Genomic DNA, 55,402 nt, shown 5'->3' with positions numbered 1-55,402 from the left:
GGGGGGGTGTCCGGGGGGGTGGTTTTACACCCCCCCTTACCCGCCGGGGGCAACAAATCGGGGGGGGGCGGGCCCTTCGCGCCCCCCCCCCCCTCTTCGGGTTTCACCTCAGCTGGTCAGCCGGCGGGCCCGTGCCACCAGGTCCCGCACCGAGTGGTCGGTCAGCTCCGGCAGCCGGTCGTAGTCGAACCAGCGCAGGTCCAGCGACTCCTCGCTGATCAGCGCCTGCGCACCGGCCGGGGCCACCGCGATGTACTGGACGTCCAGGTGGGTGTTCTCCGGCCGGTCCTTGCCGGTGCAGCGGACCAGGTGCCGGTCCAGCTTGGCCGGCACCGGGACGCCGTCCACCTCCAGCAGGGCCAGGTCGGGGATGCCGGACTCCTCGACGGCCTCCCGCAGCGCCGCCGACGCGAGGTCCCGGTCGTCGGGCTCGCAGTGCCCGCCCATCTGCAGCCAGATGCCGACCTTGGGGTGCAGGGTGAGCAGCACCCGCCCGGCCGCCGGGTCGACGACCGCCGCGCTCGCGGTGATGTGCGCGGGCAGGCAGGACCGGTACAGGCCCTCGGGCTGCTCGGCCAGGTGCGCCAGGTAGTCGAGCCGCAGCCGGTCCTGCTCCTCGTCGGCGGGGCGCCACCCGGTCAGGGTGTGCACGGCGTCCGCGTGCAGGGACGTCGCCCCGGTTTCGGTGGCCGTCATGCGGTGGGCTCGCCCTTTCCGTCGGTGCCGTCGCCGTCTTGCTTCGGCTCGTCGCTCTTCGCCGGCCCGTCGTTCTTGGTGAGGTCCGGCTTGGCGGCGGTGCCGCCCGCGGCGGCCTCGCCGAGCAGCTTGTCGATCGCGTCGAAGTCGAGGCCGCCCTCCAGGTCGCCGGTGCCCCGGTGCACGAAGGCGTCCGGGTCGTCCAGGTCGGCGGCGGTGGGCAGCATGTCCGGGTGCTGCCAGAGCGCGTCGCGGCCCTCGATGCCGCGCGCGTCGGCGAGCAGCGCCCACAGCCGGGCGGCGTCGCGCAGCCGGCGCGGGCGCAGCTCCAGGCCGACCAGGGTGGCGAAGGTCTGCTCGGCGGGCCCGCCGGCGGCGCGGCGGCGGCGGACGGTCTCGCGCAGCGCGCCGGCCTGCGGCAGGTGCGGTTCGGCGGCGGCGTGCACGACCGCGTCGACCCAGCCTTCGAGCAGCGCGAGCGCGGTCTCCAGGCGGGCGAGCGCGGCCTTCTGCTCGGGGGTGTCCTCGGGCTGGAGCAGCCCGCCGGCCAGCGCCTCCTGGAGCGCCTCCGGGTTGTTCGGGTCGAGCTGGCCGACGAGCTCCTCCATCCGGGAGGTGTCGACCTTGATGCCGCGGGCGTAGGCCTCGACGGCGCCGAGCAGGTGGGCCCGCAGCCACGGCACGTGGGCGAAGAGCCGCTGGTGGGCGGCCTCGCGCAGGGCGAGGTAGAGCCGGACTTCGTCGGCGGGCACGTTCAGGCCCTCGCCGAACTCGGCGACGTTCTGCGGCAGCAGTGCGGCCTTGCCGGCCGGGGCGAGCGGCAGGCCGACGTCGGCGGAGCCGACCACCTCGCCGGCGAGGGCGCCGAGCGCCTGGCCGATCTGGGTGCCGAACATGGCGCCGCCCATGGAGCGCATCATGCCCATCAGCGGGCCGGCCATGGCCTGCATCTCCTCGGGCAGGACGCCGCCCATGGCGTTGCCGACCCGCTCGGCGACCGGGTCGACGAGGTCCTTCCAGACCGGGAGGGTGGCCTCGATCCACTCGGCGCGGCTCCAGGCGACGGCGGAGGCGGCGCCGGAGGGGAACTCGGTGACGCCGTCGAGCCACAGGTCGGCGAGCCGGACGGCCTCGGCGACGGCGGAGTGCTCGGCGGCGCTGACCGAGCGGTCCTTGCTCTTGCCCTCGGCGGGTTCGGCGACGACGCTCTGGCGGGCGATGTTCTTGGCGAGGTCCCAGTTCACCGGGCCGCCCTCGAACGAGAGCATCTGCCCGAGCTGCTGGAACGCGCTGCCGAGGTCGTTGGGGTTGAGGCCGCCGAACATCGCGGCGAACGGGTTTTCGGCCCCGCCGGGGCCGCCCGGGGCTCCGCCGCCGGGCATGCCGGGCATGCCGAACAGGGCGCCGAACGGGTTGCCGGCGCCGAAGCCGAACGGCTGCGCGCCGCTCTGGTCGGAGCCTGCGGGGCCCTGGTCCTTCTTCTGCTGCTCGTTGTCGGGCTTGGCCTTGCCGTCCTCGGGCTCCTCGGGCGGAACGCCGAATCCGAAGGGAAGGTCGCTCACGGGGTCCTCGATCCGGTCGGCCGTCATACGGGTGTGGCGGGAAGTGCTGCCCGCCCGGGGCACCAGCGGAGTGGGGGACTCGTGGGCGGCTCCAGTGCGGCAGGCCCGCGCCGGGTGCACCGCCGGGCCTTCGCCTCGGGCAGGATGGACGTACGTGACACACGTCCGTACGCACATAAGCTAACCGTGGAGGATGGTCGGTGAGTTCCCCGCCTTCGGACGTTCGCTCTGGGCTGACCGGAGACGAGGACGCCCCGGACATCACGGCGTCGCCGCCTCCAGCCTACGGCGGACGGCCGCTGACCGTGGCCGTCACCGGTGCCGCCGGCGTGATCGGCGAGCGGGTCGCGGCCCGTCTGGTCGCTTCGCCGCACGTGCGCAGGGTGCTGGCGGTGGACGACCGGCGCGGTGAGGTGTCGGGTGTGCAGTGGCGGGTGCTGGACGTGCGGGACCCCGCGGTGGCCGAGCGGTTGTCCGGGGTGGACGTGGTGGTGCACCTGGCGATGGACTTCGGCATGGAGTCGGATCCGCGCGCCCGCAGCGCCTACAACGTGCGCGGCGCGCAGACCGTGCTGACGGCGGCCGCGGCCGCCGGGGTGCACCGGGTGGTGCTCTGCACCTCCGCGATGGTCTACGGCGCGCTGGCCGACAACGAGGTGCCGCTGGCCGAGGACTCCGAGCTGCGGGCGACCGAGGAGGCCTCGCTGGTCGGGGACCTGCTGGAGATCGAGCGCCTGGCCCGCCGGGCGCCGCGCGCCCACCCGGGGCTGCAGGTGACGGTGCTGCGTCCGGCGGTGGTGGTCGGTCCCGGCGTGGACACCGTGCTGACCCGGCACTTCGAGGCGCCGCGGCTGCTGGTGGTGGCCGGTTCCCGCCCGTGCTGGCAGTTCTGCCACGTGGACGACCTGGCGGCGGCGCTGGAGTACGCGGCGCTGGGCCTGGTGGAGGGCGAGGTGACGGTCGGCTGCGACGGCTGGCTGGAGCAGGAGGACGTGGAGCGGCTGTCGGGGATCCGGCGGATGGAGCTGCCGGCCTCGCTGGCGCTGGGCACCGCGGCCCGGCTGCACCGGCTGGGCCTGACCCCGGCCCCGGCGGGGGACCTGGCCTACACGATGTACCCGTGGGTGGTGTCCGGCAGCCGGTTGCACGAGGCGGGCTGGCGTCCGGAGCACAGCAACGAGCAGGTGCTGGCCGAGCTGCTGGGCCAGGTCGCCGGGAAGCACGCGGTGGCCGGGCGCCGGCTGGGCGGCAAGGAGGCCGCGACCAGCCTGGGGGCGGCCGGGGCGACGGTGGCGCTGGTCGGTACGGCCGCGCTGGTGCGCCGGGCCCGCAAGCGGCGCCGCTTCTGAGGCCGGTGGCCCCGAGGGCTGGAGCAGGTTTTCTCACGATGCGGAATCCCGCCATCGTGATGCGGAACCCGCTTGCCTCAAACCACCCGGGATGGGGAATCATGGGGGCATGCCCGAGAACCAGGACCCCATCCGCCTGCTCGCCGTCCGCGACACCCCGCTCTCGCTGGACGAGGTGTACGAGGCGGTCGGCGACGACGCGGCCGGCGGGACGACCGTCTTCGTCGGGACGGTCCGCGACCACGACGGCGGCAAGTCGGTCACCGCGCTGGAATACAGCTGCCACCCCACCGCCGAGCAGGAGATGCGCCGGATCGCCGAGAAGGTCGTCGCCGACTTCCCGGTGCGGGCGCTGGCCGCGGTGCACCGGGTCGGCCGGCTGGAGATCACCGACAAGGCGGTGATCGTCGCCGTGTCCTGCGCCCACCGGGGCGAGGCCTTCGCGGCCGCCCGGCGGCTGATCGACGACCTCAAGCACGAGGTGCCGATCTGGAAGCACCAGGTCTTCGCCGACGGCGAGGAGGAGTGGGTCGGCGCCGGCAGCTGCTGACCCGGGCGCCCCCTGTGGGCCGGACCGGATCGGACCGGACGGGACCGGACGGGGTCGATTGGCTGCGGAGAGTCGCCATATGTGCACGGAATGCGACGAGCATGCCGGGCGGGCCGGGCTCTCACTCGAACGGGTCCGGGTCAGTGGGCCGAATACTCCCTGGCAGTGAGCCGATCGGCCGTCCCGTAACCCGGACGGCGCCGCCCGCGTTGTCCGCCGGAGTGGTTAATCTGCTCATAGACACGACGAGCTGGGAGTACTGATATGGGTGCGCTCGCCTGGTTGATCATTCCGGTCATCGCCGTCCTGCTCGCCGCCTTGTGGGCGGGCTGGGCCCAACGCGCCCCGAGGGCCACGGGGGACCCGGCCTCGCTCGCCGAGCACCGGCGCTTCATGGCCGCGATGGAACGCACCACCGCCGGGAGCACCGCCTCCGAGGACGGTTCCGGCCGGTAGCCCGGGGGGCGTCCGCTCATCCGCGTCCCGTACTGTCGAGGCATGCCACGCCGCTCCGCGACGATGCTCGCTGCCACCCTGCTGCTCATAGCGCTGCTCTGCGTCTCGGTGCTGATGAAGGTGCCGTACACGGAGATGAGCCCGGGGCCGACGTACAACACGCTCGGCAACCAGGGGGGCAAGTCGGTGATCACCATCACCGGGCGCGACTCGTACCCGACCACCGGGCACCTCAACATGACCACCGTCCAGGTCACCGGGGCCAAGTACGAGCCCAGCCTGGTCAACGCGGTGGTCGGGTGGCTTCGCGACGACGTGATGGTCGTGCCGCACGACAACGTCTACCCGAAGGGGCAGACGGACGCCGACGCCAAGAAGCAGAACGCCGAGGAGTTCGCCTCCTCCGAGGACAGTGCCCGCACCGCCGCGCTCAACCAGCTGGGCATCCCGGTCGGCACCGAGCTGATCATCAAATCGGTCACGGCGGGGGCCCCGGCGGAGGGCCGGCTGCACGCGGGCGACCAGATCGTGGCCGTCGACGGCACGCCGGTCAGCACGGTCGAGCAGGTGGTGGCCGCGGTCACCAAGCACAAGCCGGGCGAGTCGGCGGTCTTCACCGTCGTCCCGCGGGTCAAGGACGCGACCGGCAACGGCGGCGCCAACCCGGGGGACCGGACCGACGTCACCGTCCCCACCGTGCGGGCCAAGGACCTCGACCCGAAGGCCCCGGCCGAGCGGGCGGAACTCGCGGTGGTCGGCATCGGCACCACGATCCGGCACACCTACCCGTTCCAGATCGACATCGGCCTCCAGGACGTCGGCGGGCCGAGCGCCGGGCTGATGTTCTCGCTCGGCATCATCGACAAGCTCACCCCCGGCGGCGACCTCACCGGCGGCCGGTTCGTGGCGGGCACCGGCACCATCGACGACGACGGCAAGGTCGGCCCGATCGGCGGGATATCGATGAAGCTGATCGCCGCCAGGGACGCCGGCGCCGAGTACTTCTTCACCCCGTCCTCGAACTGCGCCGAGGCGACCAAGAACGTCCCGTCCGGACTGAACCTGATCAAGACGGACACGCTGGACGGCGCGCTGAAGTCGCTGGAGCAGATCCGCTCCGGGCAGACCTCCGCGCTGCCGTCCTGCGCCGTGAAGTAGTGCCGTGAACTAATGCCGCGGCGTAGTGCCGTGGCGTAGTGCCGTGAACGTGGAGTGGTGCGGCCGGGGCGGCCGGGGGGCTACGAGAAGGTCGCCAGCAGCGCCGCGGTCAGGCCGGGCACCAGGTCCGGGCCGGTCAGCACCTCGCGGGCGACGTCCTTGGAGCGCAGCCGCAGCGCGATCTCCTTCTTGCCGTTGCGCAGCACGGCGGCGGTGATCCGCACCTCCTCGCGCTTGGGGTGGTTGGCCACCCACTCGGCGAGCTGGGCGTCGCTGGCGTTGCGCGGGCGGGTCTGCTCGGAGCCCGGCGGCAGCATCAGGCGCTCGACGACCAGGGCGCAGCCGACCACCGCGTCGGGCCAGGCGATGGTGCCGAGGAACTTGTCCAGCTCCATGCCGGCCGGCAGCTCGTCCTGCTCGACCGGGGTGAGGCCGGACGTGTCGTCGTCGCCGAGGCCGAGCTGGGCGGCGATCTTCGGGTCGGCCTTGCGCAGGGCGGTGCTGTCCACCAGGGCGAACAGCCGGGCCGGGAGGTCCCAGCCGAGCGTGGCGGCGTACTCGTCGATCTCCAGCGCGGCCCGGGTGAGCGGGGTGGCGGCGGGGAGCTTGGAGACGTCGTCGGGGGAGCCGGGGGAGTTGAGTGCATTGGACGCGTCGGACATGCCTCAATCCTCACACGCCGGGCGGGGGCCCGGGCGCCGGGCGCCGCGAGTGGGCCGGGGAACGGCCGGGACGGGGAACGTCGTCGTAACCGTCTGCTAACGGTGGGAACTCGGCCAAAGCCTGGTTAAGTTTCCCTGAAGACCGACTGACTCCAGTGACTCCAGACGACACAGCTGAGGTGCCACCGTGGTATTCCAGATGCCGGAACGCTCAGGGCCGGGTTTCCGGCGCAGGGTAGGGCCGCCCTCCCGGCGGGCGCGGGTGGCCCTGCTGACCCTGGGCGTGCTCGCGGTGCTGTTCCTGCTGTTCGTCATGTTCGCCGGGTTCTGGACGGACTGGCTGTGGTTCAGGTCCGTCCGTTACTCCTCGGTGTTCACCACGCAGCTGTGGACGAAGATCGGCTTGTTCGCGGTGTTCGGCCTGCTGATGGCGGTGATCGTCGGCTTCAACGTCTGGCTGGCGCACCGGCTGCGGCCGCCGCTGTCGGCGATGTCGGTCGAGCAGCAGAGCCTGGACCGCTACCGCTCGGGCCTGGCGCCGTTCAAGCGCTGGGCGCTGATCGGCGTCTCGCTGGTGATCGGCCTGGTGGCGGGCGCCGCGGCGTCCGGCCAGTGGCGGACCTGGCTGATGTGGACGAACGCGACGCCCTTCGGCGAGAAGGACGCCCAGTTCGGCATGGACGTCTCGTTCTACGCCTTCGACCTGCCGTTCTACGAGTTCGTGCTGGGCTTCGCGTTCAGCGCGGTGATCGTCTCGCTGCTGACCTCGGCGCTGGTGCACTACCTGTACGGGGGGCTGCGGCTGCAGGGCCCGGGCCGTCGGGCGAGCGCGGGCGCGCAGGGGCACCTGGCGGTGCTGCTGGGCGTGTTCGTGCTGCTGAAGGCGGTGGCGTACTGGCTGGACCGGTACGCGCTGGCGGTGAAGACCGGCTCCTACAAGGGGGTCTCCGGCTGGACGGGCCTGCGCTACGTGGACGCCAACGCGTTCCTGCCGGCCAAGACGATCCTGTTCTTCGTGGCGATCATCTGCGCGCTGCTGTTCTTCCTGACCCCGGTGCGCCGCACCTGGGCGCCGGCCCTGATCGGGCTGGGGCTGATGGTGCTGTCGGCGGTGCTGATCGGCGGGCTGTACCCGGCGATCGTGCAGCAGTTCCAGGTCAAGCCGAACGAGCAGGCCAAGGAAACGCCGTACATCCAGAAGAACATCGACGCGACGCGGCAGGCGTACGGGATCGCGGACGCGCAGACCACCCAGTACAGCCCGCAGGGGTCGACGACGGCCGAGGCGCTCAAGCCGGACGCGCAGACCATCTCCGACATCCGGCTGCTGGACCCGAACGTCGTCTCGCCGACCTTCCAGTCGATCGAGCAGCAGCGCAACTACTACGCCTTCCCGAACACCCTGGACGTGGACCGCTACGGCTCCGGCACGGACAAGCAGGACACCGTGATCGGTCTGCGCGAGCTGGACCTCAACGGCGTGCAGCGCAACTGGATCAACGACCACTTCAAGTACACCCACGGCTACGGCGCGGTCGTCGCCAAGGGCAACCAGGTCAGCGACAAGGGCGAGCCGGTGTTCACCGAGTCCGGCTTGCCGGCCACCGGTGCGCTGGGCGACTACCAGCAGCGGATCTACTACGGCGAGAAGACGACGTCGTACTCGATCGTCGGCGGCTCGAACAAGGAGATCGACTACACCACCAAGACCGGCGAGAACAAGGAGTACACCTACACCGGCAACAGCGGTGTCTCGCTGGACAACCCGATCACCCGGGCCGCGTACGCGGTGCGCTTCGCCGAGCCGCAGATCCTGTACGCGGGGGCGATCACCGACGGCGCGAAGGTGATCTACAACCGGACGCCGAAGGAGCGGGTGGAGAAGGTCGCCCCGTGGCTGTCGATCGACGCCGACGCGTACCCGGTGGTGCAGGACGGCCGGGTGGTCTGGGTGCTGGACGGCTACACCACCTCGGACGGCTACCCGTTCTCGTCGAAGACGACGCTGGGCACCGCGACCAAGGACTCGCTGACCAACCAGCGCGGTGAGCTGCTGACCGTCGCCAACCAGGTCAACTACATCCGCAACTCGGTCAAGGCCACGGTGGACGCCTACACCGGCGAGGTGAAGCTCTACCAGTGGGACGAGCAGGACCCGGTGCTGAAGACCTGGATGAAGGCGTTCCCCGGCACCGTCGAGCCGAAGGCGGACATCCCGGGCACGCTGCTGCCGCACCTGCGCTACCCGCAGGACATGTTCAAGGTGCAGCGCGACCTGCTCGGCCAGTACCACGTGACCGACGCCAACTCCTTCTTCAACGGCAGCGACATCTGGCAGATCCCGGTCGACCCGACCAGCGACACCAAGCAGGTCCAGCCGCCGTACTACGTGACGGTGCGGATGCCGGACCCGCAGGTCACCTCGGCGAGCTTCTCGCTGACCACGACCTTCGTGCCCAACGGCCGCCCGAACCTGGCCGCGTTCATGGCCGTCAACGCCGATCCGGGGCCGGACTACGGGAAGATCCGCATCCTGAAGATCTCGGGGGACAACAGCGCCCCCGGCCCGGGCCTGGTGCAGTCGACGTTCAACTCCCGGCAGGAGGTGGCCTCGCAGATCTTCGCGCTGAAGAGCGGCGGTGACACCGAGCTGGAGTACGGCAACCTGCTGACCCTGCCGGTCGGCGGCGGGCTGCTCAACGTCGAGCCGGTGTACGTGCGCGGACGCGGCGCCAAGTACCCGACGCTGCAGAAGGTGCTGGCGGTGTACGGGAACGACAACGTGGCGTTCGAGAACACCCTGGAGGACGCGCTGAAGAAGGTGTTCGCCGGGGCGGCCCCGGGGACCACGCCGACCGCGCCGTCCACGCCGAACAACCCGGGGACGCCGACCAGTCCGGGGACGGCGGCGCCGGGCGGGACGATCTCGCCGGAGCTGCAGAAGGCGCTCGGGGACGCGGAGAAGGCGTACAACGACAGCCAGTCCGCGTTCAAGAACGGCGACTGGGTGGCCTACGGCAACGCCCAGAAGGCGCTGGGCGACGCGCTGAAGGCGGCCGAGGCGGCCCGCGGCGGGAGCCCGGTGCAGGCCCCGACGCCGGGCGCGACCCCGGGCGCGACGCCGTCCGGATCGCCGTCCGGACAGCCGTAGCCGTAGTCGCGGCCCGCTGAGCTGCGGCAACCGATTCCTGTTCCACCCCGCACCCGTGCTATGGTTCAACTACCGACGCGGGGTGGAGCAGCTCGGTAGCTCGCTGGGCTCATAACCCAGAGGTCGCAGGTTCAAATCCTGTCCCCGCTACTCAGTGGACAGAGGCCCGGAGGATTCTTCCTCCGGGCCTCTGGCGTTTTCCCCCCGAAGCGGCGGGAACCGCTCCGGTACCATCAACCGTCGCCAACGACGACGGCAAGGGGTTTGTGGGGTCCGAGTGTCGGGAAATCGACAAAGCGCCGAAGCAATTTCGTCGGCTTCGGGTCGGCCCCGCCCGAATTCGGCCGGGGCAGGTGTACGCGGGTTGCGGGTGGTGCGACGATGGGACACATGGGGGACGGTGCGCGGCTGCTGACCGGCCGTCGGTTCCGGCGCCTCCCCTGGGGGTCCCCCCGGCCGCGGGCCGGGGCACGATGCCGCGACACTCTGGGGGAGCGGGAGTCGGCATGAGGCTGATCGGCAAGAACGGGTCAGGCACCAAGTCCGCGGCGGCCACCGAGGCGGACACCGACGCCTGGGCGGAGAGCCCCGAGAGCCGCCCCGGAGCCCTGCCCGCCCAGCGCACCAGTGGCTTGTCCGAGCGCCCCCCGGTCGCCGGCTACGGCCCCGACAGCCTGGTCCACGTGTCCACCCGTCAGTTCGCCGACGCCGTCCGCCCGTACGGGCCCGACGGCGCCGCCGCCGACGGCCCGAACGCCGCCGCGCTCGACCCGGCCGGCCTGGACACCACCAGCTTCGAGACCGCGCTGGCCGCCCGCGAGAGCGCCGCGCTGGAGGCCCGCCACCGGCAGGCCGCCGCCGACGGCGACCCGGACGCCGCCAGCCGGCTCGGCACCCTGCTGCTGCGCCGCGGCGACCTGGAGGACGCCGAGCCCTACCTGCGCGCCGCCGCGGCCGCCGGGACGCGCGCCGCCGCCAACAACCTCGGCGTGCTGCTGCACCAGCAGGGCCACCGGGCCGAGGCCGCCCAGTGGTGGCGCCATGCCGCGGTGGCCGGCAGCGCCCCCGCCGCGCACGCGCTCGGGCTCCAACTGCGCGACCAGGGCGAGGAGGAGGCCGCCGAGTACTGGCTGCACTTCGCCGCCGACCACGGCCACCCGCTCGGCGCCTACGCGCTGGGCGACCTGATGGAGCACCGGCGCGACGTGCGCGCCGAGCGCTGGTTCAAGGTCTCCGCCGACGCCGGGCACCGGGAGGCCGCCTACCGGCTGGCCCGGATGCGCGAGGCCGCCGGGGACAAGGAAACCGCCGAGGCCTGGTACCGCACCGCCGCCGCCCGCGGCCACGCCCGCGCCGCGCTGCGCCTGGGCGTGCTGCTGGAGGAGCGCGCCGCCACCGACCAGTCGCTGCTGGAGGAGGCCGCCCGCTGGTACCGGCAGTCCGCGCAGAACGGCGAGCCGCGCGCCGCCTGCGCGCTGGGCTTCCTGCTGCGCGACTCCGGGGACCTGGCCGCCGCCGCCGAGTGGTGGCGGGAGGCCGCCGAGGCCGGCGACGGCAACGCCGCCAACGCGCTGGGCGCCCTGCACGCCGGCCGCGGCGAGGCCAAGGAGGCCGAGCGCTGGTACCGCACCGCCCTGGACGCGGGCGACCAGAACGGCGCCTTCAACCTCGGCCTGCTCTGCGTCGCCACCGGCCGCGACCAGCAGGCCGAGCAGTGGTACCGCCGGGCCGCGTACGCCGGGCACCGGGAGGCCTGCAACGCGCTGGCCGTGGTGCTGTTGCAGCGCGGCGAGGAGACCGGTGCCGAGCCGTGGTTCTCCAAGGCGGCCGAGGCCGGCAGCGTGGACGGCGCGTTCAACCTGGGCGTGCTGCACGCCGGGCGCGGCGAGCAGCGGCAGGCCCAGGAGTGGTACGCGCGGGCCGCCGCCGAGGGCCACGGCGAGGCCGCGCTGCAACTGGCCGTCGCCCAGGAGCAGCGGGGCAACCTGGCCGGCGCGCTGGAGCGCTACCGGCAGGCGGCGTCCGGCGGGTCGGCGGAGGGCGCGTTCCGGCTGGCCTCGGTGCTGGACCGGCGCGGTGACGCGGACACCGAGGCCGAGCACTGGTACGCGCTGGCGGCCGATGCCGGGCACCGGCGGGCGCAGGTGCGGATGGGGGTGCGGGCGGCCGAGCGCGGCGCGCTGGAGATCGCCGAGAGCTGGTACCGGCGGGCGGCCGAGGCCGGCAGCCGCAGCGCCGCCTTCAACCTGGGGCTGCTGCTGGCCCGGCAGGACCGCGAGGCGCAGGCGATGCTCTGGTACACCAGGGCGGCCGACGCCGGGCACGGGCGGGCGGCGCTGCGCCTGGCGCTGCTGGCGCTGCGCCGGGGGGAGCCGGTGCAGGCCGAGAACTGGTGCCGCCGGGCGGCCGACTACGGGCCGGCCGAGGTGGCGGAGCGGGCCGGGCGCCTGCTGGGCGCGCTGCACGCGGAGCTGAGCGCGTAGGGCGGGTCCGGCGGTTCCCGCCGGGCGGGCGGGGCCGCGTTACGGCGTGCCCGTGCAGTCCGGGCACAGGCCGCGGTAGGTGACCTCGGCGGTGGTGACGGTGAAGCCGAAGCGTTCGTCGGCCGGGAGGGCGGCGAGCGGGTCGCCGTGCGGGTGGACGTCGCGGATGGCGCCGCAGCCGGAGCAGACCAGGTGCTGGTGGGCGCGGTGGGCGTTGGGGTCGTAGCGCTTGGCGCGCCCGTTGGTGGCGACCTCCAGGACCTCGCCGAGGCCGACCAGTTCGCCGAGGGTGTTGTAGACGGTCGCGCGGCTGATCTCGGGCAGGCGGGCGACGGCGCGGGCGTGCACCTCGTCCGCGGTGAGGTGGACGTGGTCGCCGTCGAGGACCTCGGCCACGACCCGGCGCTGTGAGGTCAGCCGCCAGCCGCGTCCGCGAAGTCGTTCCAGCAGGTCGCTCATGGGAACAGGGTAAGTCACGCTCTCAGATTGGTTCCAGTGTTGACTTGGACAAAGTCCAAGTTAGGATCGAGTCGTCACGACCGGATAACGCGGAGGCCCTCTTATGACGACCCAGGACGAGCTGCGCCCCACCCTCACCACGGAGGCGGGTGCCCCCGTCGCCGACAACCAGAACACCGAGACCGCGGGCCCCGGCGGCCCGGCGCTCATCCAGGACCAGCAGCTCTTCGAGAAGCTCGCGCACTTCAACCGCGAGCGGATCCCGGAGCGCGTGGTGCACGCCCGCGGCGCGGCGGCCTACGGCACCTTCACGGTGACCGCCGACCTGGCGCCCTACACCCGGGCCTCGTTCCTGTCCGAGGTCGGCAAGCAGACCGAGGTCTTCCTGCGGTTCTCCACCGTGGCCGGCAACCTCGGCTCGGCCGACGCGGTGCGCGACCCGCGCGGCTTCGCGCTGAAGTTCTACACCGAGGAGGGCAACTACGACCTCGTCGGCAACAACACCCCGGTGTTCTTCATCAAGGACGCCGTGAAGTTCCCCGACTTCATCCACACCCAGAAGCGCGACCCGTACACCGGCTCCCAGGAGGCGGACAACGTCTGGGACTTCTGGGGCCTGTCGCCCGAGGCCACCCACCAGGTGACCTGGCTGTTCGGCGACCGCGGCATCCCGGCCAGCTACCGCCACCTCAACGGCTACGGCTCGCACACCTTCCAGTGGCAGAACGAGGCCGGCGAGCACTTCTGGGTCAAGTACCACTTCAAGACCGACCAGGGCATCAGGAACCTCACCCAGGACGAGGCCAACCGGCTGGCCGGCGAGGACCCGGACAGCCACCAGCGCGACCTGCGCGAGTCGATCGAGCGCGGTGAGTTCCCCAGCTGGACCGTGCAGGTCCAGATCATGCCGGCGGCCGACGCGGCGCAGTACCGCTTCAACCCCTTCGACCTCACCAAGGTCTGGCCGCACGCCGACTACCCGCCGGTCGAGATCGGGCGGCTGGAGCTCAACCGCAACCCCGACAACGTCTTCGCCGAGGTCGAGCAGTCGATCTTCTCCCCGTCGCACTTCGTGCCCGGCATCGGCCCGTCCCCCGACAAGATGCTGCAGGGCCGCCTGTTCGCGTACGCGGACGCCCACCGCTACCGCGTCGGCATCAACGCCGACCACCTGCCGGTGAACCGCCCGCACGCCACCGAGGCGCGCACCAACAGCCGCGACGGCCACCTGTACGACGGCCGCCACGGCCGCCAGAAGAACTACGAGCCGAACAGCTTCGGCGGCCCGGTGCAGACCGGCCGCCCGCTGTGGGCCGCCACCGCGGTCACCGGCGCCACCGGCAACCACGAGGTGCCCTCGCACGCCGAGGACGACGACTTCGTGCAGGCCGGCAACCTGTACCGGCTGTTCTCGGAGGACGAGAAGCAGCGGCTGATCGCCAACCTGGCCGGCTTCATCGCCAAGGTCTCCGCCGACCGCGAGGACATCGTCGAGCGGGCGGTCGACAACTTCCGCAAGGCTGACGCCGACTACGGGCAGCGGCTGGAGGCGGCCGTCCGGGAGCTGCGCAAGCAGTAGCCGGGACGCGCCCCGATGAGCGGCGGGCCCGGTCGACCAGAGGACTGGTCGACCGGGCCCGCACCATGTTCGGCCGCGCAGGAGAGCCCTTAGACGCTCAGGCGGCGCAGGGTCTCCTCGTGGAGGATGCCGTTGCTGGCGACGGCGTCGGCGCCGCCGGGGCCGGGCACGCCGTCCAGGCCGGTGAAGCGGCCGCCGGCCTCCTCGACGATGACGCAGTTGGCGGCCATGTCCCAGAGCGACAGCTCGGGCTCGGCGGCGATGTCGACCGCGCCCTCGGCCACCATCATGTAGGACCAGAAGTCGCCGTAGGCGCGGGTGCGCCAGCAGGCGCGGGTGAGGTCCAGGAAGGGGTCGAGGCGGCCGCGCTCCTCCCAGCCGGAGAGCGAGGAGTAGGAGAAGGAGGCGTCCTCGATCCGGGAGACGCCGGAGACGTGGATCCGGGAGGCCTTGGTGAGGCTGCGTCCGGCGTAGGCGCCGAGGTCCTTGGCCGCCCACCAGCGGCGCTGCAGCGCGGGGGCGGAGACGATGCCGACCACCGGGCGCTCGACGCCGTCCGGGCCGTCCTCCAGCAGGGCGATCAGGGTGGCCCAGACCGGGACGCCGCGGATGTAGTTCTTGGTGCCGTCGATCGGGTCGATCACCCAGCGGCGCGGGCCGGAGCCCTGGAGGCCGAACTCCTCGCCGAGCACCGCGTCGCGCGGGCGGGCGCGCTGCAGCACGCTGCGGACGAGCTCCTCGGCGGCCTTGTCGGCGTCGCTCACGGGGGTGAGGTCGGGCTTGGTCTCGACCTTCAGGTCGAGGGCGCGGAAGCGCTCCAGGGTGACCGAGTCGGCCGAGTCGGCGAGGACGTGGGCGAGTCGGAGATCGTCGTGGTAATCGGCCATGTCCGAAACCCTAGCGATCCCGCCCGGATCGGGACAGCCGGGCTCGCGGACCGGGACGGGCCTGCCGGCGGCGAGCGGGCGAGCAGCGGGGGTGGGCCGGTAGCAGGGGTGGGCCGGTGACGGTCAGTGCGCCGAGCCGCTGAGCTGGAGGCCGATCACGCCGGCGATCACCAGGGAGATCGAGACCAGCTTCAGCACCGAGGTGGTCTCGTCCAGGAAGACCATGCCGTAGATGGCGGTGCCGGCCGCGCCGATGCCCGTCCACACCGCGTAGGCGGGGCCGACCGGCAGGCTCTTCAGGGACAGCGTGAGCAGGCCGAAGCTGCCCAGGGCGAACACGCAGAAGCTGATGGTGGGCCAGAGCTTGGTGAAGCCCTCGCTGAGCTTGAGGTTGATCGCGAAGCCGGTCTCCAGCAGGCCGGCCAGGACCACCAAGGCCCATGCCATCGCGTGCCCTCCCTGTCGATCGACGGGTCGGACCGCGCTGTGGCCCGACCTTCCTATGATCGCCAGGCCGGCGCGGTCCGACACCTCGAACGGTCGGGAAACCCATGGGACGGTAAAACCGCCGCCCGGGTCAGTCGCCCTCGCGGGCCTCCTTGCTGGCCAGCAGCCGGCGCAGCGAGTAGAGCCGGGCGCCCTCGGCGTGGCCGTCGGCGACCCAGGCGTCCAGCGCGCAGTCCGGTTCGTCGTGGCTGCAGGCGCGCGGGCAGTCGGCGGTGCCGGGCTCCAGGTCGGGGAAGGCGTGGATGACCCGGGACGGGTCGATGTGCGAGAGGCCGAAGGAGCGGAAGCCCGGGGTGTCGATCACCCAGCCCGGGTCCAGCGCCTTCTTGGAGCCCGGCTTGGCGCCCGGCGGCGGGGGCAGCCGCAGCGCCAAGGCGGACACGGTGGTGTGCCGGCCGCGCCCGGTGACCGCGTTGACCCGGCCGGTCTGCCGCTGGTGGTCCGGGACGAGGGCGTTGACCAGGGTGGTCTTGCCGACGCCGGAGTGGCCGATGAACACCGTGGAGAGGCCGCGCAGGTGCGCGCGGACGGCCTCGGCGCCCTCCGTCTCCAGTTCGTCCCGACGGGTGACCACGTAGTCGATGCCGAGCGGCGCGTACGACTCCAGCAGCGGCCCGGCCGGGGCGAGGTCGGCCTTGGTGAGCACCAGCAGCGGCTCCATGCCCGCGTCGTAGGCGGCCACCAGGCAGCGGTCGATCAGCCGGGGCCGGGGCTCCGGGTCGGCCAGCGCGGTGACGATGGCCAGCTGCTGGGCGTTGGCGACGACGATCCGCTCGTACGGGTCGTCGTCGTCCGCGGTGCGCCGCAGCACCGAGCTGCGCTCCTCGACCCGGACGATCCGGGCGAGCGTGTCGGTGTCCCCGGAGAGGTCGCCGACGATGTTGACCACGTCGCCCACGACGACGCCCTTGCGGCCCAGCTCGCGGGCCTTCATGGCGACGATCTCGCGTTCCTGCTTGGTGCCCGGGTCGATCAGGCAGGTCAGCCGGCCGCGGTCGACGGTCAGCACCATCGCCTCGGCGGCGTCATCGTGTTTGGGCCGGATCCGGGTCCGCGGCCGGGATCCCCGGCGGGCGGGGCGGTTGCGGATGTCGTCCTCGTCGGCGTCCTTGCCGTAGCGGCGCATGTGCTCAGTCTCCGCTCAGGCGTCCGCCACCGCTTCGCCGAGCAGTTCCGCCCACATCTTCGGGAAGTCCGGCAGGGTCTTGGCGGTGGTGGCCACGTTCTCCACCTCGACGCCGGGCACGGCCAGGCCGACCACGGCGGCGGCGGTGGCCAGACGGTGGTCCTCGTAGGTGTGGAAGACGCCGCCGTGCAGCGGGCGCGGGCGGATGCGCAGGCCGTCCTCGGTCTCGGTGACGTCGCCGCCGAGGTCGTTGATCTCCTTGGCGAGCGCGGCGAGCCGGTCGGTCTCGTGCAGCCGCAGGTGGGCGATGCCGTACAGGTGGGACTCGGAGTCGGCCAGTGCGGCGACGGCGGCGATCACCGGGGTGAGCTCGCCGACGTCGTGCAGGTCCGCCTCGATGCCGTGGATCCGGCCGGTGCCGGTGAACTGCAGGCCCTCGTCGGTGAACTCGCAGGCGCCGCCCATCCGGGTGTAGATCTCGCGCAGCTGGTCGCCGGGCTGGCTGGTGTGCTTGGGCCAGTCGCGGACCGTCACCCGGCCGCCGGTGACCAGGGCGGCGGCGAAGAACGGCGCGGCGTTGGAGAGGTCCGGCTCGACCACCAGGTCGCGGCCGATCAGGGCGCCGGGGGTGACCCGCCAGACGTCCTTCTCGCCGCCGTCCTCGGGGGCGTCGACCTGGACGCCGGCCAGGCGCAGCATCTCGACGGTCATCCGGATGTGCGGCAGCGACGGCACCGGGCCGCCGACGTGCCGGACCTCGACGCCCTGGTTGTAGCGGGCGCCGGAGAGCAGCAGGGCGGAGACGAACTGGGACGAGGAGGAGGCGTCCAGCTCGACCGGGCCGCCGTCGAGCGCGCCGGTGCCGTGCACGGTCAGCGGGAAGGCGCCGCGGCCGCCGTCGTCGATCCGGGCGCCGAGCGCGCGCAGGGCGTTGATCACGCCGTGCTGGGGGCGCTCGTAGCTGCGCGGGTCGCCGTCGAAGTGCACCGGGCCGTCGGCGAGGACGGCGAGCGGGGGCAGGAAGCGCATCACGGTGCCGGCGTTGCCGACGTCGATCGAGGCGGGGCCGCGCAGCGCGGGGGTCGGGATGACCCGCCAGGCCTCGCCGCCGCCGGTGCCGCCGGAGTCGTTGTTGACCTTCTCCTCGATGCCGACGCCGAGGGCGCGCAGGCCGTCGGCCATCAGCTGGGAGTCGCGGCTGCGCAGCGGCCGGCGCACCCAGCCGGGCTCGTCGGCGAGCGCCGCCAACACCAGGGCTCGGTTGGTGACCGACTTGGAGCCGGGGATGGTGACGGTGGCGTCAACGGGGGTGGTCGCGACGGGGGCGGGCCACAGGGTCTCGGTCATGGGGGCAAGTTTAGGGGCCGTACCGGAACGGCCCCTGCGCCAACCGCATGGCGGGACGGGGGAGGCCCGGTGCAGGGGTTGTGGCAGCAGGCCCGTGCCGCGGGGGCGGCCCGGCGCAGGGGCCGGAGCAGCAGGTTCGCGCCGAGGGCGGGGTTCAGTGCAGGGGCTGGAGCAGCCAGGTCGCGCTCAGGGCGAGGCAGGCGAGGGCGGTGAGCAGGAAGACGGTGATCCAGGCGAGGCCGGGGATGTGGGTGAGGCGGGCCAGCTGGTCGGCGTCGGAGTCGCGGGCCCAGCCGACGCGGCGCTGGTGCTGGAGTTCGAGGACCGGGCGGACGGCGCCGAACAGCAGGAACCAGCAGCCGAGGTAGGCGAAGCCGGCCTGGACCTCGGCGCTGCCGAACCAGGAGACCAGGAAGAAGGCGCCGCCGGCGACCAGCACGGTGAACAGGCCGAAGGCGTTGCGGATGCGCACCAGGAGGGCGAGCAGCAGGACGATGGCCAGCCAGAGCAGCAGGGTGATCCGGCCGGTGGAGAGCAGGGCGGCGCAGCCGAGGCCGAGCAGGGCGGGGGCGGTGTAGCCGGCGGCGGCGGTGAGGATCATGCCGGGGCCGGTGGGGCGGCCGTAGGAGAGGGTGAGGCCGGAGGTGTCGGAGTGCAGCCGGATGCCGGCGAGCCGGCGGCCGGTGACGAGGGCGATCAGGCCGTGGCCGCCTTCGTGGGCGATGGTCACGGCGTTGCGGGTGACGTGCCAGAGCGGGCGGGCGAGGACGGCGAGCAGGGCGGCGCCGGCGGTGGCCAGCACCAGCCAGCCGGGCGGCGCGGGCTGGGTGCCGGTGACCTGGTTCCACAGTTCGCCGAGGTTCTGGTCGGTGGGTTGTGCGCTCATCGTCTCGTCTCCGCCTCCGTCCGCTGCGTTGGGCCGTTCGGGGCAGCCTCCCATGCGGGGACGGGCGGGCGGGAGCGGACGGTTCTCCTGGCGGGATGAAGAAGTGGTGAGCGGGGCGGGCATGGCAAGCTGGCCCGCATGTGCGGTCGCTTCGCAGCCAGTGGCAAGCCCGAGGACATCGTCGAGCTGTTCGGCGTCGAGCAGTGGGATCCGGCTGAGACGCTGGCCCCCAACTGGAACGTCGCCCCGACCACCAGCGCCTTCGTGGTGCTGGAGCGGGTGCCGAAGGGCCGGACGCGGCCGGTGCGCCAGCTGAGGGTGCTGCGCTGGGGCCTGGTGCCGCAGTGGTCGAGGTCGGCCGAGACGGCGGTGAAGATGATCAACGCCCGTTCGGACACGGTGCACGAGAAGCCCTCGTACCGGCAGGCGTTCGCCTCGCGGCGGTGCATCCTGCCGGTGGACGGCTACTACGAGTGGCAGACGCTGCCGGGCGAGCGCGGCAAGGCGCGCAAGAAGCCGTTCTTCGTGTCCCGGGCGGACGGCACCCCGCTGGCGCTGGCCGGGCTGTACGAGTTCTGGCGCGACCGGACGGTGCCGGCCGACCATCCGGCGGCCTGGCTGGTGACCTTCACCATCGTCACCACCGACGCCGAGGAGTCGCTGGCGCCGATCCACGAGCGGATGCCGCTGTTCCTCGACCCGGCCTCCTACGGCGAGTGGCTGGACCCGGGGCTGGACGACCCGGACGAGCTGCGCCGGCTGCTGATACCGCCGCCGCCCGGTGCGCTGCTGGCCACCCCGGTCTCGCCGGCGGTCGGCAGCATCCGCAACAACGGCCCGGAGCTGAAGGAGCCGTGGGCCGAGGCGGAGTACGAGACCACCCTGTTCTGAATGTCTGAATGTCTGAAGTTCGACGATTGAGTCCTGACAGCTGAGGGAGCCTGAGCCGGTTGGAGCGACCGACGATGACCACCGAACTCGTCCCCACCGAGGTGGGGGACGCCCGGATCAGCTACCACCGGGCCGGTGCGCCGAAGGCGCTGCTGGCGCTCGGTCACGGCGCGGGCGGCGGGATCGAGGCCCGGGACCTGGTGGCGCTGGCCGCGGCGCTGGCGGCGCGCGGGATCACCGTGGCGCTGGTGGAGCAGCCCTGGCGGGTGGCGGGCAAGCGGCTCGCCCCGGCGCCGCGCACGCTGGACCGCGGCTGGACCCCGGTCGCCGGGCGGCTGGCCGGTCAGGGGCTGCCGCTGGTGGTGGGCGGGCGCAGCGCCGGGGCGCGGGTGGCCTGCCGGACCGGGGCGGCGAGCGGGGCGGTGGGGGTGGTGGCGCTGGCGTTCCCGCTGCACCCGCCGGGCCGGCCGGAGAAGAGCCGGGCGCAGGAGCTGCTGGAGTCGGGGGCGGCGACGCTGGTGGTGCAGGGTACGGCGGATCAGTTCGGCGGGCCGCAGGAGTTCCCGGAGCTGCCGCCCGGGCACGAGCTGGTGGCGGTGCCGTACGGCGGGCACGGTTTCGACGTGCCCAAGCGGGCGCCGGTGGGGCAGGACGAGGTGCTGGAGGCGATCTGCCGGGCGGTCGGGGACTGGGTGCTGCGGGTCGTCTGAGGCGGCGGGGTCGGCGGGGGCGGCCGTGAACGGGGGGTTTCCGCTCGATCACCCGTACGAGCGATTTCGGGGCGGGCGCGGGAATGCGGGCGGGGTCGGGGTGGTTGGCACTCTCGTCAGTACGATTCCCGGTTGAGAGGCAGGGCAGATGGGTTCGATCGCGTGCCCCGAGCGGTCAGAGCAGCGCGAGGCCGCCGCGGCGTTCGGCCCCGCCTGGTCCGACTGGATTGTCGCGGGCGAGAAGCCCGTCAGCCCGATATCCTCCATTTCGGGGCGGCCCGCCGTGGGTCGTGCCCGCCATGCCGAGGAGGTGGGTCCGGTCGTCGGGACCGAGCACGAGGCCGAGCCGGGCCGGGGCCCGGAGGAGGGCCAGCCCACGGGCGAGGCGCTCACCGGTGAGGAGCTGGCCGAGGCGATCGGTGAGGACACCTTCCGGGTGTCGGCACAGGAGAGCGAGGAGGCCCGGCGGGAGCGCTTCGAGCGCGACGCCCTGGGCTACCTGGATCCGATGTACTCGGCGGCGCTGCGCATGACGCGCAACCCCGCGGACGCGGAGGACCTGCTCCAGGAGGCGTTCGCCAAGGCGTACGCGTCCTTCCACCAGTTCCGCGAGGGCACGAACCTCAAGGCCTGGCTGTACCGCATCCTCACCAACACGTTCATCAACTCGTACCGCAAGAAGCAGCGCGAGCCCCAGCGCACGGCGGCGGAGGAGATCGAGGACTGGCAGCTGGCCCGCGCCGAGTCGCACATGTCGACCGGTCTGCGCTCGGCCGAGACCCAGGCGCTCGACCACCTCCCCGACAGCGATGTGAAGGACGCGCTCCAGGCCATTCCGGAGGAATTCCGGATCGCCGTGTACCTCGCGGACGTAGAAGGCTTTGCGTACAAGGAGATCGCGGACATCATGGGTACTCCCATCGGCACGGTGATGTCCCGGCTGCACCGCGGCCGCCGTCAGCTGCGCGGCATGCTGGAGGATTACGCCCGTGAGCGCGGGCTCGTCCCGGCCGGCAGCGGGGCAGGGCAGGAAGCGAAGGGCTCGGGCTCATGAGCTGCGGCGATCCGCACGACACGGAGTGTGGCGAGGTCCTCGACCACCTCTACGAATTCCTCGACAACGAGATGGCCGAGGGCGACTGCGCCAAGCTGCGGGTGCACTTCGAGGAGTGCTCGCCCTGCCTGAAGCAGTACGGGCTGGAGCAGGCGATCAAGGCGCTGATCAAGCGTTCCTGCGGCTGCGACGACACCCCGGCTGACCTGCGCAGCAAGGTGCTGGCCAGGATCGACTCGATCCGGGCGGGGCAGCGTTCGGGCGAGCAGGTGGTGGTCGCCGTCGACACCACGGTCGAGCTGCACGTCGAGACGGACCGGCCGGCGCCGGCCGCCGGCGAGGCCCCGGAGGAGCCGACAGTCCGGCCCGGTGCCACCGTCGAGGCGGGCGCCCCGGCGGAGTAGCCGGGCGGCCGTTCAACGGCTGGGCGGTCGTTCAACGGCCGGGCGGAGCAAGCGGACGGGCCCGCCGGCGAGGGCGGGCCGAGCAGTCCGGACACGGAGTCAGACGGCCCCGGGAGCGTGCGCTCCCGGGGCCGCTCCCGTTGTGCTTGCGTGCGCCCCTCACTCGTTCGGGTGAGTTGGCGGTGCGCCAGCAGCGTCGTCGCGCCATCATGCGTCCTTGCGCCCGGGTGGCGGCCTATCCTCCTGACGGACGCTCACCGCCGGTCCGCCCGGCGAGCTGAGGCAACGCGGGCCCGGACGTCGGGGAGGTCGAGATCGCTATCGACGGCGAAGACGCGGCCCTGCCGGAGGGGGCGATGCGCTACCTGGTGGCCGTCCCGGTGGCGGCGCTGTGCTGCCTGCTGCCACTGCTGCCGACCGGCGTGCCGCCCGGGCTCCCGCGCTGGCTCGGCGCCCCGGTGGACTGGCCCAAGGTCGGGCTGCTGGCCTTCCTGCACGGCTGCTGGGAGTCGCTGGCCCAGGGCCTGCCGACGCCCTGCCTGCGGCTGGTCCGCCGACTGCTGCGCCGACCGCCGCCGCCCGAGCGGGCGCTCTCCCGCCCCGGGGTCAACGCCTTCTTCCCGGTGCTGTTCGCCGGCGTGCTGATGCTGCCGCCGGCCGCCGCCGCGCTGGTCGCGGTGCCCGCCGCGGTGCTCGGCGGCCCGGCCGGGCGCGGCTGCCGGACCCGCCAGCTGTGGAACGGCTCCCAGCTCGCGCTGTGCGCCTTCGCCTCCGCGGCCGCCTTCCACCTGCTGCACGGGCCGCAACTGCTGCTCGGCTCCCGCTTCCCGGCCGCGCTGCTGCCCGGCTTCGCCGCCGTCGTCACGTTCTGCCTGGTCAACGGGGTGCTGGTGGGCGCGATGCTGATGCTCGCGGAGGACCGCCGGCCCGTCGTGCTGCTGCGCGGGGCCGTCGCGGTGTGCGGGCTGCCGGTGCTGGTGCACGCGGCCGGCGGCCTGATGGTGGCCGTGCTCTGGCAGGGCCCGTACGGGGCGTTCGCGGCGCTGCTGGCGCTGCTGCCACTGTCGATCTCGGCCTGGGTGTTCGCCCAGGGCCAGCGCGAGCGGGACGCCCACCAGGCCACCGTGCAGTCGCTGGTGCAGGCCGTGGAGATCAAGGACTCGTACACCCGCGGGCACAGCGAACGGGTCGGCCGGGCCTCGGTGCTGATCGCCGGTCAGCTCGGCATGGAGGCCGAGCGGCTGCGCACCCTGCGCTTCGCGGGGATCCTGCACGACGTCGGCAAGCTGGGCGTGGCCACCGAGTTGCTGCGCAGAAACGGTCCCCTCAGCGAGGCGGAGCGGCGGGCCGTCGAGATCCACCCGGTGTACGGGTACGAGCTGGTGCGCGGGATCGCCTTCCTCGGCGAGGCGCACGCCGGGATCCTGCACCACCACGAGCGGATGGACGGCCGGGGCTACCCGAGCGGGCTGGTCGGCGAGCAGATCCCCGAGTTCGCCCGGATCATCTCGGTCGCCGACGCCTTCGACTCGATGACCTCCACCCGCTCCTACCGGCGCGGCCGCCCGGTCGCCGAGGCCGTGGCGGAACTGGAGCGCTGCTCGGGCAGCCAGTTCGACCCGGTGATGGTCCGGGCCCTGATCGACGCGCTGGCCGGGCACGACTGGCAGCCGGTGCTGCCGCCGCCCGGGGACGGCATCCGGGCCGTCCCCGACATTCCGCTCGGGGTGCCCGAGCCGGCGCGGGCGGCGCCGGGCCGGGTGCCCGCGCAGGGCGGGAGCGTCCCCACGGCCGGGCAGCCGTGACCGCGGCCAGCCGGGAGGCCCGCGTGGTGCACGCGGCGGCGGCCGCGCTGCTGGTGTTCGCGGTGGGCGCGGTCGCGGTGCGCGGGGTGGCCGGGGCGAGGGTCGCGCTGGCGTTCACGGCGCTGATCGCGCTCGGCGAGTGCGTCCGGATCACCCTTCCGGGCGACCGCGAACAGGCGCCGATCGGCGCGGCCGGCGCGCTGGCGTACGCCCTGCTCGGGCCGCTGCGCGGGGTGCCCACCGCGCACGGGATGCTCCAGGTGGTCGCGGTGACCGGCGTCGGCCTGCTGCTGGCCTGGCTGCCCGGCCTCGCACTGCCCTGGCTCAGGGCGTGCCGCCCGGGCCGGGGCCGGCCGGGCCTGATCCAGCGGGCCCGCCCCGGCCGCCCGCACCGGCGCCCGCCCTGGGCCGACCCGGCCCGGCGGGACAGCGCTGCCCGCCGGCTGCTCGGGGTCGGCTTCGCCGCCGCCGTCTTCCAGCCGCTCTACAACGGCGGACTGGTCGACCGCTTCTCGCCCGAGGGCCCGGCGTACGGGGTGTTCCTGACCGCCGTCGCCGCGCTGGCCGCGCTCTGCGACGCGACCCTGGCGGCGCTGCTGCGCCGGTCGGCGGCCGGCCTGGAGGGCGGGCTGCGGTTCCCGGCGGCGCTGGAGGACGAACTGCGCTCGCTGTTCGGGATCGGCTCGGCGATCGTCGCGACGGGGATGCTGGTCAGCCTGGCGGCCGGCGAGGTCGGGCTGTGGGCGCTGCCGCTGTTCTGCACCCCGCTGCTGCTCGCCCAGGTGTCCTTCCGGCGGGCCGCGGCCGTGCGGGCCACCACCGGGCAGACCATCGCCAGCCTGGCCCGGGCCACCGAGGTGGCCGGCTACACCCCGCACGGGCACGCCCGCCGGGTCGCGGACACGGCGTGCGCGCTGGGGCGCGAGCTGGGGCTGGGCACCCGGGAACTCGCCCTGCTGGAGTACGCGGCGCTGATGCACGACGTGGGCCAGCTGTCGCTGGTCGAGCCGGTGCCGGACGGCGCGACCGCGCTGCTGCCCTGCGCCGAGCAGCAGCGGATCGCCCGGCTGGGCAGCGAGGTGATCCGCCGCACCGGGGTGCCCCGGCAGGTCGCCGAGCAGGTCGCCCGGCTGGCCGATCCGGTGCTCGGCACGGCCGGCGGGGACGGCGCGGTGCCGCTGGCGGCCCGGATCATCCGGGTGGCCAACGCCCACGACGACCTGCTGACGGCGGCCCGCGGCCGCGGGGTCGGCGAGGCGGTGGGTCGGCTGGAGGCGCTGGAGGTGCTGCGGCTGGGGCGCGGCCGGGTGTACGACGCCCGGGTGGTGGACGCCCTCGCCCGGGTGGGCGGCTGAGGCCTGTCCAGGCGGGCTTGGGTGCGGGCTTGAGTTCGGCGGCTGACCCGGGTCCCGTCGAGTGCCGCGGGGCGGACCGGCGGAGCGCCGCGGACCGGCGGGCCTGCGCCGGGGTTGAGGCGGGGCGGCCGGGCGGGCAGGCTGGGTAGGGGCGGCCCCAACCTCGCCGGTGGGGAGCGCGGGCGGGGGCGGGCGTGGTTGGATGCGGTCGTAGCGTGGAACACCGACCCGGGGCACCGTGCCCCGGACCCCCGCGGAAGTGGATCCGGACGCGGCGGTACGGGACTTGAGCGGACGACGACGGCAGGGACGAACGTGAGGATCTTCCACCGGGCACGGCACCGGCCGTCCGCCACCTGGCGGCAGACGACCGACCGGGCCTTCACGCTGATCGGCGACGGCCGCTACGAGGACGCCGGCGCGCTGCTGGTGATGGCCGCCGACCTGGAGCCCTGGCTGTCCGACTCCTGGTTCAACCTCGCCCTGCTGCACAAGTTCCGCCGGGACTGGGAGCAGGCCCGCTCGGCCGGGCTGCGGGCCGTCGCCCTGCTGGACCGCGAGCACGGCGCCCCCGACTGGTGGAACCTCGGCATCACCGCGACCGCCTTGCAGGACTGGCCGCTGGCCCGCCGCGCCTGGCAGGCGTACGGGCTGAAGCTGCCCGGCGGCCCGGGCGGGCAGCCGGACGGCCCGGTCAGCCTGGACCTCGGCACCACCCCGGTGCGGCTCTCCCCGGACGGCGAGTCCGAGGTGGTGTGGGGCCGCCGGCTGGACCCGGCCCGGATCGAGGTGCTGTCCATCCCGCTGCCGTCCTCCGGCCGCCGCTGGGGCGAGGTGGTGCTGCACGACGGCGCCCCGCACGGCGAGCGGGTCACCGACGGGGTCGCCTACCCGGTGTTCGACGAGATCGAGCTGTGGGCGCCGTCCCCGGTGCCGACCTACGTGGTGCTGCTCCAGGCCGCCACGGCGGGGGACCGGGACGCGCTGGAGCGGGTCGTCGCGGACGCCGGCTACGCGGCGGAGGACTGGACGTCCTCGGTGCGGCTGCTCTGCCGGGCCTGCTCGGAGAGCCGGATGGCCACGGACGACGGGCACACCGCCCACCACGACCCGCACGACGACGGCGACGCCGCGCACCCCGGACACCTCAGCCACCTCAGCCAGGGCGGGGAGGCCGGAATGTCCTGGCTGGTGGAGCGCGAGTGCGGGATCGCCGCGCCCGCCCTGCTGGTCCGCTCGCTGCTGGACCGCTGGGCCGCGGCCTCGCCCGGCACACGGGCGTACCGCGATCTGGAGGAAGTCTGTTGAGCGCGCCGCTTACCCTTGAGCGGTGTACCCGGCGAGAGCCGAATACCTGGACCATTCTCGGAAGCGGAAGCGGATAAGCAGCGATGGCGGAGCAGCACGACCACCAGCACGACCACGACCACGACCAGGAGTCGGCGGCCGACGAGGCCCCGCTGAAGGTGGTCGGCGAGCAGCCGGACCTCTCCAAGGGCACCGCGCGTCCGATCACCGTGGTGGGCAACCCGGTCCTGCACCGCGAGGTCAAGGACGTCACCGCGTTCGACGGTGAGCTGTCCGCGTTGATCGACGACATGTTCCAGTCGATGTACGCGGCCGAGGGCGTGGGCCTGGCGGCCAATCAGATCGGCGTGGACCTGAAGGTCTTCGTCTACGACTGCCCGGATGACGAGGGCGTGCGCCACATCGGCCACGTGATCAACCCGAAGCTGGAGGAGTACCCGGCGGACCGCCGGCGGGTGCTGGACGACAGCAACGAGGGCTGCCTGTCGGTGCCGGGCGCGTACGCCGAGCTGCCCCGCCCGGAGTACGCGGCGGTGACCGGCGTGGACAAGGACGGCCGGCCGATCCGGGTCGAGGGCACCGGCTTCTTCGCCCGCTGCCTGCAGCACGAGACCGACCACCTGTTCGGCACCCTCTACATCGACAAGCTGTCGAAGCGGGACCGCAAGGACGCGCTGAAGCAGATGGCCGAGGGCACCGCGCGGTACGCGACCGTGGCGAACGACTGACGAACCGTCAAGGGCCGGGGCGCGACGGGCGTCCCGGCCCTTTGCGTTTCCGCACTTGGCGTTCCCGCTCTTGCGCCTCCAGCGCCACCTGGCCCAGGGCCTGACCGCCGGGTCGGTCAAGGGGTGATCGGTGGCGGGTGCGGCGGGGGGCGTCGGTGGGTTTGTATCCGCCGGGTATCAGGGAGCGCGCGGCCTGACGTCGATGTGGGCGAGGAGGCCGGGGCGTCCGATATCTGCCGTATCGTGCCCTTGTCCGTCGCCGTCCGTCACCCGTCGCCGTCCGAGCAGGAGCCGTCCGCCCGTGCCCTCGCCCACGCCGCCCCCGCACCCCGTCCGCGTGCTGCTGGTCGAGGATGACGAGCTGATGCGCCGCTCCTTCACCGTCGCCCTGGAACGCTACGGCTACGGGATGCGCGCCGCGGCGGACGGCCTCACGGCGCTGGAGCTGTTCCGGGACGAGCAGTTCGACCTGCTGATCCTGGACGTGATGCTGCCCGGCCTGGACGGGATCGGCCTGTGCCGCAAGGTCCGGGAGACCAGCCTGGTGCCCGTCCTGATGATGTCCGCGCGCGGCGACGGCCTCGACGTCGTCGCCGGCCTGGAGGCCGGGGCGGACGACTACGTGGTCAAGCCCGTGGACACGTACGTGCTGGTGGCGCGCATCCGCTCGCTGCTGCGGCGGGCGACGTACGCGCCACCCGTCCCGGCGCCCTCGCCCGGAGCCGCCGACGGGGACGTCCTGGTGTTCGGGGACCTCACCGTCGACACCGCCGGAATGGAGGTGTCCGTCGGCGGGGCGCCGGTGGCGCTGACCCCGACCGAGCTGAAGCTGCTGCTGGAGTTCGCCGCCCACCCCGGCGTCGTGCTGGAGCGGCACACCCTGCTGCGCAACGTCTGGGAGTACGGCTGGGACGGCGACAGCCGGGTCGTGGACCTGTGCGTGCAGCGGCTGCGCCGCAAGCTCGGCCGGGAGCGGATCGAGACGGTCCGCGGCTTCGGCTACAAGCTCAGGCGCTGAGAGCGGTGCACACGACTCCCCGGCCCGCCCGCGCGCCCCTGCGCTGGAAGATCGCCGCGCTGGCCGCCGCCACCGCCTGCCTCGTCGCGGCGGCGGTCGGGGTGCTGGTGCACCTGTGGACCGCGCACGACATCCGCAGCCGGGCCGAGGCGCAGGCCTTCAATGCCGTCTACTCGGCCATGGACGTCTACCGGCGCACCGGATCGCTGGCGGACGGCGCCGAACTCGACCCCGTAGACCTGCCCGCCGCCCTGCGCCACCCGGCCGACGGCGAACGGCACACGGCCTACGACGGGCACGCCGAAGGGAACTCGGGCCCGAGCTACTGGGCCGCCCAGCGCACCGGCGGGCCCGGCAGCCCCGTCCTCGCTCTCCGGGTCAACCTGGCACCGCAGCTCTCCGACCTGCCCCGGCTGGACGCGGCGATGGCGGTGGCCTCGCTGGTCGCGCTCGCGGCGGCCACGCCGGCCGCGGTCTACGGGGCCGGACTGCTCGCCCGCCGGCTGCGGCGGGTCGCCGAGACGGCGGGCCGGATCTCCGCCGGGGACCTCGACGCCCGGACCGGGCCCACCAAGGGCGGCGACGAAGTCGCCGACATCGCGGCGACGGTGGATCTGATGGCCGACAGCCTCGGCCAACGGCTGCGCTCCGAACGGCAGTTCACCGCGGACGTGGCGCACGAGCTGCGCACACCGGTCGGCGGACTGCTGGCCGCCGTCGACCTGCTGCCGGCCGGCGAGACCGAGGACCTGATCCGGGCGCGGGTGCGGGACCTGCGCGGGCTGGTCGAGGACCTGCTGGAGATCTCACGGCTGGACGCCGGGGCGGAGGAGGTGGCGCGGGCCCGGGTGCCGCTCGCGGCCGTCGTCCGGGAGGCCGTGCTGCGCACCGGGTTCGAGGCCGAGATCGCCGTGGCGGCGGAGCGGACGGTGGAGACCGACCCGCGGCGGCTGGAACGGATCGTCGGCAACCTCGTCGTCAACGCGCACCGGCACGGGGCCGCCCCCGTCCTGGTCACCGTCCAGGACCGTACGGTCGTCGTGCGCGACCACGGCCCCGGCTTCCCGCCGGACCTGCTGCGCCACGGCCCGCGCCGCTTCCACACCGGCGCCGCCGAGCGCGGCACGGGCCACGGGCTGGGGCTCACCATCGCGCTGGGGCAGGCCCGGCTGCTCGGGGCGGAGCTGCGCTTCGACAACGCGGAGGACGGCGGCGCGGTGGCGACGCTGCGGCTGCCGGGCTGACCTCGGCAGTTGCTACGGGACTGCTGCGAAGCGGCGCGGGGACTGATACACGGCGGCGCAGGGGCCTGATACGTGCCCCGGACACCCTTCGAAGTGCACCGACTCGCACCTTGACCCGCACCTCGACTCGCGCCTTCGGACAGGAGCCCCTCCCGTGATCGCCAACCCCCTTGCCCTGCAAGCGACCCCCGGGGTCGCGGCCGCCGTCGTCGACCTGACGAAGACCTACGGCGGCGGCGACACCCGGGTCACCGCCCTGGACCGGGTCAGCGTGGCCTTCCGGGAGGGCGAGTTCACCGCGATCATGGGCCCGTCCGGCTGCGGCAAGTCCACCCTGATGCACTGCGCGGCCGGGCTCGACACCCCCACGTCGGGGTCGGTGCGGATCGGCACGACGGAGCTGGGCGGCCTGGGCGACCGGCAGCTCACCCGGCTGCGGCGGGACCGGGTCGGCTTCATCTTCCAGGCGTTCAACCTGCTGCCCACCCTGACCGCGCTGGAGAACATCACGCTCCCGCTGTCGCTAGCCGGGCGCACGCCGGACCGGCAGTGGCTGGACCGGGTGGTGTCGATGGTCGGGCTCTCCCAGCGCCTCGACCACCGGCCGGCCGAACTGTCCGGCGGGCAGCAGCAGCGCGTCGCGGTCGCCCGGGCGCTGGTCGCGCGGCCCTCGATCGTGTTCGGCGACGAGCCGACCGGCAACCTCGACTCCCGGGCCGGGGGCGAGGTGCTCGGCTTCCTGCGCGGCTCCGTCAGGGAGTTGGGGCAGACGGTGGTCATGGTGACCCACGACCCGGTGGCCGCCGGGTACGCGGACCGGGTGGTGTTCCTGGCCGACGGGCGGCTGGTCGACGAGATGGCGCACCCGACGCCGGACCGGGTGCTGGACGTCATGAAGTCCTTCGCCGGCTGACCCCGCACCCGCCACTTCCGAAAGCTGATCATGCTGACCACAGCCCTGCGCAACGTCCTGGCGCACAAGGCCCGGCTGCTCATGACCGTCCTCGCGGTCTGCCTCGGCGTCGCCTTCGTCTCCGGCACCCTCGTCTTCGCGGACTCGACCGCCGCCGTCCAGCGGGCGGCCGCGTCCCGCACCTTCGCCGACGTCGCGGTCAGCGTCACCGCGAAGGAGCCCGTCGCCACTCCTGACCAGCCGGGCGTATTGACCGACGTGCTGGCGCGCAGGCTCGCGGACGTGCCCGGCGTCGCGGCGGTACGGCCGTCGGTTGACGGGAGCGCCACCTTGAACGCGGCCGACGGCAGGCCGCTGCGGGTCAAGCGGGGTACGAACCTCGCGGCCGCCTACGTCCCGGGGCGCGACGGCAAGGACGTCCGCTACCCCGTGGTCGAGGGGCGGGCCCCCGCCGGTGCCGACGAGATCGCCGTCGACCGGGGCACCGCGGCCGCCGGCCGGTACCGGGTGGGCGACACGATCACGCTCGCCACGGACGGCCCGGCCCTCACCGCGCGCCTGGTCGGCACCGTCACCACCGGGGACACCCGGGTCACGGCCGGCGGCACGCTCACCCTGTTCGACCGGGCCACCGCACAGCGGCTGTTCGCAACTCCCGGGAACTACACCAGCCTTGAAGTCTCCGCCGGACCGGGCGCCGGCCAGTACGAGCTGGCGGAGCGGATCGCCGCCACCCTGCCGCCCGGCACGGCCGAGGTCACCACCGGACAGGCGCAGGCGGACCAACAGGCCCTCTACGTCGGCACGTTGACCCGGGGCTACCAGAAGCTGCCGATGGTCTTCGCCGGGGTGTCGCTGTTCATCGGCTCGTTCCTTGTGGTCAACACCTTCACCATGCTCGTCGCCCGGCGCACCCGGGAGATCGCCCTGCTGCGGGCGGTGGGCGCGACACGGCGCCAGGTGGTGCGCTCACTGCTGGCCGAAGCGGCGCTGGTCGGCGTCGTCGCGTCGATGGCGGGGTTCGCCCTCGGGCTCGGCATCGCGGCCGTACTGCCCGGACTGCTGAGCGGTGACGGGAACCAGGTGCCGAAGGGCCCGCTCGTCATCGGGCCCCGGCCGGTGGCGGCGGCCCTGTTCGTCGGGGTCGGCGTGACGGTGCCGGCCGCCTGGCTGCCGTCGCGCAGGGCGGCGCGGATCGCGCCGATCGAGGCGCTGCGGGCGGCGGCCGCGCCGCCCGGCGGGCGCTCACGGCTGCGTCCGATCGCCGGGGTGGGGCTGCTCGTGCTCGGCGCCGGCCTGCTGACCGCGCTCGCGCGTTCGGCCGAGGACGCCTCCGAGGAGAACCTGCGCAACGCGATGCTCGGCTGCGGGGTCCTGGTCGTCGCCCTGATCGTGCTGGCGCCGACCCTCGCCGTCCCGGTGATCCGGCTGACGGGCCGCCTCACCCGGCGGTTCGGCGTCGCCGGCTTCCTGGCCCGGCAGAACGCGCTGCGCGACCCCCGGCGCACGGCGGCGACCGCCGCCACGCTGCTGATCAGCACGGCACTGGTCAGCGGGCTCGCCACCATCGGCCACTCCACCGGGCAGGCCCTCGACCGGCAGACGGCGGACGGGCTCGCGGCCGACTACGTGATCAGCACCGGCGACACCATGACCGGCATCGACCCGGCCGCCGTCCAGCGGGTGGCCGGCGCCCCCGGGGTGCGCGGCGCGAGCGCGGTCGCCGACTCCACGGCGGTCATCGGCGGCAAGGTACGCGAGATCTCCGGCATCGACCCGGCCGACGTAGAGCCGGCCGACGTAGAGCCGGACGGCGTCGGCCAGGTGCTGAAGCTCGACTTCGTGAGCGGCTCCGCGCAGGACCTCGGGCCCGGCCGGATCGCCGTCTCCAGCAGCGTCGCCCGGGAGACCGGAGTCAGCACGGGAGGCCAGGTCAACGCCCGCCTCGGCCGGAGCGAGGAGTTCACGCGGTACACCGTCGTCGGCGTCTACCAGGACAACCCCACCGCCCACGACGCGGTCGGCGCCCGGGCCGACGTGCAGAAGCACAGCTTCAAGCCCGGCTCCGTCCAGCGGATCCTCGTCCGGGGCGACGGCGTATCGGGGGAGGGGCTGCGGGCGGCGGTCGGCAACAACCCGCTCCTGAAGGTGCAGGACCGGGCCGAACTGGTGCGCGAAGCGGCGGGGACGATGGGCGACCTGCTGACGCTGATGTACGGGCTCCTCGGCATCGGCGTCGTGATCTCCGCCCTCGGCATCGTCAACACCCTGGCCATGTCCGTCACCGAACGGACGCGCGAGATCGGCGTCCTGCGCGCCATCGGCATGGAGCGTGGGGGCATCCGTCGGATGATCCGCCTGGAAGCCGTGACGGTCGCGGCCTTCGGCACCCTGCTCGGCCTGGCCGCCGGCCTGTTCGGCGCCTGGGCCGTCGGCGCGCTGGCCGGCGGCGCGGTCAAGCAGTACACGCTGGCCGTGCCCTGGGGGACCCTGGCCCTCCTCTGCCTCGCCTCCCTCACCATCGGAGCCCTCGCCGCCACCCTCCCCGCCCGCCGGGCAGCCACCCTCAGCCCCCTGGAGGCGGTCGCGGCGGCGTGAGCGCCCCGCCTGCCCGACGGTCCCCGCCCGGCGCGAACGCCGGGCGGGGACCGTCAGCGCCGGGTCGGGCACGGGCTGTCCGGCCAGATCCTGTGGGGGCACGCGATCACGTAGTGGCCCGACCAGCGGCTGTCGGACACCCAGCGGGACCACACCACGTCTGCGGCACCCTCTAATTGCTCGATCGCGCGGAGTCGCCGTGCCTTGGTGGGAAGCCACGGATCGCCGCCCGGCGTGTGCTCCTCGTACCGCGCCTAAAGCCAGTCGGCCGCGTCGGCCGCCGTCTCCCAGGTGCCCCGGATCTGGGCGGTGGGCCGCAGCAGCCACCAGCCGGTCATCATCGGCGGGAGTTCCGAGAGGCCGAACCGTGCGGCCTCGATCGGGCGACGCTCCGGCTCCTTCGCCAGCAGTCGGCCGTCACCGGCCCACTCGTAGCCGTGGAAGTGCAACTGTGCTTCTCCTCGGAGACGTTGAAGCCCCGGCCGCCCGCACGGTTGAACTCGACCCGGGAGAGGTCGAGTTCGTACAGGTTGCGCTCAGTCATCGCCTGCACCTTCCGGTATCGCTTCGGGGCAGCACGGAACGGCCCCGCCCCGCCCAGGACTTGGGCGGAAGACTCAAGGGGAGGGGAGGACCGTCACCGCCACAGGCTGATGCGGGTGGTGAGCTGGTCGGCCGGCACCTGACGCGACGGGCTGTCCGGCTCGAACAGTGGCCGGACCAGCGCCCGGCCGTCCTGTGCCCCCACGATTTCGACCAGGCGCCCGGTCGTCAGGTCCCTCCGGACCGGGTTGTTGTCGATCCGCTCCATGAGTTCCGCGTGCGTACGGCGACGTGTGGTGCCAGGCGGCTGTGTGAAACCGTCAGTGGGTATGGAGCGCTTCTGTGGCTCTCGAATCATTTCGGCGAGTCACCAAATTACCGGGGCGTTTGGGGTTATTCCTGCACGCTTTCCTGTTCCCGACAGAACTCTCCACGGCCCATTTCAGGTGGTCGCTCCGGATGCGTGCGCAGGAAGTCGGACTGGCCGACTTCCTGCGCCGCGAAGGTCCGCTGGGGTCATTCCTGCCGGGTGTCTCGGCTATTGGCAGAGATCCTGCGGCGTCTGCCGCTCAAGCTTCTGCTCAAGGGTTGCCAGCTCAACCTGCTTCTTGTCCGCGCCGTTTTCGGCGGAGGGTTCTGGCGTCCTGCCGCCCTGGGCCTGCGATCCGTGCTGAATCCGACCTGCTTTCCATTGCGGCTCCCTTGGCGTTTTATTCCTGAAAGAACTCGTCCCGGATTCCTTCGATAAGGTCCCGCATGTCATCTCCATGTAGTGCCGCGGCGTCTAATCTGAGGAATGTTGACATGTAGAGAGCGACATCCCTCGGATCGCGAGTTGTGATCTCTGAATGAAACGTCTCCACAATGGCCAGGCGATCATCATGCATGCTAAAGCATGTCATCGGAAAGTCCGGCATCAGCCTTTTGGCGGGAAGAACTCCGATGGTTAAATTGGGAATCCGGGACAGCGAAACCAGGCGCTCGAGCTGCGTAGCAATGATGGCAGGAGGGCATATCCGCCACCGCAGGACATGCTCACAAATGACGAAATGGAACTCTCTCTGGCTGTCGTACAGTACGGCCTGGCGCTCCAGTCATGCCGCGATCGTCTTTGCCTTGGCTTCCTTGTGCTCCCTGAAGGGCAGGGCGTGAGCCAGAGCAATCTCCCGGTACCGGCGGTACTCGTCGAGGCGGTCCTCGGGCAGCAACTCTGCGCCGAGAACTGTCCTGCGTCTGCGTAGTCCCCGTGGGCGCAGGGTCAAGAAACCGATCTTTCCAGAGCGGGAAAGTGGTTGGGCCGCCCCCGTTCGGCGTGAATGCCGGGCGGGGGCGGGGGAGTTCAGAGGTGATGAGGCGGTCGGGTCGGTACAGACAGAGGTGCCCCGCGCGGCGGTGAGCCGGGCGGGGCACCTCTGGTGTGTCTGAGTGCTTTAGAAGTCGTCGTCGAAGGCGACGGAGCCTTCGACGGCGACCTGGTACGCGGAGACGCGGCGCTCGAAGAAGTTGGTCAGCTCCTGGACGTTCTGGAGCTCCATGAAGCCGAACGGGTTCGTCGACCCGTAGCGGATCGGCAGGCCGAGGCGGGCGAGGCGCTGGTCGGCCACAGCCTCCAGGTACTGGCGCATGGAGTCGGTGTTCATGCCGGCGAGGCCGTCGCCGCACAGGTCCTGGGCGAACTGGAGCTCGGCCTCGACGGCCTCTTCCAGCATCTCCGTGACCTGCTTGGCCATCTCGTCGTCGAAGAGGTCGGGCTCCTCCTCGCGGACCGTGTCGACGACCGACATCGCGAAGTCCATGTGCATGGACTCGTCGCGGAACACCCAGTTGGTGCCGGTGGCCAGGCCGTGCAGCAGGCCGCGCGAGCGGAACCAGTACACGTACGCGAACGCGCCGTAGAAGAACAGGCCCTCGACGCACGCCGCGAAGCAGATCAGGTTCAGGAGGAACGCGCGGCGGTCCTCCTTGGTCTGCAGCGAGTCGATGTGGTCGACGGCGTTCATGTACTTGAAGCAGAACTGCGCCTTCTGGCGGATGGAGGGGATGTTCTCCACCGCGGCGAAGGCCGCGTTGCGGTCCTCGGGGTCGGGCAGGTAGGTGTCGAGCAGCGTCAGGTAGAACTGGACGTGCACGGCCTCCTCGAACAGCTGGCGCGACAGGTACAGCCGCGCCTCCGGGGAGTTGATGTGCTTGTAGAGGCTCAGCACCACGTTGTTGGAGACGATCGAGTCCCCGGTGGCGAAGAAGGCGACCAGGCGGCCGATGAGGTGGCGCTCGCCCTCGCTGAGCTTGGCCAGGTCGGCGACGTCGGAGTGCAGGTCCACCTCCTCGACGGTCCAGGTGTTCTTGATCGCGTCCCGGTACCGGTCGTAGAACGACGGGTAGCGCATCGGGCGCAGGGTCAGCTCGAAGCCGGGGTCGAGCAGCATCTTCTCGCGGTCGGGGGTGCTCACTGGCAGGCCTCGCAGGACTCGGGGTTCTCCAGGGAGCAGGCCAGCGCGGCCTCCTCCTCCGGGGTGAGGGTCGGGGTGTTCACCGGCACGGGCGCGGACGCGGACGCGGGCGCGGCGGCGCGGGCGGCACCGGAGGCGGCCTGGGCGATCCGGGTCGCCGGGCGCGAGCGCAGGTAGTAGGTGGTCTTGAGACCGACCTTCCACGCGTAGGCGTACATCGAGCTGAGCTTGCCGATGGTCGGCGCCGCCATGAACAGGTTCAGCGACTGGCTCTGGTCGAGGTACGGCATGCGGGCCGCGGCCAGGTCGATCAGCGCGCGCTGGGGCAGCTCCCAGGCGGTGCGGTAGAGCGAGCGGACCTCGGCGGGCAGCCAGCCCAGCTCCTGGACGGAGCCGTTGGCCTCGCGCAGGGCGTCGCGGGTCTGCTGGTCCCAGACGCCGAGCTCCTTGAGCTCGCGCACCAGGTACGGGTTGACCTGGAGGAACTCGCCGGACAGCGTCTCGCGCTTGAACAGGTTGGAGACCTGCGGCTCGATGCACTCGTAGACGCCGGCGATGGACGCGATGGTCGCGGTCGGCGCGATGGCCAGCAGCAGCGAGTTGCGCAGGCCGGTCTCGGCGATGCGGGCGCGCAGCGCGGTCCAGCGGTCGGCCCACTGCGGGGCGGCCGTCGGGAAGTGGTCGATGTGCAGTTCGCCGCGGGCGGCGCGGGTCTCGCCGTAGGCCTCGTGGCGGCCCAGCTGCTCGGCCAGGTCGGCGGAGCGCTCGTACGCGGTGAGCATGATGCGCTCGGCGATGAGGGTGGAGAGCCGCGCGGCCTCGGCGGAGTCGAAGTCGATCCGCAGCTTGAAGAAGACGTCCTGGAGGCCCATCACGCCGAGGCCGACCGGGCGCCAGCGGGAGTTGGAGGTGCCGGCCTCGGTGGTCGGGTAGAAGTTGATGTCCACCACGCGGTCGAGGAACGTCACGGCGGTGCGGACGGTGGCGTCGAGGCGCTCCCAGTCCATGGCGCCGAGCAGGTCGTCGACGGAGGCCCCGGGGGCGACGTGGGCGCCGAGGTTGACCGAGCCGAGGTTGCAGACGGCGGTCTCGGAGTCGTCCGTGACCTCCAGGATCTCGGTGCACAGGTTCGAGGAGTGCACCGTGCGGCCGGGCAGCGCGGTCTGGTTGGCGGCGCGGTTGGAGGCGTCCTTGAAGGTCATCCAGCCGTTGCCGGTCTGCGCCAGGGTGCGCATCATCCGGGCGTACAGGGTCTGCGCGGGGATGGTGCGCACGGCCTTGCCGGCCAGCTCGGCCTTGCGGTAGGCCTCGTCGAAGTCGGAGCCCCACAGGTCGACGAGCTCGGGCACGTCGGCGGGGGAGAACAGCGACCAGTCCTCGTTGGCGTTGACCCGGCGCATGAACTCGTCCGGGATCCAGTGCGCCAGGTTGAGGTTGTGGGTGCGCCGCGCCTCCTCGCCGGTGTTGTCGCGGAGCTCCAGGAACTCCTCGATGTCGGCGTGCCAGGTCTCCAGGTAGACGCAGGCCGCGCCCTTGCGGCGGCCGCCCTGGTTGACGGCGGCGACCGAGGAGTCGAGGGTGCGCAGGAACGGGACGATGCCGTTGGACTTGCCGTTGGTGCCGCGGATCAGGCTGCCGCGCGAGCGGATGCGCGAGTAGGACAGGCCGATGCCGCCGGCGTGCTTGGACAGCCGGGCGATCTGCGCGTAGCGGTTGTAGATCGAGTCCAGGTTGTCCAGCGGGGAGTCGAGCAGGTAGCAGCTCGACATCTGCGGGTGCCGGGTGCCGGAGTTGAACAGGGTCGGCGAGGAGGTCAGGTACTCCAGCCGGCTCATCAGGCCGTACAGCTCGGCGACCTCGCGCACGGACTGCTCGCTGTCGCCGACCGCCAGGCCGCAGGCGACGCGGAGCAGGAAGTGCTGCGGGGTCTCGATGACCTTGCGGGTGATCGGGTGGCGCAGCAGGTAGCGGGACTGCACGGTGCGCAGGCCGAAGTACTCGAAGCGGTCGTCGCCGTGCGCGTCGATCAAGGCGTCCAGGGCGGCGGCGTGCTTGGCGACGAAGGCGGCGGTGGTGTCACCGATCAGGCCCTCGTCGTGGCCGACGGCGATCGAGGCGGCGAAGGAGCGCGAGCCCTGGCTGTTCGCCTCGTCGACGATCTCCAGGGCGAGCAGCCGGGCGGCCAGCTTCGAGTACTGGGGGTCCTCGGCGATCATCGACGCGGCGGCGTCCACGGCCAGCCCGCGCAGCTCGGCGAAGTCCGAGCCGGCGTGGCGGCCGCGCAGCGCGGCGGCGGCGACATGGCCGGGGTCCACCTGGGGGAGATCGACGCTGCGGTCGGTGAGCAGCCGAAGGAGCGCGCCGCCGGGGTCGGAGACCGTCGGGTCGGTGGAGGCGGGGCCGGTGCCCTGGGCGGGCAGGGTGGCTGAGGCAGCGGTGGTCAAGGCGCTCTCTCCTGGCGGCGATCGGCGGCGGTGATCGGGGGGTACCGGGCCGTTCGGGGCAGGGGAGCACGGCACGTACGCAGAAAGCGTCGCGCGACAGTGGCGTCCCCGGCCCGCCCGCGAGGCCCGGAAGGTAGTTCTCGTGCTGGCGCGGCCTCTGCGGGAGGGCCCGTGCGCACACCGTCGGCAGGTACTCGGACTCGCGGTGCGGCTGCTGGAGCCGCCCGCTCACCGCTGCGGGGCAGTCCCGGATTCGCACCGGGTTCCCCTGCATCGACAGCAGGATTGAGCATACATCTTGTGGTGTCTCTCTGATGCGACCCCACATGTAGTACGGCGCGGTGTGTCGGCGCGATAACCGGGGGTGCTGGGAGGGGGCGGGTCGTGGCCTTGGGGCGCCTCGGATCCGGGCTCCCGGGGCCCTGGTTCCGGGCTCCGGCGTCCTGGTTTCGATACGGAACGGTCACCGGGCGGACCGGCTGGCGGGGGCATGCCCTACGATCTGGGCGCATGAGCGAGCGAATCGCCGAGGGGCGCGTTTCGCGAAGCGATCATCGAGCGAAGCGAGGGGGCGCGTGAGCGACGGAACTGGCGCACCCGGGCAGGGTCCGCAGGGAACGCCTCCCACCGGGCCGGGGGACGCGCACGGTCAGCAGCCGCCGGTGGTGCCCGGTCCGGTGTTGCCGCCGAGCGGGGGCTTCGGGCCGCCGCCGGCCTCGTACGGACCTCCGGTGCCGCCCGCGCAGCCGGTGGCGCAGCCCGGTCCGCCGGGGCAGCCTCCGCTGCCGCAGCCGGGCCAACCGCGGCAGCAGCTGCCGCCGCAGTGGCAGCCGAACCCCCAGCCGCATCCCCAGGCGCATCCCCAAGGACACCCGCAGGCGCACCCGCAGCCGTACCCGCAGCCCCAGGCGCCGCAGCGCGCCGAGCCGAACTGGCAGGCGCTGGCGGACCGCAACGCGGCGGACGACAAGCGCCGCCGCCGGTTGCGGGCCCTCGGCGTGGCGGTCGCGGTCGTCCTGGTCGGCGGCCTGGTCGCGGGCGGGACGGTGCTGCTGACGAAGGGCGACGGCGACAAGCCGACCGCCGGGCCGACCGCCGGGCCGACCGCCTCGGCCTCCAACCGGCCGTCCTCCGCCGCGCCGAGTGCCGCACCGAGTGCCGCCCAGAGTGCCGCGCCAAGTGCCGCCGGCACCCCGGGCGGCGCGCCGGACGACCCGTCGAAGCCGATCTGGGAGGCCGCCACCGACCCGGCGCCGCAGGACGCGGGGGCGCTGTTCTCCGCACTCCAGGTGACGGTCAACGGCGCCACCTGGAACCGGACCTTCGTCTCGCTGGACTCGCCCTGCTGGGACGGGAACTCGACGACCGGCGGGCTCGGCAAGGTCCTCGGTGACCAGGGCTGCCAGAAGGTGCTCCGGGCGACCTACGTCTCCGGCGACAGCGCGGTGACCGTCGGCGTCGCGGTCTTCGACCATAAGATCCAGGCCGAGACCTCGATGAAGAGTTACACCGGCCACCTCAAGGGCGCCGTCGCGCCGGGCGCGCCGGCCTTCTGCGCCACGCCGGGCTGCACCAACACGCACAACACCCTGGGCCGGTACGCCTACTTCACGGTCGAGGGCTCGGCGAAGGGCGGCGACACCGCTGACGCCGCCGCCACCGCGGCGGCCGCCGGCTTCGGCGAGCACGTGAAGGGCCAGCTGCTCCAGCGCGCCAAGGCCGCGTCCGCGGCCGCGCCGGGTGCGCCGGGGGCCGCCGCGGCCGGCTGATCCGCCGTGACACCCCGGCCCCGGCGGGTTCGCTCGCCGGGGCCGGGGGAGTGTGGCAGGCTCTCGGGGCAGTCATTCGCACGAGTGTTCCGGTTGTGTCCGCCTGGGCCGGTGCCGGCGAGCAACCGGAGGAGCGGTCCGTGGCCCTGCCCAGAGCCCTGCGCGGCAAGCCCGCCGTCCTGGCCGCGGCCGGGGTCGTGGTGGCCGCGGGCGCCGTGGCGCTGTTGCAGCGTGACGGCCGGGCCGACGGCGAACAGCCCGCCCGCGTCCCGGTGGCGGTCGGTTTCTCCGGCCGTACCCTGCCGCCGGAGGTCGGCCGGGACCTGCTCGCCCGGGACCCGCAGGCCTCGCCGAACGCCCGGGCCGTCCAGCAGCTGCTCGCCGACCTGGAGGGGCAGGCCCGCACCGGGCAGAGCGGCGGGACGGTGATCGGCCAGCACGTCGAGGCGCACAACGAGCGCAACAACCCCGAGTACGGCGACTACCGCGGCACCAAGCAGGTCGGCTACTACTACAAGAAGGCCGCCGACCTCACCGGCAAGCTGCCCGGCTTCGTTGAGACCGACCTCGGCCCCGGCTACGGCCAGACCGGCTGGGGCGTCGGCGACCCGCGCTCCTACTCGGCCGGCCGGTGGCCCACCTGCCGGGCCGGCTGGCAGTACACCGACGACGCCGTCGACCTGCTCTCCGCCGTCTGGTCCGGCCACCCGCGCGCCGACGACGGCAGCTACGGCACGGCCGGCGTCCAGCACAACTGCGACGGCACCACCACCGAACTGCCCGACAACGGCGGGGGGCCGGCCGGGATCGTCGGCATGTCCTTCCACCAGCCCTACCCCGGTTCGGACGTCAAGTCCTTCGAGCAGGTGCTCTGTTCGAACTCCCCGGCCGCCAAGGACAAGGGCTGGTTCGGCCGGGTCGTCGACAGTGCGCACGACACCCCCGAGTACCGCGCGCTGATGACCGACCTGTCCTACCTGGCCGACCACCTGGAGTACCTGGCCGCCCACGACGTGCCGGTGCTGCTGCGCCCGTACCACGAGATGAACGTGCAGGACTGCGCCCGCAGGTTCTGGTGGTCGGGCCAGAAGCCGGCCGACTACCAGGCGCTGTGGCGGATCACCTACCGCTACCTGGTGGAGACCAGGGGCCTGCACAACCTGCTGTTCGTCTGGACGCCGGTGTCCTGGGACGGAGCCCCCGGCGCGGACCCGTGGGACTACTACCCGGGCTCCCAGTACGTCGACGTGGTCGGGGTGGACGACTACAGCGGCAGCCCCGCGCACCCGATCGGCACCGGCGAGGTGTGGACCAAGCGGTACTACGATGGGCTCGCCGCCTACGGCAAGCCGCGGATCCTGGCCGAGTCCTTCGCCGTCCCGGTCAACTCCCGCCAGCCGGACACGCTGCGGCGCACGCCCTGGACGATCTGGACGGTCTGGGGGCAGTCGCTCACCTCGGACAACCTGACGCCGGACCAGCCGCGCAACTCCGGCGCGGACGTCAACGCCACCTACCACAGCCCGCTGGCGCTCACCGGCGGCGCCGGCCCGTTCGGCGCGAACGTCGACTGGGGTGGCCTGCACGTCCGTTGAGCCGCCCCGCGCGTTCGTCGAGCCGCCCCGCACGTCCGCCGAGCCGGTCGCCGCGAGGTGCGCTACACCACTGAATTCCGTTGAACGGCCGGAATACCGTGTCCGTTGTGCCGTGTGGCATCCTGTGGCGGCGAAGCCGAGGGGCTGACGCCGGGACGGGCCCGGCGGGGCGGGGGTGCGGGATGGGACAGGCGCGTGCGATGCGCGCGGCCGGCGGCATCGCCGTCGGCTGGGGCGTGGTGCTGCTCGGCTGGGCGGCGTACAACTGCTTCGGCCAGGTCGGGTTCGCGACCTACGTCAAAGGCATCTTCTACTACGGCGGCACCTCGGTGGACGCCGAGACCGGCAGCCTCAACTACGGCCTGATCTACCTGGTTTCGGGAATCCTGCTGCTGCGCGGGCGCACCTGGGCGCTCGGGGTGGCGGCTGGCGTCGCACTGGTCGAGGGGTACAACCGGGTGCGCAGCCTGACCGGCGCACTCCTGGACAAGCCGCAGCGGGAGTGGTTCACCAGCACCACCGAGGGCGGCCTCAAGCTCGCGACCTTCGCGCTCGGCGTGGTCGTCACCGCGGCGCTGATCCTGCTGCTGGCCCGGCTGAAGTGGCGGGAGCGGGGGGCGTCGGAAGCCGCCGCGGCGTCGGGCGGACAGCTGCACTGGTCGCTGCTGCAGACGATCCCGGCCGAGCCGGCCCCGGGCCCGCAGCCGTTCCAGCAGCAGCCGTTGCAGCACCAGCCCGCCTGGCCGCAGCAACAGCAGCAACAGCCGCCGCAGCCGCAGGCCGCCTGGCCACCGCAGCCGCCGTTCCAGCAGCAGCCGCAGCCCGCGTGGCCGCAGCAGCCCCCGGCGCCGCAGTCGCAGCCCGCCGCCTGGCCGCAGCCGGCGCCGGCCCAGCCGTCGCAGCCGGTGCCGTACGCGCAGCAGCCCACCCAGCCGGCCCCGCACCCGTCGACGCTCGCCCAGCAGCCGTGGCCCGCCGCGCCGCCGGTGACGCCCGGTCCGGTCGCCCCGGGCCCGGTCGCGCCCCCGGCCGACCGCCCGCCGACGGACCGTCCGCCGACGGACCGCCCGCCGCAGGCCTGAACCTCCGCCGCAGCCCCGAACCTCCGCGGGCCTGGACCGCCGCAACCCCGGACCGCCCGCGAACGACCCGGCTCCCGCACGGGATCGGCCCGACACCAGACGAGGAGCGACTTTCGCCATGCCATCGACAGCCCCCGCACGGACGGTGCTCACCACGTCCCGCGAGGCCGCCCGGCTCGCCGAGCGACAGATGTCGTGGAAGCCCCGGGTCCTCCCGTTCTACTTCTCCTTCACGGTCATCTTCGCCTTCTCGGTCTGGGCCTACGTGCCCAACCCCACCCCGCTCGGCTGGACGATCACCATCCTGTGGGGGATGCCGGTGTTCGGCGTCCTGATCGGCTTCCAGGGTGTGCTGATGGTCCGCCGCCGGCTGCGCCAGGTGAGCCGGATGACGCCGGCCGTGCCGGTCGAGGACGACTTCCTGATCGTGCTGGTGCCGACCATCGGCCGTCACGACACCTATCCGGCGCTGGAGCGCTCGGTGCTCTCGTACGTCGAGCACCTGCCGGCCTACTTCCCGTGGATGCGGGTGGACGTCCTCACCGAGGAGGGCTGCGCGGCCGCCGAGAAGATCGACGGGCTGGCCGCCCGCAACCCGCTGATCCGGGTGGTGACCGTGCCGAAGGCCTACGAGACGGCCAACGGCACCAAGTTCAAGGCCCGCGCCAACCACTACTCGCACGAGCTGCGGATCGAGGAGGGCGAGGCCGAGGACGACGTCTGGGTGCTGCACATGGACGACGACACCGGCGTCGGCCCGGACACCGCCGCCGCCGTCGCGCAGTTCGTCAACCGGCAGCGCCGGGCCGGGGACGACGCCAAGCACATGGCGCAGGGCATCCTGACGTACCCGCGGGAGAACGCCGTCTCCACCTTCACCTGGCTCGCCGACGCGATCCGCCCGGCCGACGACATCGCCCGCTTCCGCGCGATGACCGGCACCGGCACCCCGATCGCCGGTGTGCACGGCGAACTGCTCCTGATGCGCTCCTCGGTGGAGGCCACCATCGGCTGGGACTTCGGCCCGAAGACCATCGTCGAGGACGCCCAGATGGCGCTGAACTTCTGCCAGCGCTACCCGGGCCGCAGCGACTGGTTCAACGGGCGCTGCTACGGCGCCTCGCCGGCCGGGGTCAAGGACTTCCTCAAGCAGCGCGAGCGCTGGGCCTGGGGCCTGGTCGCGCTCTGCTTCAACAGGACGATCCCGCTGCGGTACCGGCTGTTCATCGGGATGGGCATGGTCAGCTGGGTGCTCGGCCCGCTCCAGCACGTCGGCCTGGTGCTGCTGGTCGCCTGGTTCACCGGCACCTGGAACACCTCCCCGGTCACCCAGTCCGTGGTGCTGGTCTGGTCGATCAACTTCGCCTACGTCATCTGGACGTACTGGGAGGGCCTGCGCCTGAACGTCGTCGCCTCGGCGAACCACCGGCGCAAGTGGTGGGAGCCGATCGTCGTGGTGGCGGCCATCCCGCTGTTCTCGTTCCTGGAGGGCTGGGGCGGCCTGCGCGGGCTGATCAAGTTCCTCAAGGGCGAGGAGAACAAGTTCGTCGTCATCGCCAAGCCGGCCTGATCGGAGGTCACCGCTGTGAAGCGCCCCGTCATCTTCATCCTGCCGACCGTGGTGGTCGCCATCACCGTCGGCGTCCCGGTGGTCTGGGGGGACCACCCGCTCAAGTTCGTCCACCAGCGCCCGACCGCCGTGCACTGGGCCGGCTCCGCGACCGAGCAGGGCCGGGTCTGGGGCTTCGGCAAGGACGCGCCGCCGGCCGAGGACACCGGCCCCAAGGTGGCCCGCCCGTGGGTCGAGGGCAGCCCCGAGTGGGGCGTGCAGGTGTACTGGCTGGACGATCCGGCGGACCCGGACAACTTCGTCCAGGGCAAGGTCGACCGCATCGTCAAGTACGTGGTCGGGCTGAACGCCAACTCCCTGTCGGTGACCTTCCCGTACTACACGACGGGCACCAGGTCGAACGCTGTCGCCGCCCGGCCGACCACCCCCACCCCGGAGCGGCTGGCCCTGCTGCTGGACGCCGCCCACCGGGCGGGCCTGCGCACCACCATCCGTCCGATCATGGACGAGGACGTCTTCGACTACCTCAACACCCTCAAGTGGCGCGGCAACATCGCGCCGACCGACCGGGACGCCTGGTTCGCCAGCTATGCCGCCTTCCTGACGCCCTACCTGAAGACCGCCCAGGAGCACTCCGCGGCCGAGGTCACCATCGGCACCGAGTTCAACTCGCTGGAGGGCGACCCGCGGTGGCCCGGTCTCATCGACCAGGCGCGGAAGACCTTCCACGGCGAGCTGGTGTACGACGCGAACTTCGACAACTGGTCCAAGGGCCCGATAGCGGTCCCGGCGGACGGCACGGGCGTGGACGCCTACCCGCCGGCCAAGTCGTCCGGTGACGATGCCCCGGTCGCCGACCTGAAGGCCAGCTGGAACGCCTGGCTCGACAAGCGCGGCAGCGGGCCGCAGCCGACCACCAAGCTCACCGAGGTGGGCATCCCGGCGCAGAAGGGCGCCTACAAGACACCCGGCGAGTACTACAAGAAGACCGAGCTGAACGAGGCCGTCCAGGCGACCTGGTTCACCGCGGTCTGCCAGGTGGCGCAGGAGCGCAAGCTGCGCGGGCTGTACTTCTGGTCGCTGTACTTCGGCATCGACCCGAACCTGCCGACCAACAAGGACACCCCGCGGATGGACTACGCCGGGCGCCCGGCCTCCGAGCAGGCGATCCGCGACTGCTTCGCGCAGACCTACGAACTGCCGCCGTCCTAGGCTCCGGCTAGGGCGTGGCCCGGCTGGGCTTGGCCGAACTCGGTTGGCCCGTCGGCTTGGTGGCCGCTGGCGTAGGGGTCGGTGCGGATGTGGGCGTCGGTGTCGAGGTCGGAGTCGGGGCGGCCGGGGGCGGCCCCGACGGCGGCCCGGTCATTCCGTCCGCGATCTGCTGCTCCAGCCACGGCGTCACGAACCGCATGCCGGCCGGAGTGAGGTGCACCCCGTCGTTGGCGGGGGTGACCCAGTGGCCGTCGCGGTCCTTCCACGCGCAGGTCTCGTACGGGCAGAAGAAGGTGTTGAGGTCGACCAGCCGGACGGCGCCGGCGGTGGCCTTCACGTAGGCGGCGACCTGCTGGTCGTAGCAGGTGCCCCAGCCCTTGTTGATGGCGCCGTTCTCGACCCGTTCGTTCATCAGCAGCACCCGGGCGCCGGGCGCGCGGCGACGGACCTGGTCCACGGCCTGGGTGAGCTGGGCGGTGTAGCGGCTCTTGTAGTCCTCCTCGCAGGGGCTGAGCCAGCTGCCGTCGAGGTACTGCTCGGCGGCGTCCCAGCCGAGGTGGATCACGACGGCCTGCGGGGCGGCGCCGGCGAGCTGCCGGTCCCACGCGGCGGCCCGGTCGCGGCACTCCCGGCTGGTGTCGAACTCCTCGCCGGAGGTGGTGCGCACCTTGTCCGGGTCGAACACGCCGCAGCCGCTGATCCCGCCGTCGACCACCCGGTAGCGGTCGCCGTGCCGGTAGAGGCCGGTGGCGAGGTCCTGGGCGAAGGAGTCGCCGAGGACGAGGACCGCGGGCTTGCCGCTCGGCCCGGACCGCATGTCGTACTGGACCCAGGCGGGCAGGTACCAGGCGCCGGTGGTGGCCACCGCCGTGGCGACGGCCAGCAGCGGGACGGCCGGGAAGGCCCGCCAGCGCAGCACCCGCAGCTTCTCGGTGCCGGTGTGCATCAGCCAGGCCAGCACCCAGGAGAGCGGTGCGCCGATGGCGAGCAGCAGTTGCGGCGAGATGTCGTCGACGTAGTGCTGGAGCAGCCAGTACACCGGCAGGTGGAGCAGGTAGAGGCTGTAGGAGATGGTGCCGGTGAGCCGCAGCGGGGGCAGTGACAGCAGCCGGACCAGCGGGCCCCGGTCGTGGCAGAGCGAGGCGGCCAGGACGGCGGCCAGCGCCGCGACCACGGCCAGCCCGCCCTGGTAGAGCAATGGTTCGTGGTAGCCGCTGACGGACAGGCTGGCCCAGACCAGGCCGTCGAGGGCCGCGGTCCCGAGCAGGGCGGGTGCCAGGACAGGACCTAGGGTGCCGGCCGCTGCGGAGCGGTCGAGCAGGCGCCGCCGGGAGCGGGTGACGCCGTCGTCGTCGGGGGCCGCCGCGCGGACCTGGCGGCGCAGCCGCAGGTAGACCGCGAAGGCGGCGGTGGCGCCGGCCGCGAAGCCGACCGCGCGGGTCTCGGTGCCGAGGTAGAGGCGGTCGCTGTTGTCGCCGTTCCACATCAGCGGGGCGACGAGCGCGGCGGCGACGAACAGCCCGGCGGTGACGACGCCGGTCGCGCGCAGCGAGCGGCGGCAGAGGCCGAAGACCGCGAGCAGCAGCAGCGGCCAGAGCGCGTAGAACTGCTCGGTGATGCTGAGCGACCACATGGCCGCGAGCGGGTCGATGGAGGCGAAGTGCTGCCAGTAGGCGTCGCCGCGGGCCAGTTGGGCCCAGTTGGCGACCTGGCCGAGCGCGGCGAGCGCCTGCGGGCGGAGGTCCTTGACGTCCCGTAGCGGGCTGACCAGTGCGGACAGCGCGACGACGAGGAGGACGGTGGCGAGCAGTCCGGGCAGCAGCCGCTTGGCCCGGCGGCGGTAGAAGACGCCGAGCCGGATGCCGTCGGTGCGGTCCAGTTCACGGATCAGCACCAGGGTCACCAGGAAGCCGGAGAGGACGAAGAAGACGTCCACGCCGAACAGGCCGTTCTGGAACCAGTTGGTGTGGTAGAGCAGGACGGAGGCGATGGCGAGGCCGCGCAGCCCGTCGACCGCCGGGAAGCGGACGGAGGGCGGCAGCGGCCCGCGCGGCCGGGGCGTCGGTGCGGGGATCGCGTAGCGGCTGGTGGCCGGGGGCTCGATGCCCCGGGACGTGCGCATGTCCTGGAGCGTGGGGCCGCTCGCGGGCGTGCCGAGGCCGGGCCCGTCGTCCATGTGGTGCGTCCCCCCGGGATCGGTCGGCTGCCGCGACGTGGCATCAGACGTGATCTGTGGTTTATATCAAAAGACGTCCGTTGATCGTCTGTCGGTCACCGGGGAGAGGTAGGGCCGACGACGTCCCGGCCTGGCTCAGAACGCCAGGCTGTAGACCATCAGGTCCATGCCCGGGTACGGGGACCAGTCGCGCTCGGGGGTGCGGCGGAAGCCGGTCCGCTCGTAGACGCGGTGGGCGGCGGTCATCTGCGGGCGGGTGGAGAACGCCATGCCGTCCAGGCCGAGTGCGCGGCTGCGGGCGATGGTGGCGCGGACCAGGGCCTCGCCGACGCCCCGGCCGCGGGCGGCCGCGGCGGTGGCGAGCATCCGGATCTCGCCCTCGCGGGGGCCGGCGATGTCGGCCCACTCGGTGCCACCGACGGCGTAGGTCACGCAGCCGAGGACCCGTCCTTCGGCCTGGTCGACCGCGACCAGGAGTTCGGCCTCCCGGGCCCGGCGGGCGGCGTCGCGCAGGAGCTCGACGTAGCTGCTCTCGGGCGAGGTGTGGCCGTCGCCGACGAAGGCCTCGACGGTGATGCGGCCGGCGTCGTCGAGGTCCTCCGGAAGGGCCTGGCGGATGAGGATGTCCATCCCGTCAGTGTGCCGGAGCCGTCCGGGGTGATGATCTCCGGGGTGGCCCGGACCGGGAGGGTGGCCGGGTCGGCGGAGGGGCGCAGCGAGGCGGCGGGCATGGTGCCGTACAGCCGGTCCAGGCGTTCCGGGCCGGCCGGGTAGCCGCCCGGGCGGTGCCAGTTGTCGCGGCCGGTGGCGGCGCCGCGGGCGACCTCCCGGCCGATCAGGGTGCCGAGCAGGCCGAAGCCTCCGACGGCCCCGACCAGGGCGATTGCGCTTGCGAGAGTGCCGGTGTCCATGGCTCCACTCTGGTCGGGCGGGGCGGCGGCCACGAGTGGCAGGAATGACTGATCTCATCGAAAAACTGCCACCCGGGCCTGCCCCGGCCTTCCGTCGCCGGTGCTGGCCGGGGCATCCTGGGCGGCATGCTGAAGAACGTGGTCGCGGTGGTGCTGGAGGAGATCCACCCCTTCGAGCTCGGTGTCGCCTGTGAGGTCTTCGGCCTCGACCGCACGGCCGACGGCCTGCCCGGATACGACTTCGCGATCGCCGGCGCCCGCCCCGGGCCGCACACGACGCACTCCGGGTTCGCGGTGGACGTCCCGCACGGCCCCGAGCGGCTGGCCGGGGCCGACCTGGTGGTGGTCACCGCGACGACGATCCGCCTGGAGTACCCGGAGCCGCTGCTGGCGGGGCTGCGCTCGGTGGTGGCGGACGGCGGCAGGGTGCTGTCCATCTGCAGCGGCGCCTTCGTGCTCGGCGCCGCCGGGCTGCTGGACGACCGCCGCTCCACCACCCACTGGCGGCACAGCGAGGACCTGGCCCGGCGCTTCCCGCGGACCGCCGTCGAGCCGGACGTGCTGTACGTGGACGACGACCCGGTGATCACCTCGGCCGGGACGGCCGCCGGCATCGACGCCTGCCTGCACCTGGTGCGCAAGGCGCAGGGCGCCGAGGTGGCCCGGGGGATCGCCCGCCGGATGGTGGTGGCGCCGCACCGGGAGGGCGGGCAGGCCCAGTTCGTGAGCCGCCCGCTGCCCGGCGGCGACGGCGACTCGCTGGCGCCGCTGCTCGACTGGATGCGCCACCACCTGGACCGGGACTGCACCGTCGAGCAGTTGGCCGCCAGGGTCCACATGTCCCCGCGCACCTTCGCCCGCCGCTTCCAGCAGGAGACCGGTACCACGCCGCACCGCTGGCTGACCGGGCAGCGGGTGCTGCTCGCCCAGCGGCTGCTGGAGTCCACCGCCGAACCGGTGGACGCGATCGCCGCCCGCTGCGGCTTCGGCAACGCGGCCGCGCTGCGGCACCACTTCGGGCGCCGGCTGGGGACCACGCCGCTGGCCTACCGGCGCTGCTTCGCCGGCCCGGACGACGAGGCGTGACCGGACGAGGAGGTGCGACGGCTCGTCAGTTCTCCAGGGCGAGGTGGTCGACGCTGTTCCAGCGGTCCGGGTGCAGCCGCCCGTCCTGGGCGCGCCACAGGCTGGTGGAACAGTTGCGCACGGGCGCGAGCGCGGTGAGCCGTTCCTCGGTGAGCCGCTCCAGCACGTAGCGCAGCATCAGCACCGTGCAGTCGTGCGCGACCAGCAGGACGGGCCGCCCGGCCTCCTCCTCGCAGAGGTCCCGCAGCAGGCTGCGCACCCGCAGCGCGACGTCGGCCCAGGACTCGCCGCCGGGCGGCCGGTAGTACAGCTCGCCCATCTTGCGCCGCCGGGCGGACTCCTCCGGGTGCTTGGCCTCGATCGCGGCCCGGGTCAGCATCTCCAGGACGCCCAGCTCGCGGTCGCGCAGCCGCTCGTCGTGGCGCACGGCGAGGGTGACCGGGACGGCGCCGAGCCCGGCGGCCTGGGCGAGCGCGATCCGGGCGGTCTCGGTGGTGCGCACGTAGGGCGAGCACCAGACGCTGCGCGGGCGGTCGGCGCTGGGCAGGGCGGCCCACCAGCGGCCGAGTGCCTGGGCCTGCTGCTGGCCGTGCAGCGACAGCGGGATGTCGGCGTCCCGGCAGCTGATCGGGACGCTGAGCGCGCCGGCGGCCTCGGCCAGCTGGAACTCGACGTTGGCGGTGGACTCGCCGTGCCGGGTGGCGATCAGCACGGACGGCAGCCGGGTGGCCGACGCCGGGCGGTGGGTGGTGAGGTGGTGCGGGCTCTGGGTGGACTGGTGCTGGCCGTTGAGGGTGGTGCCGAGTTCTGCCATGGCCGCGTGCTCCCCGTGGGTCGATCAGTTGCCGGCCGGTCGCCGGTCCGGTCTGGTGGTGCCCTGCGAAGGCGGCTGTTCATACATATGATCGCGCCGCCTTCTCCAGTGTTCACGGAGAGGGCGGCGCGATCACAGGGCGCGTGCGGCGCGAATCAGTGCGCCGCTACGGGCTCCGGCGCGTTCTTCGGCTCCTCGTCGCCGGCCTCGGCGCTGTAGTCGGCGGGCCTGGTCTCGTCCGGGCCGTCGGGCGCCTTGACGGCGCGCAGCACCAGGGTGAGCGCCACCGCGACGATCAGGTTGAGCGCGAAGGCGGTCAGGCCGATGTAGCCGATCTCGCCGATGCCGGGGATCGCGGCCGCGTTGCCGCCGAAGTGCTTGGTGGCGGGGCTCGCGATGCCGTAGGCCTTCCAGGTGCCGTAGGCCATGCCGGCCGCCCAGCCGGCGAACAGCGCCCAGTGGTGGAACCAGCGGGTGAACAGGCCGCCGACGATCGCCACGAAGGTCTGCAGGATCCACAGGCCGCCGAGCAGCTGGAGGTTGATCGCGGCCTGCTTGTCCATGCCGAGTACGAAGACCAGCGCGCCGACCTTCACCAGCAGCGAGACCAGCTTGGCGATCCGGGTCTCGTCCGCCGGGGTGGCGGCGGGCTTCAGCCACTCCTTGTAGACGTTGCGGGTGAACAGGTTGGCCGCCGCGATCGACATGATGGCGGCCGGCACCAGCGCGCCGATCCCGATCGCCGCGAAGGCCACGCCGGTGAACCAGTCCGGGAACATGTCGGCGAACAGCTGCGGCACGGACAGCTGGGCGTTGAACTTCTTGTCGCCCTTGCCGACGCCCGCCGCGATGGCCATGAAGCCGAGCAGCGCCAGCAGGCCCAGCATCAGCGAGTACGCGGGCATGATCGCCATGTTGCGGCGCACCGTGCCGCGGGACTTGGAGGCCAGCACGCCGGTCACCGAGTGCGGGTACATGAACAGCGCCATCGCCGAGCCCAGCGCCAGCGTCGCGTACGTCCACTGCTTGTCGCCCGGGAGGGTCAGCGAGCCGGGGGACTTGGGGGCGCTGAACTTGTGCGCGGCCGCGTCGAAGATGTGCCCGTAGCCGCCGAGCCGGATCGGGATGTAGATCACCGCGACGATGATCACGATGTAGATCAGGGCGTCCTTGACGAAGGCGATCAGCGCCGGGGCGCGCAGCCCGGAGGAGTAGGTGTACGCGGCCAGCACGCCGAAGGCGAGGAACAGCGGCAGGTCCTTGACGAACCAGTTGGCGTTCTCGCCGCCGCCGACGCCCAGCACGTCCAGCACCGCCTGGATGCCGACGAGTTGGAGCGCGATGTACGGCATGGTGGCCAGGATCCCGGTCAGCGCGACGACCAGGGAGAGCGGCCGCGAGCCGTACCGGCCGCGGACGAAGTCGGCCGGGGTGACGTACCCGTGCACCCGGGAGACCGACCAGAGCCGGGGCAGGAAGAGGAAGACCAGCGGGTAGGCGACGATCGTGTACGGCACCGCGAAGAAGCCCGCCGCACCGGTCGCGTAGACCGCGGCCGGGACGGCGACGAAGGTGTACGCGGTGTAGAGGTCGCCGCCGAGCAGGAACCAGGTGACCCAGGTCCCGAAGCTGCGGCCGCCCAGGCCCCACTCGTCCAGGTGCGCCGCGTCGTCCGCGCGGCGCCAGCGGGAGGCGAGGAAGCCCATCACGGTGACCAGGGCGAAGAACAGCACGAAGACGGTGAGGGCCGTGACGTTGACGTGGCTCATCGCGCGCCACCGGCCTTCCGCGCCGCCTTGCGGGCCTTCTCGTCCCGGTTGATCAGCAGGTACGCGGCCACGGTGAACACCGCGGACACCGGCACCCAGAGCAGCTGGTACCAGTAGAAGAACGGCACCCCGCCGACGCCCGGGTCGGTCTTGTCGTACGAGGACACCCACAGCATCGCGACGATCGGCACGAGCAGGGCGAGCCCGGCCAGCACCCGTTCGGGGGTCACCGCGGGCACCCGGTCCCCGGGTGGCTCGGGCATGACAGGTTCGACGGTATCGGGATCAGACGGCATCTTCGGCTCCGCTCCGGAGGGTTCTCCCCGTCGGCGCCGCAGCCCGCGGGGCACCGCACGCCCCCGCGAACCCGCCGAGCAGCACCATCGGTGATCGACAGTCAGTACGGCTGCGCAATCTAGGGCATGGAGTGATCCATGTCACCGGGGTCGGCGCAACTTCCCGCCATCCGGACGGCTACCGGTCGTATTCGACCGGTACTGCCCCTCCCGTGACGCGAACGGGCACCGGCGCGCGCGGGTCGCGCGCGCCGGTGCCCGTGGTGCGAGGGGGAGTGCTCTGCCCTGAGCTACTCCGCCCCGAACTGCCTCGCCCGAACTGCTCCGCCCGGACTACTCCGGGCGCTTGAGCCGGGTGATGAACTTGTAGCGGTCGCCGCGGTAGATCGAGCGGACCCACTCCACCGGGTCGCCGTCGGCGTCGAAGGAGTGCCGGGAGAGCTGGAGCATCGGCAGCCCGAGGTCGGAGCCGAGCAGGCCGGCCTCGCGCGGGTTGGCGAGGGTGGTCTCGATGGTCTCCTCGGCCTCGGCCACGGTGACCCCGTACACCTCGCGCAGCGCCGCGTACAGCGAGTTGTGCTTGGCGAGGTTGCGCCGCAGCGCGGGGAAGCGCTTGGCGGACAGGTGGGCGACCTCGATGGCCATCGGGTCGCCGTTGGCCAGTCGCAGGCGCTCGATCCGCAGCACCCGGCCGCCGGGCTTGATGTCGAGCAGCGGGGCGAGCCGGTCGTCGGCGGTGATGTAGCCGATCTCGATCAGCCGCGAGGCGGGCTCCAGGCCCTGGGCCCGCATGTCCTCGGTGTAGGAGGTGAGCTGGAGGGCCTGGGCGACCTTGGGCTTGGCGACGAAGGTGCCCTTGCCCTGGATGCGCTCCAGCCGGCCCTCGACGACCAGTTCCTGCAGCGCCTGGCGCACGGTGGTGCGGGAGGTGTCGAACTGGGCGGCCAGCGCGCGCTCGGGCGGGACCGGGGTGCCGGCGGGCTGGGTCTCGGTCAGCTGGAGCAGGTGGCGCTTGAGACCGTAGTACTTGGGGACGCGCGCGGTCGGGTCGGCGCCGGCCTGCGTCGGGAGGTTTTTCACCTCGGGGTCGTTGACCTGGGCGGTGGTTCCCCCGTCGCTGCTCATCGGACCTGTTCTCCCGCTTCTCGCGGGGCCTTTACGGGCCCCGCCACATAGTTAACGGGTGACATCGTTGCATGTATGGCTACGGAACGAATACCTCATCACGCGATGAACGATGTGCGGTGTCGGCTTGATAACGGGTGGTCCGGATCGGTCGAACAGCCGTTGACAGGCCCATTGGTCTAGGCCAAGCTCCAGGCATCTGGTCTACACCACTAGGCCGGTCACTATGAATCCCCCCACCCGCTCGAAGGGGTCCGCGGCACCTTTCCCCCCGCTTTACGTGGGTCTGCCGCTGCCGCCCGACGGGGGTAACCCAGGCATCCCTCAGGAGGATGGCGTGAAGCGTCAGCTCATCGCGGCGGTCGGCGTCGCAGCAATGGTCGTCGGCCTGGCGGCCTGTGGCTCGGACGGCAAGAGCAAGGACAACGCCGGTTCGAACTCGTCGTCCGCGGCGGGCGCCAAGAACTACAGCGGCAAGACGCTGAAGGTGTGGCTGATGACCGGCTCCGCCCCGAAGGGCTGGACCGACGCGGTCAAGAGCGAGTTCGAGACCACCTACCCGGGCTCCAAGGTCGACTTCCAGATCCAGGAGTGGGACGGCATCGGTCAGAAGGTGACCGCCGCGCTGTCCGAGGGCTCGGTCGACGTCGTCGAGCTCGGCAACACCCAGACCTCCGGCTACGCGGCCTCGGGCGGCCTGCTCGACATCACCAAGGACAAGTCCGCCCTGGGCGGCGACGGTTGGAACGCCAACCAGAACGAGGCCGCCCAGCTGGACGGCAAGCAGTTCGCCGCCCCGTGGTGGGTCTCCAACCGCGTCGTCGCCTACAACAAGGACCTCTGGGCCAAGGCCCAGCTGACCGACGCGCCGAAGACCCTGGACGAGTTCTACGCCGACCTGGACAAGCTGAAGGCCACCGAGGGCGTCGCCGACCCGATCTACCTGCCGGGTCAGGAGTGGTACACCTACTTCGGTCTGCTCACCGGTGAGGGCGGCAAGATCGCCAAGAAGGACGGCGACAAGTGGGTCGGCGGCCTGTCCTCGCCCGAGGCGCAGAAGGCCTTCGAGACCTACAAGAAGCTGCAGGGCTACTCGGCCACCGGTCCGAAGGACAAGGACGAGGCCACCCCGCAGCAGAAGGACGTCTTCGGCAAGGGCAACGTCGGCACCATGATCGCCCTCGGCTGGGAGCTCCCGGCGGAGAAGGACATGGCGAAGGACAAGATCGGCTTCTTCCCGCTCCCGGGCAAGACCGCTGACAAGCCCTCCGGCGTCTTCCTCGGCGGCTCGAACCTGGCGATCGGTGCGCAGAGCAAGAACACCGACATGGCCAAGGACTTCCTGAAGATCGCCCTCAACGACAAGAACGAGGGCGCGGTCGCCGCCGCCGGCAACATCCCGAACAAGGCCGCGCTGAACAGCCAGCTCACCGGCGACTTCGCGAAGGCCGCCCAGTCCGCCTCGGCGGTCGGCGCGGTCACCCCGATCACCCCGAACTGGGCGAGCGTCGAGGACAAGCCGAACCCGATCAAGGAGTTCCTGACCGCGGCCCTCCAGGGCGGCGACTACGCGGCCACCGCGAAGAAGTACGACGACGAGATCGCGAAGCGGCTCAACCAGAAGCAGTAGGCACCGAGCGGCGTCGCTCACCGACCCCCGGCGGGGGGTCGGTG

At 72.8% G+C, this 55,402-nt stretch carries 46 protein-coding genes, 1 tRNA gene and 1 riboswitch; of the genes, 27 read left to right on the top strand and 20 right to left on the bottom strand.

Features of this window, described 5'->3' with window-relative positions; all coding sequences use genetic code 11:
• Nucleotides 1-108 precede the first annotated feature (108 nt).
• The gene (locus tag ACFVHI_RS24990) at nucleotides 109-696 is read right to left on the bottom strand and encodes an NUDIX hydrolase (RefSeq protein ID WP_380342846.1); all 588 of its coding nucleotides are present in this window, start codon (nucleotides 694-696) and stop codon (nucleotides 109-111) included.
• Nucleotides 693-2,258, bottom strand: coding sequence for a zinc-dependent metalloprotease (locus ACFVHI_RS24985; RefSeq protein WP_063351153.1), 1,566 nt, complete (start codon nucleotides 2,256-2,258; stop codon nucleotides 693-695). The genes ACFVHI_RS24990 and ACFVHI_RS24985 overlap by 4 nt, the downstream gene beginning before the upstream one ends.
• 200 nt (nucleotides 2,259-2,458) lie before the next feature.
• Between ACFVHI_RS24985 and ACFVHI_RS24980 the strand changes: the two genes are divergently transcribed.
• The 4 genes from ACFVHI_RS24980 (at nucleotide 2,459) to ACFVHI_RS24965 (ending at nucleotide 5,771) form a co-directional block, all read left to right on the top strand.
• On the top strand, nucleotides 2,459-3,607 hold the full coding sequence (locus tag ACFVHI_RS24980) for an NAD-dependent epimerase/dehydratase family protein (RefSeq protein WP_380342844.1): 1,149 nt from the start codon (nucleotides 2,459-2,461) through the stop codon (nucleotides 3,605-3,607).
• Between the two features lie 109 nt (nucleotides 3,608-3,716).
• A complete protein-coding gene (locus tag ACFVHI_RS24975; protein WP_363377185.1) occupies nucleotides 3,717-4,157 on the top strand; it encodes a molybdenum cofactor biosynthesis protein MoaE in 441 nt (146 codons plus the stop codon).
• Nucleotides 4,158-4,421: 264 nt separating this feature from the next.
• The gene (locus ACFVHI_RS24970; RefSeq protein WP_063347895.1) at nucleotides 4,422-4,613 is read left to right on the top strand and encodes a hypothetical protein; all 192 of its coding nucleotides are present in this window, start codon (nucleotides 4,422-4,424) and stop codon (nucleotides 4,611-4,613) included.
• Nucleotides 4,614-4,655: 42 nt separating this feature from the next.
• The gene (locus ACFVHI_RS24965) at nucleotides 4,656-5,771 is read left to right on the top strand and encodes a PDZ domain-containing protein (protein WP_063347894.1); all 1,116 of its coding nucleotides are present in this window, start codon (nucleotides 4,656-4,658) and stop codon (nucleotides 5,769-5,771) included.
• Between the two features lie 80 nt (nucleotides 5,772-5,851).
• Here the strand turns inward: ACFVHI_RS24965 and ACFVHI_RS24960 are convergent, their stop codons facing one another.
• Complete coding sequence (locus tag ACFVHI_RS24960) at nucleotides 5,852-6,433, bottom strand: PPA1309 family protein (protein WP_380342840.1); 582 nt, start codon at nucleotides 6,431-6,433, stop codon at nucleotides 5,852-5,854.
• Nucleotides 6,434-6,632: 199 nt separating this feature from the next.
• Here ACFVHI_RS24960 and ACFVHI_RS24955 point away from each other — a divergent pair, with 199 nt between their 5' ends.
• The 3 genes from ACFVHI_RS24955 (at nucleotide 6,633) to ACFVHI_RS24945 (ending at nucleotide 12,067) form a co-directional block, all read left to right on the top strand.
• Nucleotides 6,633-9,584: a UPF0182 family protein gene (locus ACFVHI_RS24955; protein ID WP_380342838.1), complete on the top strand. Its 2,952-nt coding sequence runs from the start codon at nucleotides 6,633-6,635 to the stop codon at nucleotides 9,582-9,584.
• Nucleotides 9,585-9,660: 76 nt separating this feature from the next.
• Nucleotides 9,661-9,734: transfer RNA gene (locus tag ACFVHI_RS24950), tRNA-Met, on the top strand.
• A gap of 356 nt (nucleotides 9,735-10,090) precedes the next feature.
• Nucleotides 10,091-12,067, top strand: a complete 1,977-nt coding sequence (locus tag ACFVHI_RS24945) for a tetratricopeptide repeat protein (protein ID WP_380342837.1) — start codon at nucleotides 10,091-10,093, stop codon at nucleotides 12,065-12,067.
• 39 nt (nucleotides 12,068-12,106) lie between these two features.
• On the opposite strand, the gene ACFVHI_RS24940 is transcribed toward ACFVHI_RS24945, so the two are convergent.
• Entirely contained in the window at nucleotides 12,107-12,526 is a 420-nt protein-coding gene (locus ACFVHI_RS24940; protein ID WP_380342835.1) for a Fur family transcriptional regulator, read from the bottom strand.
• A gap of 103 nt (nucleotides 12,527-12,629) precedes the next feature.
• Between ACFVHI_RS24940 and ACFVHI_RS24935 the strand changes: the two genes are divergently transcribed.
• Nucleotides 12,630-14,105, top strand: coding sequence for a catalase (locus ACFVHI_RS24935; RefSeq protein ID WP_380342832.1), 1,476 nt, complete (start codon nucleotides 12,630-12,632; stop codon nucleotides 14,103-14,105).
• Nucleotides 14,106-14,194: 89 nt separating this feature from the next.
• Here ACFVHI_RS24935 and hisN read toward each other — a convergent pair whose 3' ends face one another.
• From hisN to ACFVHI_RS24910, 5 genes are all read right to left on the bottom strand, one after another.
• Complete coding sequence (gene hisN, locus ACFVHI_RS24930) at nucleotides 14,195-14,992, bottom strand: histidinol-phosphatase (RefSeq protein ID WP_063347890.1); 798 nt, start codon at nucleotides 14,990-14,992, stop codon at nucleotides 14,195-14,197.
• Nucleotides 14,993-15,115: 123 nt separating this feature from the next.
• On the bottom strand, nucleotides 15,116-15,439 hold the full coding sequence (locus ACFVHI_RS24925; RefSeq protein WP_063347889.1) for a multidrug efflux SMR transporter: 324 nt from the start codon (nucleotides 15,437-15,439) through the stop codon (nucleotides 15,116-15,118).
• A 130-nt stretch (nucleotides 15,440-15,569) separates the two neighbouring features.
• Entirely contained in the window at nucleotides 15,570-16,625 is a 1,056-nt protein-coding gene (gene rsgA / locus ACFVHI_RS24920) for a ribosome small subunit-dependent GTPase A (RefSeq protein ID WP_063347888.1), read from the bottom strand.
• Nucleotides 16,626-16,640: 15 nt separating this feature from the next.
• Complete coding sequence (aroA, locus tag ACFVHI_RS24915; protein ID WP_063347887.1) at nucleotides 16,641-17,972, bottom strand: 3-phosphoshikimate 1-carboxyvinyltransferase; 1,332 nt, start codon at nucleotides 17,970-17,972, stop codon at nucleotides 16,641-16,643.
• A gap of 154 nt (nucleotides 17,973-18,126) precedes the next feature.
• Entirely contained in the window at nucleotides 18,127-18,858 is a 732-nt protein-coding gene (locus tag ACFVHI_RS24910) for a M50 family metallopeptidase (protein WP_380342827.1), read from the bottom strand.
• A 138-nt stretch (nucleotides 18,859-18,996) separates the two neighbouring features.
• On the opposite strand from ACFVHI_RS24910, the gene ACFVHI_RS24905 reads away from it, so the two are divergent.
• From ACFVHI_RS24905 to ACFVHI_RS24850, 12 genes are all read left to right on the top strand, one after another.
• Nucleotides 18,997-19,749, top strand: coding sequence for an SOS response-associated peptidase (locus ACFVHI_RS24905; protein WP_380342824.1), 753 nt, complete (start codon nucleotides 18,997-18,999; stop codon nucleotides 19,747-19,749).
• A 74-nt stretch (nucleotides 19,750-19,823) separates the two neighbouring features.
• The gene (locus ACFVHI_RS24900; protein ID WP_380342822.1) at nucleotides 19,824-20,459 is read left to right on the top strand and encodes an alpha/beta family hydrolase; all 636 of its coding nucleotides are present in this window, start codon (nucleotides 19,824-19,826) and stop codon (nucleotides 20,457-20,459) included.
• 310 nt (nucleotides 20,460-20,769) lie between these two features.
• Nucleotides 20,770-21,513, top strand: coding sequence for a sigma-70 family RNA polymerase sigma factor (locus ACFVHI_RS24895; protein ID WP_063351149.1), 744 nt, complete (start codon nucleotides 20,770-20,772; stop codon nucleotides 21,511-21,513).
• Complete coding sequence (rsrA, locus tag ACFVHI_RS24890) at nucleotides 21,510-21,917, top strand: mycothiol system anti-sigma-R factor (protein ID WP_079135634.1); 408 nt, start codon at nucleotides 21,510-21,512, stop codon at nucleotides 21,915-21,917. Before ACFVHI_RS24895 ends, rsrA begins: the two co-directional genes overlap by 4 nt.
• Nucleotides 21,918-22,273: 356 nt before the next feature.
• On the top strand, nucleotides 22,274-23,722 hold the full coding sequence (locus ACFVHI_RS24885; protein ID WP_063347883.1) for an HD-GYP domain-containing protein: 1,449 nt from the start codon (nucleotides 22,274-22,276) through the stop codon (nucleotides 23,720-23,722).
• Complete coding sequence (locus tag ACFVHI_RS24880) at nucleotides 23,719-25,077, top strand: HD-GYP domain-containing protein (protein ID WP_380342818.1); 1,359 nt, start codon at nucleotides 23,719-23,721, stop codon at nucleotides 25,075-25,077. The genes ACFVHI_RS24885 and ACFVHI_RS24880 overlap by 4 nt, the downstream gene beginning before the upstream one ends.
• 315 nt (nucleotides 25,078-25,392) lie before the next feature.
• The gene (locus ACFVHI_RS24875) at nucleotides 25,393-26,385 is read left to right on the top strand and encodes a hypothetical protein (protein WP_063347881.1); all 993 of its coding nucleotides are present in this window, start codon (nucleotides 25,393-25,395) and stop codon (nucleotides 26,383-26,385) included.
• 83 nt (nucleotides 26,386-26,468) lie between these two features.
• The gene (gene def / locus ACFVHI_RS24870; protein ID WP_079135633.1) at nucleotides 26,469-27,113 is read left to right on the top strand and encodes a peptide deformylase; all 645 of its coding nucleotides are present in this window, start codon (nucleotides 26,469-26,471) and stop codon (nucleotides 27,111-27,113) included.
• 301 nt (nucleotides 27,114-27,414) lie between these two features.
• Nucleotides 27,415-28,131, top strand: coding sequence for a two-component system response regulator CseB (gene cseB, locus ACFVHI_RS24865; RefSeq protein WP_380342814.1), 717 nt, complete (start codon nucleotides 27,415-27,417; stop codon nucleotides 28,129-28,131).
• 5 nt (nucleotides 28,132-28,136) lie between these two features.
• Complete coding sequence (locus ACFVHI_RS24860) at nucleotides 28,137-29,375, top strand: sensor histidine kinase (RefSeq protein WP_380342811.1); 1,239 nt, start codon at nucleotides 28,137-28,139, stop codon at nucleotides 29,373-29,375.
• Nucleotides 29,376-29,532: 157 nt separating this feature from the next.
• Nucleotides 29,533-30,288: an ABC transporter ATP-binding protein gene (locus ACFVHI_RS24855; protein WP_380342858.1), complete on the top strand. Its 756-nt coding sequence runs from the start codon at nucleotides 29,533-29,535 to the stop codon at nucleotides 30,286-30,288.
• Between the two features lie 30 nt (nucleotides 30,289-30,318).
• Nucleotides 30,319-32,886, top strand: a complete 2,568-nt coding sequence (locus ACFVHI_RS24850) for an ABC transporter permease (RefSeq protein ID WP_380342808.1) — start codon at nucleotides 30,319-30,321, stop codon at nucleotides 32,884-32,886.
• A 254-nt stretch (nucleotides 32,887-33,140) separates the two neighbouring features.
• On the opposite strand, the gene ACFVHI_RS24845 is transcribed toward ACFVHI_RS24850, so the two are convergent.
• The 5 genes from ACFVHI_RS24845 to ACFVHI_RS24825 all read right to left on the bottom strand — a co-directional run bounded on the left by ACFVHI_RS24845 (nucleotide 33,141) and on the right by ACFVHI_RS24825 (nucleotide 38,299).
• Complete coding sequence (locus tag ACFVHI_RS24845) at nucleotides 33,141-33,335, bottom strand: hypothetical protein (protein ID WP_380342806.1); 195 nt, start codon at nucleotides 33,333-33,335, stop codon at nucleotides 33,141-33,143.
• 188 nt (nucleotides 33,336-33,523) lie between these two features.
• Entirely contained in the window at nucleotides 33,524-33,697 is a 174-nt protein-coding gene (locus ACFVHI_RS24840; protein ID WP_380342804.1) for a hypothetical protein, read from the bottom strand.
• A 442-nt stretch (nucleotides 33,698-34,139) separates the two neighbouring features.
• Nucleotides 34,140-34,523, bottom strand: a complete 384-nt coding sequence (locus ACFVHI_RS24835; protein ID WP_380342855.1) for a Scr1 family TA system antitoxin-like transcriptional regulator — start codon at nucleotides 34,521-34,523, stop codon at nucleotides 34,140-34,142.
• 336 nt (nucleotides 34,524-34,859) lie between these two features.
• Nucleotides 34,860-35,855 carry a ribonucleotide-diphosphate reductase subunit beta gene (locus ACFVHI_RS24830; RefSeq protein ID WP_079136257.1) on the bottom strand — a complete coding sequence of 332 codons (996 nt, stop codon included), beginning with the start codon at nucleotides 35,853-35,855 and terminating at the stop codon, nucleotides 34,860-34,862.
• A gap of 20 nt (nucleotides 35,856-35,875) precedes the next feature.
• Nucleotides 35,876-38,299, bottom strand: coding sequence for a ribonucleoside-diphosphate reductase subunit alpha (locus ACFVHI_RS24825; protein ID WP_380342852.1), 2,424 nt, complete (start codon nucleotides 38,297-38,299; stop codon nucleotides 35,876-35,878).
• A gap of 191 nt (nucleotides 38,300-38,490) precedes the next feature.
• Nucleotides 38,491-38,633, bottom strand: a riboswitch (cobalamin riboswitch).
• A 421-nt stretch (nucleotides 38,634-39,054) separates the two neighbouring features.
• Between ACFVHI_RS24825 and ACFVHI_RS24820 the strand changes: the two genes are divergently transcribed.
• The 5 genes from ACFVHI_RS24820 (at nucleotide 39,055) to ACFVHI_RS24800 (ending at nucleotide 45,551) form a co-directional block, all read left to right on the top strand.
• Nucleotides 39,055-40,092, top strand: coding sequence for a hypothetical protein (locus tag ACFVHI_RS24820; RefSeq protein ID WP_380342802.1), 1,038 nt, complete (start codon nucleotides 39,055-39,057; stop codon nucleotides 40,090-40,092).
• Nucleotides 40,093-40,232: 140 nt separating this feature from the next.
• Nucleotides 40,233-41,687 carry a glycoside hydrolase family 26 protein gene (locus tag ACFVHI_RS24815; protein WP_159398436.1) on the top strand — a complete coding sequence of 485 codons (1,455 nt, stop codon included), beginning with the start codon at nucleotides 40,233-40,235 and terminating at the stop codon, nucleotides 41,685-41,687.
• Nucleotides 41,688-41,869: 182 nt separating this feature from the next.
• The gene (locus ACFVHI_RS24810) at nucleotides 41,870-42,769 is read left to right on the top strand and encodes a hypothetical protein (protein WP_380342799.1); all 900 of its coding nucleotides are present in this window, start codon (nucleotides 41,870-41,872) and stop codon (nucleotides 42,767-42,769) included.
• A 118-nt stretch (nucleotides 42,770-42,887) separates the two neighbouring features.
• Nucleotides 42,888-44,339: a glycosyltransferase family 2 protein gene (locus ACFVHI_RS24805; protein WP_063347871.1), complete on the top strand. Its 1,452-nt coding sequence runs from the start codon at nucleotides 42,888-42,890 to the stop codon at nucleotides 44,337-44,339.
• A gap of 15 nt (nucleotides 44,340-44,354) precedes the next feature.
• Nucleotides 44,355-45,551, top strand: coding sequence for a glycoside hydrolase family 113 (locus ACFVHI_RS24800; RefSeq protein WP_380342795.1), 1,197 nt, complete (start codon nucleotides 44,355-44,357; stop codon nucleotides 45,549-45,551).
• A gap of 7 nt (nucleotides 45,552-45,558) precedes the next feature.
• Here ACFVHI_RS24800 and ACFVHI_RS24795 read toward each other — a convergent pair whose 3' ends face one another.
• Nucleotides 45,559-47,727, bottom strand: coding sequence for an acyltransferase family protein (locus ACFVHI_RS24795; protein WP_380342792.1), 2,169 nt, complete (start codon nucleotides 47,725-47,727; stop codon nucleotides 45,559-45,561).
• A gap of 135 nt (nucleotides 47,728-47,862) precedes the next feature.
• Nucleotides 47,863-48,357 (bottom strand): GNAT family N-acetyltransferase, encoded by a 495-nt coding sequence (locus ACFVHI_RS24790; RefSeq protein WP_380342789.1) that lies wholly within the window; start codon nucleotides 48,355-48,357, stop codon nucleotides 47,863-47,865.
• Between the two features lie 407 nt (nucleotides 48,358-48,764).
• Between ACFVHI_RS24790 and ACFVHI_RS24785 the strand changes: the two genes are divergently transcribed.
• Nucleotides 48,765-49,724, top strand: a complete 960-nt coding sequence (locus ACFVHI_RS24785) for a helix-turn-helix domain-containing protein (RefSeq protein ID WP_380342786.1) — start codon at nucleotides 48,765-48,767, stop codon at nucleotides 49,722-49,724.
• 25 nt (nucleotides 49,725-49,749) lie between these two features.
• On the opposite strand, the gene ACFVHI_RS24780 is transcribed toward ACFVHI_RS24785, so the two are convergent.
• The 4 genes from ACFVHI_RS24780 to ACFVHI_RS24765 all read right to left on the bottom strand — a co-directional run bounded on the left by ACFVHI_RS24780 (nucleotide 49,750) and on the right by ACFVHI_RS24765 (nucleotide 53,728).
• Nucleotides 49,750-50,538, bottom strand: coding sequence for a histidine phosphatase family protein (locus ACFVHI_RS24780; RefSeq protein WP_380342784.1), 789 nt, complete (start codon nucleotides 50,536-50,538; stop codon nucleotides 49,750-49,752).
• A gap of 155 nt (nucleotides 50,539-50,693) precedes the next feature.
• Complete coding sequence (mctP, locus tag ACFVHI_RS24775; protein ID WP_063347866.1) at nucleotides 50,694-52,307, bottom strand: monocarboxylate uptake permease MctP; 1,614 nt, start codon at nucleotides 52,305-52,307, stop codon at nucleotides 50,694-50,696.
• Nucleotides 52,304-52,570, bottom strand: a complete 267-nt coding sequence (locus ACFVHI_RS24770) for a DUF3311 domain-containing protein (protein ID WP_350879663.1) — start codon at nucleotides 52,568-52,570, stop codon at nucleotides 52,304-52,306. The genes mctP and ACFVHI_RS24770 overlap by 4 nt, the downstream gene beginning before the upstream one ends.
• 366 nt (nucleotides 52,571-52,936) lie before the next feature.
• Nucleotides 52,937-53,728 carry a GntR family transcriptional regulator gene (locus ACFVHI_RS24765; RefSeq protein ID WP_244293370.1) on the bottom strand — a complete coding sequence of 264 codons (792 nt, stop codon included), beginning with the start codon at nucleotides 53,726-53,728 and terminating at the stop codon, nucleotides 52,937-52,939.
• A gap of 337 nt (nucleotides 53,729-54,065) precedes the next feature.
• On the opposite strand from ACFVHI_RS24765, the gene ACFVHI_RS24760 reads away from it, so the two are divergent.
• On the top strand, nucleotides 54,066-55,358 hold the full coding sequence (locus ACFVHI_RS24760; protein ID WP_063347864.1) for an extracellular solute-binding protein: 1,293 nt from the start codon (nucleotides 54,066-54,068) through the stop codon (nucleotides 55,356-55,358).
• Nucleotides 55,359-55,402: the final 44 nt, after the last annotated feature.

Origin of the sequence: Kitasatospora sp. NPDC127121 (genome assembly GCF_042677305.1) — a bacterium.
In the GTDB taxonomy this organism is placed as follows: domain Bacteria; phylum Actinomycetota; class Actinomycetes; order Streptomycetales; family Streptomycetaceae; genus Kitasatospora.
The sequence above is the reverse complement of the archived record's forward strand: the minus strand, read 5'-3'. Positions and strand labels throughout refer to the sequence as shown.

What these genes read in the sequence shown, in the direction of transcription:
- ACFVHI_RS24900 (WP_380342822.1), top strand. Translation starts at nt 19,824, where the DNA reads ATGACCACCGAACTCGTCCCCACCGAGGTGGGGGACGCCCGGATCAGC.
- ACFVHI_RS24925 (WP_063347889.1), bottom strand. Translation starts at nt 15,439, where the DNA reads ATGGCATGGGCCTTGGTGGTCCTGGCCGGCCTGCTGGAGACCGGCTTC.
- ACFVHI_RS24840 (WP_380342804.1), bottom strand. Translation starts at nt 33,697, where the DNA reads ATGGAGCGGATCGACAACAACCCGGTCCGGAGGGACCTGACGACCGGG.
- rsrA (WP_079135634.1), top strand. Translation starts at nt 21,510, where the DNA reads ATGAGCTGCGGCGATCCGCACGACACGGAGTGTGGCGAGGTCCTCGAC.
- ACFVHI_RS24765 (WP_244293370.1), bottom strand. Translation starts at nt 53,728, where the DNA reads ATGAGCAGCGACGGGGGAACCACCGCCCAGGTCAACGACCCCGAGGTG.
- ACFVHI_RS24940 (WP_380342835.1), bottom strand. Translation starts at nt 12,526, where the DNA reads ATGAGCGACCTGCTGGAACGACTTCGCGGACGCGGCTGGCGGCTGACC.
- ACFVHI_RS24790 (WP_380342789.1), bottom strand. Translation starts at nt 48,357, where the DNA reads ATGGACATCCTCATCCGCCAGGCCCTTCCGGAGGACCTCGACGACGCC.
- ACFVHI_RS24935 (WP_380342832.1), top strand. Translation starts at nt 12,630, where the DNA reads ATGACGACCCAGGACGAGCTGCGCCCCACCCTCACCACGGAGGCGGGT.
- ACFVHI_RS24955 (WP_380342838.1), top strand. Translation starts at nt 6,633, where the DNA reads ATGCCGGAACGCTCAGGGCCGGGTTTCCGGCGCAGGGTAGGGCCGCCC.
- def (WP_079135633.1), top strand. Translation starts at nt 26,469, where the DNA reads ATGGCGGAGCAGCACGACCACCAGCACGACCACGACCACGACCAGGAG.
- ACFVHI_RS24885 (WP_063347883.1), top strand. Translation starts at nt 22,274, where the DNA reads ATGCGCTACCTGGTGGCCGTCCCGGTGGCGGCGCTGTGCTGCCTGCTG.
- ACFVHI_RS24990 (WP_380342846.1), bottom strand. Translation starts at nt 696, where the DNA reads ATGACGGCCACCGAAACCGGGGCGACGTCCCTGCACGCGGACGCCGTG.
- ACFVHI_RS24945 (WP_380342837.1), top strand. Translation starts at nt 10,091, where the DNA reads ATGAGGCTGATCGGCAAGAACGGGTCAGGCACCAAGTCCGCGGCGGCC.
- ACFVHI_RS24965 (WP_063347894.1), top strand. Translation starts at nt 4,656, where the DNA reads ATGCCACGCCGCTCCGCGACGATGCTCGCTGCCACCCTGCTGCTCATA.
- ACFVHI_RS24975 (WP_363377185.1), top strand. Translation starts at nt 3,717, where the DNA reads ATGCCCGAGAACCAGGACCCCATCCGCCTGCTCGCCGTCCGCGACACC.
- ACFVHI_RS24805 (WP_063347871.1), top strand. Translation starts at nt 42,888, where the DNA reads ATGCCATCGACAGCCCCCGCACGGACGGTGCTCACCACGTCCCGCGAG.
- ACFVHI_RS24910 (WP_380342827.1), bottom strand. Translation starts at nt 18,858, where the DNA reads ATGAGCGCACAACCCACCGACCAGAACCTCGGCGAACTGTGGAACCAG.
- rsgA (WP_063347888.1), bottom strand. Translation starts at nt 16,625, where the DNA reads ATGCGCCGCTACGGCAAGGACGCCGACGAGGACGACATCCGCAACCGC.
- ACFVHI_RS24770 (WP_350879663.1), bottom strand. Translation starts at nt 52,570, where the DNA reads ATGCCCGAGCCACCCGGGGACCGGGTGCCCGCGGTGACCCCCGAACGG.
- aroA (WP_063347887.1), bottom strand. Translation starts at nt 17,972, where the DNA reads ATGACCGAGACCCTGTGGCCCGCCCCCGTCGCGACCACCCCCGTTGAC.
- hisN (WP_063347890.1), bottom strand. Translation starts at nt 14,992, where the DNA reads ATGGCCGATTACCACGACGATCTCCGACTCGCCCACGTCCTCGCCGAC.
- ACFVHI_RS24960 (WP_380342840.1), bottom strand. Translation starts at nt 6,433, where the DNA reads ATGTCCGACGCGTCCAATGCACTCAACTCCCCCGGCTCCCCCGACGAC.
- ACFVHI_RS24970 (WP_063347895.1), top strand. Translation starts at nt 4,422, where the DNA reads ATGGGTGCGCTCGCCTGGTTGATCATTCCGGTCATCGCCGTCCTGCTC.
- ACFVHI_RS24830 (WP_079136257.1), bottom strand. Translation starts at nt 35,855, where the DNA reads ATGCTGCTCGACCCCGGCTTCGAGCTGACCCTGCGCCCGATGCGCTAC.
- ACFVHI_RS24850 (WP_380342808.1), top strand. Translation starts at nt 30,319, where the DNA reads ATGCTGACCACAGCCCTGCGCAACGTCCTGGCGCACAAGGCCCGGCTG.
- ACFVHI_RS24810 (WP_380342799.1), top strand. Translation starts at nt 41,870, where the DNA reads ATGGGACAGGCGCGTGCGATGCGCGCGGCCGGCGGCATCGCCGTCGGC.
- ACFVHI_RS24795 (WP_380342792.1), bottom strand. Translation starts at nt 47,727, where the DNA reads ATGGACGACGGGCCCGGCCTCGGCACGCCCGCGAGCGGCCCCACGCTC.
- ACFVHI_RS24785 (WP_380342786.1), top strand. Translation starts at nt 48,765, where the DNA reads ATGCTGAAGAACGTGGTCGCGGTGGTGCTGGAGGAGATCCACCCCTTC.
- ACFVHI_RS24905 (WP_380342824.1), top strand. Translation starts at nt 18,997, where the DNA reads ATGTGCGGTCGCTTCGCAGCCAGTGGCAAGCCCGAGGACATCGTCGAG.
- ACFVHI_RS24780 (WP_380342784.1), bottom strand. Translation starts at nt 50,538, where the DNA reads ATGGCAGAACTCGGCACCACCCTCAACGGCCAGCACCAGTCCACCCAG.
- mctP (WP_063347866.1), bottom strand. Translation starts at nt 52,307, where the DNA reads ATGAGCCACGTCAACGTCACGGCCCTCACCGTCTTCGTGCTGTTCTTC.